The 55703-nt window shown below is 71.8% G+C and carries 54 protein-coding genes, 2 tRNA genes and 1 riboswitch (2 of these 57 running past the window's edge); of the genes, 27 read left to right on the forward strand and 29 right to left on the reverse strand.

The window, feature by feature from the left end:
* Position 1, reverse strand: partial view of a S8/S53 family peptidase gene (locus ACIF83_RS08285; RefSeq protein ID WP_393470556.1) — a 1-nt sliver only. 1427 nt of this gene lie to the left of the window's left edge; a 1-nt sliver of its 1428-nt coding sequence is all that appears in the window; only part of the start codon is in view: it crosses the left edge, with 1 base visible at position 1; the stop codon falls past the left edge of the window.
* Between the two features lie 137 nt (positions 2-138).
* Between ACIF83_RS08285 and ACIF83_RS08290 the strand changes: the two genes are divergently transcribed.
* Positions 139-2751 carry a CHAT domain-containing protein gene (locus ACIF83_RS08290; RefSeq protein WP_393470555.1) on the forward strand — a complete coding sequence of 871 codons (2613 nt, stop codon included), beginning with the start codon at positions 139-141 and terminating at the stop codon, positions 2749-2751.
* 33 nt (positions 2752-2784) lie between these two features.
* Here the strand turns inward: ACIF83_RS08290 and ACIF83_RS08295 are convergent, their stop codons facing one another.
* From ACIF83_RS08295 to ACIF83_RS08340, 10 genes are all read right to left on the reverse strand, one after another.
* Entirely contained in the window at positions 2785-4569 is a 1785-nt protein-coding gene (locus ACIF83_RS08295; RefSeq protein ID WP_399724571.1) for a LuxR C-terminal-related transcriptional regulator, read from the reverse strand.
* Positions 4570-5023: 454 nt separating this feature from the next.
* Entirely contained in the window at positions 5024-6400 is a 1377-nt protein-coding gene (locus tag ACIF83_RS08300; protein WP_398137813.1) for an NtaA/DmoA family FMN-dependent monooxygenase, read from the reverse strand.
* Positions 6401-6420: 20 nt separating this feature from the next.
* Positions 6421-7686, reverse strand: a complete 1266-nt coding sequence (locus tag ACIF83_RS08305; protein ID WP_399724575.1) for an LLM class flavin-dependent oxidoreductase — start codon at positions 7684-7686, stop codon at positions 6421-6423.
* A gap of 139 nt (positions 7687-7825) precedes the next feature.
* Entirely contained in the window at positions 7826-7936 is a 111-nt protein-coding gene (locus tag ACIF83_RS08310; RefSeq protein ID WP_393470544.1) for a putative leader peptide, read from the reverse strand.
* A 108-nt stretch (positions 7937-8044) separates the two neighbouring features.
* Complete coding sequence (locus ACIF83_RS08315) at positions 8045-9064, reverse strand: transporter substrate-binding domain-containing protein (RefSeq protein WP_399724578.1); 1020 nt, start codon at positions 9062-9064, stop codon at positions 8045-8047.
* Positions 9065-9119: 55 nt separating this feature from the next.
* Positions 9120-9911, reverse strand: coding sequence for an amino acid ABC transporter ATP-binding protein (locus ACIF83_RS08320; RefSeq protein ID WP_398137811.1), 792 nt, complete (start codon positions 9909-9911; stop codon positions 9120-9122).
* Positions 9908-10888: an amino acid ABC transporter permease gene (locus tag ACIF83_RS08325; RefSeq protein ID WP_399724582.1), complete on the reverse strand. Its 981-nt coding sequence runs from the start codon at positions 10886-10888 to the stop codon at positions 9908-9910. Before ACIF83_RS08325 ends, ACIF83_RS08320 begins: the two co-directional genes overlap by 4 nt.
* A gap of 202 nt (positions 10889-11090) precedes the next feature.
* Positions 11091-11243, reverse strand: coding sequence for a hypothetical protein (locus ACIF83_RS08330; RefSeq protein WP_398137809.1), 153 nt, complete (start codon positions 11241-11243; stop codon positions 11091-11093).
* 33 nt (positions 11244-11276) lie between these two features.
* Positions 11277-11387, reverse strand: a riboswitch (SAM riboswitch).
* Positions 11388-11465: 78 nt separating this feature from the next.
* On the reverse strand, positions 11466-12353 hold the full coding sequence (locus tag ACIF83_RS08335; protein WP_399724585.1) for a glutathione S-transferase C-terminal domain-containing protein: 888 nt from the start codon (positions 12351-12353) through the stop codon (positions 11466-11468).
* A 183-nt stretch (positions 12354-12536) separates the two neighbouring features.
* Positions 12537-12659 (reverse strand): putative leader peptide, encoded by a 123-nt coding sequence (locus tag ACIF83_RS08340; protein ID WP_389184774.1) that lies wholly within the window; start codon positions 12657-12659, stop codon positions 12537-12539.
* Between the two features lie 175 nt (positions 12660-12834).
* On the opposite strand from ACIF83_RS08340, the gene ACIF83_RS08345 reads away from it, so the two are divergent.
* The 7 genes from ACIF83_RS08345 (at position 12835) to ACIF83_RS08375 (ending at position 18750) form a co-directional block, all read left to right on the forward strand.
* Positions 12835-14013 carry an NAD(P)/FAD-dependent oxidoreductase gene (locus tag ACIF83_RS08345; protein ID WP_399724588.1) on the forward strand — a complete coding sequence of 393 codons (1179 nt, stop codon included), beginning with the start codon at positions 12835-12837 and terminating at the stop codon, positions 14011-14013.
* Positions 14010-14312, forward strand: coding sequence for a (2Fe-2S)-binding protein (locus ACIF83_RS08350; protein WP_393470528.1), 303 nt, complete (start codon positions 14010-14012; stop codon positions 14310-14312). Before ACIF83_RS08345 ends, ACIF83_RS08350 begins: the two co-directional genes overlap by 4 nt.
* Positions 14305-15702 carry an NAD(P)/FAD-dependent oxidoreductase gene (locus ACIF83_RS08355; RefSeq protein WP_399724592.1) on the forward strand — a complete coding sequence of 466 codons (1398 nt, stop codon included), beginning with the start codon at positions 14305-14307 and terminating at the stop codon, positions 15700-15702. The genes ACIF83_RS08350 and ACIF83_RS08355 overlap by 8 nt, the downstream gene beginning before the upstream one ends.
* A 130-nt stretch (positions 15703-15832) precedes the next feature.
* Positions 15833-16729, forward strand: a complete 897-nt coding sequence (locus tag ACIF83_RS08360) for a dihydrodipicolinate synthase family protein (protein WP_393470522.1) — start codon at positions 15833-15835, stop codon at positions 16727-16729.
* 51 nt (positions 16730-16780) lie between these two features.
* Positions 16781-17782, forward strand: a complete 1002-nt coding sequence (locus tag ACIF83_RS08365) for a proline racemase family protein (RefSeq protein WP_399724596.1) — start codon at positions 16781-16783, stop codon at positions 17780-17782.
* Positions 17783-17799: 17 nt separating this feature from the next.
* On the forward strand, positions 17800-18498 hold the full coding sequence (locus tag ACIF83_RS08370; protein ID WP_399724599.1) for a GntR family transcriptional regulator: 699 nt from the start codon (positions 17800-17802) through the stop codon (positions 18496-18498).
* 51 nt (positions 18499-18549) lie between these two features.
* The gene (locus ACIF83_RS08375) at positions 18550-18750 is read left to right on the forward strand and encodes a hypothetical protein (RefSeq protein WP_399724602.1); all 201 of its coding nucleotides are present in this window, start codon (positions 18550-18552) and stop codon (positions 18748-18750) included.
* A 93-nt stretch (positions 18751-18843) separates the two neighbouring features.
* On the opposite strand, the gene ACIF83_RS08380 is transcribed toward ACIF83_RS08375, so the two are convergent.
* Both ACIF83_RS08380 and ACIF83_RS08385 read right to left on the reverse strand, forming a co-directional pair.
* Positions 18844-19899, reverse strand: coding sequence for a B12-binding domain-containing protein (locus ACIF83_RS08380; protein WP_399724605.1), 1056 nt, complete (start codon positions 19897-19899; stop codon positions 18844-18846).
* The gene (locus ACIF83_RS08385; protein ID WP_399724608.1) at positions 19896-21440 is read right to left on the reverse strand and encodes a PP2C family protein-serine/threonine phosphatase; all 1545 of its coding nucleotides are present in this window, start codon (positions 21438-21440) and stop codon (positions 19896-19898) included. The genes ACIF83_RS08380 and ACIF83_RS08385 overlap by 4 nt, the downstream gene beginning before the upstream one ends.
* A 431-nt stretch (positions 21441-21871) precedes the next feature.
* Between ACIF83_RS08385 and ACIF83_RS08390 the strand changes: the two genes are divergently transcribed.
* A complete protein-coding gene (locus ACIF83_RS08390; protein ID WP_399724611.1) occupies positions 21872-22378 on the forward strand; it encodes a TspO/MBR family protein in 507 nt (168 codons plus the stop codon).
* A gap of 244 nt (positions 22379-22622) precedes the next feature.
* Here the strand turns inward: ACIF83_RS08390 and ACIF83_RS08395 are convergent.
* Both ACIF83_RS08395 and ACIF83_RS08400 read right to left on the reverse strand, forming a co-directional pair.
* A tRNA-Pro gene (locus ACIF83_RS08395) sits at positions 22623-22696 on the reverse strand.
* A gap of 45 nt (positions 22697-22741) precedes the next feature.
* Positions 22742-24169 (reverse strand): MFS transporter, encoded by a 1428-nt coding sequence (locus ACIF83_RS08400; RefSeq protein ID WP_399724614.1) that lies wholly within the window; start codon positions 24167-24169, stop codon positions 22742-22744.
* A gap of 218 nt (positions 24170-24387) precedes the next feature.
* Between ACIF83_RS08400 and ACIF83_RS08405 the strand changes: the two genes are divergently transcribed.
* Positions 24388-24966, forward strand: coding sequence for a TetR/AcrR family transcriptional regulator (locus ACIF83_RS08405; RefSeq protein ID WP_393470502.1), 579 nt, complete (start codon positions 24388-24390; stop codon positions 24964-24966).
* Between the two features lie 2 nt (positions 24967-24968).
* Here ACIF83_RS08405 and ACIF83_RS08410 read toward each other — a convergent pair whose 3' ends face one another.
* The 3 genes from ACIF83_RS08410 to ACIF83_RS08420 are packed head-to-tail and all read right to left on the reverse strand — an operon-like array spanning position 24969 to position 27778.
* Positions 24969-26243 carry a serine hydrolase domain-containing protein gene (locus tag ACIF83_RS08410; RefSeq protein ID WP_399724617.1) on the reverse strand — a complete coding sequence of 425 codons (1275 nt, stop codon included), beginning with the start codon at positions 26241-26243 and terminating at the stop codon, positions 24969-24971.
* Between the two features lie 45 nt (positions 26244-26288).
* On the reverse strand, positions 26289-27230 hold the full coding sequence (locus ACIF83_RS08415; protein ID WP_399724620.1) for a dioxygenase: 942 nt from the start codon (positions 27228-27230) through the stop codon (positions 26289-26291).
* A gap of 32 nt (positions 27231-27262) precedes the next feature.
* Positions 27263-27778 (reverse strand): hypothetical protein, encoded by a 516-nt coding sequence (locus ACIF83_RS08420; protein ID WP_393470493.1) that lies wholly within the window; start codon positions 27776-27778, stop codon positions 27263-27265.
* A 143-nt stretch (positions 27779-27921) separates the two neighbouring features.
* Here ACIF83_RS08420 and ACIF83_RS08425 point away from each other — a divergent pair, with 143 nt between their 5' ends.
* A complete protein-coding gene (locus ACIF83_RS08425; protein ID WP_399724623.1) occupies positions 27922-28266 on the forward strand; it encodes a cupin domain-containing protein in 345 nt (114 codons plus the stop codon).
* On the opposite strand, the gene ACIF83_RS08430 is transcribed toward ACIF83_RS08425, so the two are convergent.
* A complete protein-coding gene (locus ACIF83_RS08430; protein WP_398137798.1) occupies positions 28256-29260 on the reverse strand; it encodes a LacI family DNA-binding transcriptional regulator in 1005 nt (334 codons plus the stop codon). The two genes, ACIF83_RS08425 and ACIF83_RS08430, sit on opposite strands and share 11 nt — an antisense overlap.
* A 143-nt stretch (positions 29261-29403) precedes the next feature.
* Here ACIF83_RS08430 and ACIF83_RS08435 point away from each other — a divergent pair, with 143 nt between their 5' ends.
* Positions 29404-30555, forward strand: a complete 1152-nt coding sequence (locus ACIF83_RS08435) for a Gfo/Idh/MocA family protein (RefSeq protein ID WP_399724627.1) — start codon at positions 29404-29406, stop codon at positions 30553-30555.
* On the opposite strand, the gene ACIF83_RS08440 is transcribed toward ACIF83_RS08435, so the two are convergent.
* Entirely contained in the window at positions 30545-31576 is a 1032-nt protein-coding gene (locus ACIF83_RS08440; protein ID WP_398137796.1) for a LacI family DNA-binding transcriptional regulator, read from the reverse strand. The genes ACIF83_RS08435 and ACIF83_RS08440 overlap by 11 nt on opposite strands.
* 109 nt (positions 31577-31685) lie before the next feature.
* Here ACIF83_RS08440 and ACIF83_RS08445 point away from each other — a divergent pair, with 109 nt between their 5' ends.
* From ACIF83_RS08445 to ACIF83_RS08465, 5 genes are all read left to right on the forward strand, one after another.
* Positions 31686-32849, forward strand: a complete 1164-nt coding sequence (locus ACIF83_RS08445) for a phytanoyl-CoA dioxygenase family protein (RefSeq protein ID WP_398137795.1) — start codon at positions 31686-31688, stop codon at positions 32847-32849.
* A 15-nt stretch (positions 32850-32864) separates the two neighbouring features.
* On the forward strand, positions 32865-33641 hold the full coding sequence (locus ACIF83_RS08450) for an SDR family oxidoreductase (protein ID WP_393470476.1): 777 nt from the start codon (positions 32865-32867) through the stop codon (positions 33639-33641).
* A gap of 44 nt (positions 33642-33685) precedes the next feature.
* Positions 33686-34690 (forward strand): Gfo/Idh/MocA family oxidoreductase, encoded by a 1005-nt coding sequence (locus tag ACIF83_RS08455; protein ID WP_399724632.1) that lies wholly within the window; start codon positions 33686-33688, stop codon positions 34688-34690.
* Between the two features lie 160 nt (positions 34691-34850).
* Entirely contained in the window at positions 34851-35756 is a 906-nt protein-coding gene (sigJ, locus tag ACIF83_RS08460) for an RNA polymerase sigma factor SigJ (RefSeq protein ID WP_393470471.1), read from the forward strand.
* A gap of 16 nt (positions 35757-35772) precedes the next feature.
* The gene (locus ACIF83_RS08465) at positions 35773-37884 is read left to right on the forward strand and encodes an MMPL family transporter (protein WP_399724636.1); all 2112 of its coding nucleotides are present in this window, start codon (positions 35773-35775) and stop codon (positions 37882-37884) included.
* 79 nt (positions 37885-37963) lie between these two features.
* Here ACIF83_RS08465 and ACIF83_RS08470 read toward each other — a convergent pair whose 3' ends face one another.
* The 5 genes from ACIF83_RS08470 to ACIF83_RS08490 all read right to left on the reverse strand — a co-directional run bounded on the left by ACIF83_RS08470 (position 37964) and on the right by ACIF83_RS08490 (position 42175).
* Positions 37964-38155, reverse strand: coding sequence for a hypothetical protein (locus ACIF83_RS08470; protein WP_399724639.1), 192 nt, complete (start codon positions 38153-38155; stop codon positions 37964-37966).
* Between the two features lie 96 nt (positions 38156-38251).
* Complete coding sequence (locus ACIF83_RS08475; RefSeq protein ID WP_398137791.1) at positions 38252-39160, reverse strand: sugar phosphate isomerase/epimerase family protein; 909 nt, start codon at positions 39158-39160, stop codon at positions 38252-38254.
* A gap of 1 nt (position 39161) precedes the next feature.
* Complete coding sequence (locus ACIF83_RS08480; RefSeq protein WP_393470459.1) at positions 39162-40073, reverse strand: ATP-binding cassette domain-containing protein; 912 nt, start codon at positions 40071-40073, stop codon at positions 39162-39164.
* A 6-nt stretch (positions 40074-40079) separates the two neighbouring features.
* Positions 40080-41156, reverse strand: coding sequence for an ABC transporter permease (locus tag ACIF83_RS08485; protein WP_399724642.1), 1077 nt, complete (start codon positions 41154-41156; stop codon positions 40080-40082).
* On the reverse strand, positions 41156-42175 hold the full coding sequence (locus tag ACIF83_RS08490; protein WP_399724645.1) for a sugar ABC transporter substrate-binding protein: 1020 nt from the start codon (positions 42173-42175) through the stop codon (positions 41156-41158). The genes ACIF83_RS08485 and ACIF83_RS08490 overlap by 1 nt, the downstream gene beginning before the upstream one ends.
* 174 nt (positions 42176-42349) lie before the next feature.
* On the opposite strand from ACIF83_RS08490, the gene iolD reads away from it, so the two are divergent.
* The 7 genes from iolD to ACIF83_RS08525 all read left to right on the forward strand — a co-directional run bounded on the left by iolD (position 42350) and on the right by ACIF83_RS08525 (position 51545).
* Positions 42350-44242, forward strand: coding sequence for a 3D-(3,5/4)-trihydroxycyclohexane-1,2-dione acylhydrolase (decyclizing) (gene iolD / locus ACIF83_RS08495; RefSeq protein WP_399724648.1), 1893 nt, complete (start codon positions 42350-42352; stop codon positions 44240-44242).
* Between the two features lie 39 nt (positions 44243-44281).
* Positions 44282-45067: a GntR family transcriptional regulator gene (locus ACIF83_RS08500; RefSeq protein ID WP_393470449.1), complete on the forward strand. Its 786-nt coding sequence runs from the start codon at positions 44282-44284 to the stop codon at positions 45065-45067.
* A gap of 289 nt (positions 45068-45356) precedes the next feature.
* The gene (locus ACIF83_RS08505; protein ID WP_393470446.1) at positions 45357-46670 is read left to right on the forward strand and encodes an ABC transporter substrate-binding protein; all 1314 of its coding nucleotides are present in this window, start codon (positions 45357-45359) and stop codon (positions 46668-46670) included.
* Positions 46671-46678: 8 nt separating this feature from the next.
* Positions 46679-47659: a carbohydrate ABC transporter permease gene (locus ACIF83_RS08510; protein ID WP_393470443.1), complete on the forward strand. Its 981-nt coding sequence runs from the start codon at positions 46679-46681 to the stop codon at positions 47657-47659.
* Positions 47656-48540 (forward strand): carbohydrate ABC transporter permease, encoded by an 885-nt coding sequence (locus ACIF83_RS08515; RefSeq protein WP_393470440.1) that lies wholly within the window; start codon positions 47656-47658, stop codon positions 48538-48540. Before ACIF83_RS08510 ends, ACIF83_RS08515 begins: the two co-directional genes overlap by 4 nt.
* Positions 48541-48575: 35 nt before the next feature.
* On the forward strand, positions 48576-50594 hold the full coding sequence (locus ACIF83_RS08520) for a beta-galactosidase (protein WP_399724654.1): 2019 nt from the start codon (positions 48576-48578) through the stop codon (positions 50592-50594).
* Positions 50595-50912: 318 nt separating this feature from the next.
* Positions 50913-51545, forward strand: coding sequence for a hypothetical protein (locus ACIF83_RS08525; RefSeq protein WP_393470434.1), 633 nt, complete (start codon positions 50913-50915; stop codon positions 51543-51545).
* A 72-nt stretch (positions 51546-51617) separates the two neighbouring features.
* Here ACIF83_RS08525 and ACIF83_RS08530 read toward each other — a convergent pair.
* A tRNA-Pro gene (locus tag ACIF83_RS08530) sits at positions 51618-51691 on the reverse strand.
* Positions 51692-51790: 99 nt separating this feature from the next.
* Here ACIF83_RS08530 and ACIF83_RS08535 point away from each other — a divergent pair.
* Positions 51791-52312: a DUF309 domain-containing protein gene (locus ACIF83_RS08535; RefSeq protein WP_393470431.1), complete on the forward strand. Its 522-nt coding sequence runs from the start codon at positions 51791-51793 to the stop codon at positions 52310-52312.
* Positions 52313-52378: 66 nt separating this feature from the next.
* Entirely contained in the window at positions 52379-53158 is a 780-nt protein-coding gene (gene cobF, locus ACIF83_RS08540) for a precorrin-6A synthase (deacetylating) (RefSeq protein WP_393470428.1), read from the forward strand.
* A gap of 38 nt (positions 53159-53196) precedes the next feature.
* Here the strand turns inward: cobF and ACIF83_RS08545 are convergent, their stop codons facing one another.
* Positions 53197-53943 (reverse strand): cobalt-precorrin-6A reductase, encoded by a 747-nt coding sequence (locus tag ACIF83_RS08545; protein ID WP_399724661.1) that lies wholly within the window; start codon positions 53941-53943, stop codon positions 53197-53199.
* 59 nt (positions 53944-54002) lie between these two features.
* On the opposite strand from ACIF83_RS08545, the gene ACIF83_RS08550 reads away from it, so the two are divergent.
* Complete coding sequence (locus ACIF83_RS08550) at positions 54003-54782, forward strand: TIGR01458 family HAD-type hydrolase (protein ID WP_393470422.1); 780 nt, start codon at positions 54003-54005, stop codon at positions 54780-54782.
* Here ACIF83_RS08550 and ACIF83_RS08555 read toward each other — a convergent pair.
* Both ACIF83_RS08555 and ACIF83_RS08560 read right to left on the reverse strand, forming a co-directional pair.
* Positions 54771-55544 (reverse strand): sulfite exporter TauE/SafE family protein, encoded by a 774-nt coding sequence (locus tag ACIF83_RS08555; protein ID WP_393470419.1) that lies wholly within the window; start codon positions 55542-55544, stop codon positions 54771-54773. The two genes, ACIF83_RS08550 and ACIF83_RS08555, sit on opposite strands and share 12 nt — an antisense overlap.
* Positions 55545-55631: 87 nt before the next feature.
* On the reverse strand, positions 55632-55703 hold the end of the coding sequence (locus ACIF83_RS08560) for a long-chain fatty acid--CoA ligase (RefSeq protein ID WP_399724665.1). It continues 1440 nt past the right edge of the window; 72 of the gene's 1512 nt are visible here — the last part of the coding sequence; its start codon lies beyond the right edge, outside the window; the stop codon is at positions 55632-55634.

Below are 55703 nucleotides of genomic sequence, written 5' to 3' on the forward strand. Positions count from 1 at the left end.
TGGTGTGTCCTCCCCCTGAGGCGGTGCTCCGACAGTCAGAGTCGCCCGTCGACCGATTGATACAGCCCGCAAGTACGCCCGGTACAGCCCGAGGAGACCACGGAGAACCCGTGTGACGGGTTTGCCCAGGCCACTACCATGCGAGGGGTGACAGCGGGAAGCGAGTCGGTTCTTCAGCTGCTGCCGATGGTGTTCGCCGACCCGGGCGAGGCCCGGGCACGCGCGGATCAGGTACTGCACACCGATCCGTCGCTGCTGCACGCCAGCGTCGCCCATCAGGTACTCGGCATCTGGCAGCGGGACTTCGGCGATCTGAAGATCGCCCTCCGGCATCTGCGCCGGGCCCGGCACCTCGCCGCGCGCGCCGAGTCGGCCGAGCGGGAGGCGGACGTACTCGCCACGCTGGGGGTCGCACTGGTGCACGCGGGGCGCACGCGACAGGGACTGGCGTCGTTCGAGCAGGGTGTCGCGCGGGGCAGCGGACACACCAGGGCACGGGTGTTGTACCGGCGGGCCTATGTGTGGTGGGTGCTGGGGCATCACCGGGAGTCTCTGGAGGACGTACGGCGGGCGCTTCCGGTGCTGCGGCACGCCGGCGACGGGATCTGGACCGCGCGGGCGCTGACCCTGCGGGCCACGGTGCATCTGGCGCAGGGCGCGGTGGACCGGGCGGTCGCGGACTTCACGGCCGCCGAGCGGCTGTGGGAGACCACAGGCCAGGAGCACGACAAGGCGGACGCCGTGGAGAGCCGGGGCCTCGCCGCGTTCCGGTCCGGGGACATCCCGGCGGCGCTGCGGCTGCTCGACGAGGCCGAGGAGCGGTACGGCAAGCTCGGCACGCCCACGTTCATGCTGTCCATCCGGCGCTGCGAAGTGCTGATGGCGGCGGGGCTCGCCCCGGAGGCGCTCGCGGAGGCGGACACGGCGATCGCGCTGCTGGACCGGATGGGCGGGCAGTCCACCCGCAAGGCCGAGCTGCTGCTGGCGGCCGCGCGCGCCGCCCGCTCGGCCGGGGACCCGGACACCGCCATCGCCCGCGCCGCCCATGCCGTACGGCTGTTCGCGGGGCAGCGCCGGACCTGGTGGGAGACGCATGCCCGGCTGGTGCTCATCGAGGCGCGGGCTGCGGCCGGGCGCGGCTCGGGGCGACTGGTCGCGGACGCGGCGGCGGTCGCCGAACGGCTGGCCTCCTTCGGCTCGCCCGCGGCACCCGAGGCCTCGCTGCTCGCCGGCCGGATGGCGCTCGCGCTCGGCCGGACGGGCGAGGCGGAGCAGCACCTGGCGGTCGCCGCCCGCAGCCGGCACGCCGGTCCCCCGCCGGCCCGTGTGACGGGCTGGGCCGCGCAGGCGCTGCGGGCCCGGGCGGCCGGTTCCGGGCGCGGTGTGCTGGAGGCCTGCCGACGCGGCCTGGACGTCCTCGACGACCACCGGATGACGCTCGGCGCCTCCGAGCTGCGGGCCCGCGCCACCGCACAGGGCGCCGAACTGGCCGCGCTCGCCCAGGAGGCGAGCCTCGTGAACGGCGGTCCGCGGCGGCTGCTGGAGTGGAGCGAGCGCTGGCGGGCGACCGTGCTCTCCGCGCCGCCCGCCCGACCGCCCGCCGACCCGGCGCTGCTCGGCAGCCTCACCGCCTACCGGGAGATCGCGGCCCGCGCGGAGGAGGCGCGCCGGGAGGGCCGCCCGGTCCCGGCCCTGGAGCGCGAACAGCGGCGCCTGGAGCGGGAGATCCGCTCCCGGACCCACCACATGCGCGGCGACGGACCCGGCGAGGGCGACCGCTTCGACGCGGGCCGCCTGCTGGACCGGCTGGGCGAGGCGCGGCTGGTCGAACTCGCCGTCGTGGACGGTCAGGTGCACATCCTGCTGTGCGGGCAGGGCCGGGTACGACGGTTCCCGGGCGGCCGGCTCGCGGAGGCGGTGGCCGAGGCCGAGCATGTGCAGGCCGGGCTGCGCCGCCTCGCGCACCCCGGAGGAGAGGCACGGCTGCCGCTGGTGGAGGCGGCGGGCGGGCGTCTGCAGGAGCTGCTGCTGGGCGGTGCCGTACCGCACCTCGGGTCCGGGCCGGTGGTGATCGTGCCGCCCGGGGCGCTGCACCGGGTGCCGTGGGCGCTGCTGCCCGCGCTGCGCGAGCGAGTGCTCAGCGTGTCGCCGTCGGCGGGCAGCTGGCTGCGGGCCCGGGAGACCGAGCCGCCGCCCGGCGGCCGGCACGTCCTGGTGCGCGGCCCCGGCCTCGCCACGGGCGGCGCGGAGGTGCCCGAACTGGCCGACCGGTACGGCACGGCGACCGTCCTGGAGGGCGAGGCGGCGCAGGTTCCCCAGGTGCTGGAGGATCTCGACGGCGCGGCCCTCGCACATCTGGCCGCGCACGGCACGTTCCGCGCCGACAGCCCCCTGTTCTCGGCCCTCCGGATGGCCGACGGCCCGCTGATCGTGCACGACTTCGAGCGCCTCGCCCGCAGCCCGTACCGGATCATCCTCTCCAGCTGCGACACCGCCCGCCTCGCCTCGGTCGGCGCCGACGAACTCCTGGGCCTGGTCACCGCGTTGCTCCCGCTGGGCACGGCCGGAGTCGTGGCGAGCAGCGCGCCCGTCAACGACGCCGCGGTGGTCCCCCTGATGCTCGCCCTCCACAAGGGCCTCGACGCGGGCCTGAGCCTGGCCGAGGCCCTGCGCGACGCCCGCGCCGCCCAGCCCGGCGACCCGGTCCACCAGGCGACGGGGTGGGCGTTCGCGGCGTTCGGGGCGGCGTGAGGAGAGCCCCTCGGCGCTGAGCGGTGAGACTGCTCAGGCGGGTTCCGCCTCCGGCAGGTCCGTGAGCCACGGCAGGGCCCCACGGTCGCTGGCGCCGAGCCTGGCGTACGCGCTGTACAGATGGTTCCCGACGGTCCGGACGGACAGCGTCAGCTTCTCGGCGATCTGCCGGTTGCTCAGTCCGGCCGCCGCCAGGGTGACGATCTGCCGTTGCCTTACGGTGAGTTCGCCGAGCGCGAGTCCGGACAGCGCCGGGGTGCGGGCACCCTGGCAGCGGCGGGCCAGCGCGACCGCGCGGGTCCGGGAGAGACGGGCGGCGCGCGGGTCGTGGTGGGCACGTACCGCCTGGGCGTGCGCCTCGGCCGCGAACAGCAGGAAGCCGCGCCCCTCGAGCGCCTCGGCGACCCGGTCCAGCGCGGGCCCGTCCCCCCGGGCGAGCGCTTCCGCGTGTCGGGCGAACACCCCGTCGTCCGGCAGCCGCCCGGCGACCCGCTCGGGGGCGCCGAGGCGTACGGCGTCGTAGCGGGCGAACACATCGTCCCCGGCGGTTTCGGCCAGGGCGGTCTCGAGGTCACCGCGGGCCGCCGCCGCCCACGCTCCCGCTCCTGTCATATCCCCCAACTGCCCCGCGATTAAGTCGAGTTCCGTGACGCAGTCGGCGTCGTCCGGGGCCGCCCGCAGCCCCTCCCGCGCCCATGCCGCGGCCTCCCGCAGTTCACCGCGCAGCCGGGCGTACCGGGCCCGTACGACCGCGTACCCGGCGGGGACGGGCAGTCCCTCGGACAGCAGCCAGTCCCCCACCGGAGTCGGCACGGCCCGCACGTCCTGCTGCTCCAACCCGCGCTCCAGTGAAGCCTGTTCGGCTCTCAGTGCCGGGCCGCACCGGTCCGGTGTGCGGGCGAGCCGCCGGGCCCGCAGCCGGCCGGCGGTGGCGCGCAGGGCCGGTCCGTGCAGGGGGTGGGCAAGGGTGACGGAGCCGTCGTCGCCCACGTCGATCAGGCCGTTCGCCTCCAGTCGTTCGAGGACGTCCACGTCGAGCTCGTCCAGGGTGATCGGCATGGGTTCGGCGAAGGCGAGCCGGTCGAGTGTCTCGCGCTCGTCGGTGTCGGGCCGCTCCAGGGCGGGGGCGAGGCGGTCGCGGACGCTCGCGGTGACCGGGACCGGTCCGCGCCACGCCCACTCGTCGCTGCCCGGGATCCGGGCCAGCCCGCCGGACTGGCGCAGCGCGCCCAGCAGGTCGCGCAGCAGCCGTAGATCGCCCCGGCACATGCGGTGCAGCCGCCCCACGGTGAGCGGTTCCAGACCGGCAGGGGCGAGCAGTTGAGCGGTGTCCTCGCGGGACAGCGGCTCCAGCGTCAGGCGGGCCAGCAGCTCCCCCGTCCACAGCCGGGACACCGCGCCGGGCGTCGGCACGTCGTCCGTGGCGGTCACGGCCAGGCGGGTGCGTCCGTGCGCGGCGAGCTGGTGCAGGAGCGCGGCGGAAGCCTCGTCGAGCAGCTGGGCGTCGTCGACGACGAGGAGCCGTACGCCGGACAGGAGGTGCACCGCGCGGTGCAGCGAGACGGTGTCGGGCAGCAGGTGCGCGAAGGCGGCGAAGCGCAGTCCCCGGGTCTCGGGCGTCCCGGTCACCCGAGCACAGTCCGTGCCCCGGACCGCCTCCGTGATCAGCCGGGTCTTGCCGCTGCCCACCGGTCCGGTCACCACGATGCCGGGTCGTCCGGCCGCCAACGACCTGCGCACCAGCTCCAGTTCGTCCTCGCGGCCGGTGAAGGGCCAGGGCAGTTCGAGCGTCTTCGCGTCCTGCTCGTAAGTCGTCACGCAAACTGGAGCGCGACTACTCAGGTTTGATACAGGGCGACTTGAGTAGCCCCCGACTCAGGCGTCCGGCGCCCGGGGACGGCAGTCTGTCAGTCCAGGCCACAGTCCGGCACCGGGGGAGCGGGTCGAGGGACGTCGCCTTCGGGGGAGGGAGACGTCCCTCGACCACGCCGATACGCCGTTCGCCTCTCCGGCGAACGGCGTCTACGGCTGCGCGGGAACCGTGATGTCAGTGGTGGCCGACAGGTTCCTGGCACGAGTTCAGGACTGAGCGTGCATCTGCCGGACGTCGCCGCGACGCGGGCCCGCGCAGTTCGAGGCCACCGGGGCGGCCGGCCACGCTCCCCCGCTCGAACCCGAGGCCGTCGACGCCGTCACGCGGTACCTGGGCTGCATGCGGCGCACGGAGTCCCCGTCCGGGTTCGGTGTCATCGGGTTCTGCTCCTGACCGGCCTCACGAAGCCACCCGCTCGGCCGGGGAGCCGGCGTCGGGGTGGGCGAGGCCGAGGTGGTCGCGCAAAGTGGTGCCCTCGTACTCGGTGCGGAAGACACCCTGCTCCTGGAGCAGCGGTACGACCTTGTCGGCGAAGACGTCGAGGCCGCCGGGGGTGATGTGCGGGACGAGGATGAAGCCGTCGGAGGCGTCGGCCTGCACGAAGTCGTTGATCGTCCGGGCGACGGTGGCCGGGGCGCCGACGAAGGTCTGCCGGTTGCCGGTGTTGATGACCAGGTCGCGGATGGACCAGCCGTTGGCGGCGGCCAGCTCCCGCCACTCACGGGCGATGGCGATCGGATCGCGGTACATCCGCACCTGGGCGCGCCCGCGGGAGATGTGCTCCTCGCCGACCAGCGGGTCGACGTCGGGCAGCGGGCCCTCCGGGTCGTAGGCCGAGAGGTCCCGGTTCCAGACGAACTCCAGATGCTTGATGGCGGTGGCGCCGCTGACCTGCTGCCGGCGCACCTCGCGCGCGAGTTCGGCGGCCTCCTCGTCGGTGTCGCCGAGGACGAAGGTCGCGGCGGGCAGGATGAGCAGCTGGTCGGGTCGGCGGCCGTACTTGGCGAGGCGTCCCTTGACGTCCGTGTAGAAGGCCTGGCCCTCCTTCAGGGTGGAGTACCGGCTGAAGATCGCGTCCGCGCTCGAGGCGGCGAACTCGCGGCCCTCGTCGGAGTCGCCGGCCTGGAAGATCACCGGACGGCCCTGCGGGGAGCGGGGGACGTTGAAGCGGCCGTGGATGTCGAAGTGCTGCCCCTGGTGCACGAAGGCGCCGGCCTTGGCGTCGCTGAGGAAGGTGCCGGTGGCCTGGTCCGCGAGGATCTCGTCGCCGTGCCAGGAGTCGAAGAGTTCGTTGGCGGTGGCGAGGAACTCCTTGGCACGGGAGTAGCGCTCCTCCTGCGGGAGGAAGCCGCCGCGGCGGAAGTTCTCCCCGGTGAAGGCGTCCCAGGAGGTGACCACGTTCCAGGCGGAGCGCCCGCCGGAGAGGTGGTCGAGGCTGGCGAACTGGCGGGCCACCTCGTAGGGCTCGTTGAAGGTGGAGTTGATGGTGCCGGTGAGGCCGAGCCGGTCGGTGACGGCGGCCAGCGCGGCCAGCACGGTGAAGGTGTCGGGGCGGCCGACGACGTCCAGGTCGTAGATCTTCCCGCCCTGTTCGCGCAGCCTCAGCCCCTCGGCGAGGAACAGGAAGTCGAACTTGGCGCGTTCGGCGGTGCGGGCGAAGTGGGCGAAGGAGCTGAACTCGATGTGACTGCCGGCGGCCGGGTCGCTCCACACGGTGGTGTTGTTGACGCCGGGGAAGTGGGCGGCCAGGTGGATCTGCTTCAGCGGCTTGCTCATGGTGGTGGCGTTCCTCCGGCTCAGGCGACAGCGGTGGGGGTCCCCCCGGGCTCGAGCGAAGCCGAGAGCCTGGGGGAGTAGCGGTTGGCGGGGCGGGCGAGCCCGAGCAGGCCGCGCAGGGTGCCGGCCTCGTAGGCGTGCCGGAACAGGCCCCGGCGCTGCAGTTCGGGCACGAGTCCCCGGGTGATCCGGGGCAGGTCGTGGCCGAGTACGGCGGGCCGCAGCCGGAATCCGGTCAGGCCGCACTCCCCCAACTGCTCCAGCAGGTCGGCGAGTTGCACGGGAGTGCCGGCGAAGATCCGGGCGTCACTGGTGTACGGCTCCCCCGCGAGGGTGTCGAGGCGCTCGCGGCGGGCCGCGGCCGCGGCCGGGTCGTCGTCGAGGAGGACGACGAGGTCGCCGAAGATGTGCAGGGTCTGGTCGGCGCGGCCCGCCGTGGCCTGCTCGGCGCGTATCTCGGCGACGATCGCGCGGGCCTGGTCGGGGTCGTGCGGGGTGACATAGCCGATGTCGGCCTGCCGGGAGACGAGCCGGTAGGGGATCGTGTCGTGGGCCAGGGCGGTGACGACGGGTTGCCCCTGGGGCGGGCGGGGCGTGATGGAGGGGCCCTTGACGCTGAAGTGGCGGCCCTCGAAGTCGATGTAGTGCAGCTTGTCCCGGTCGACGAAGCGGCCCGTGGCCGCGTCCCGGATCTCCGCGTCGTCCTCCCAGCTGTCCCAGAGCCGGCGTACGGCCTCCACGTGGTCGGCGGCCTCGTCGAACAGCCCGGTGACCAGCTCCTGGGCGGACGGGCTGTCGTAGGCGTCGATCAGCGGGATCGTGCGGCGGCCGAAGTGGGCGGCTTCGTTCGGCCGGGCGGTGATCTGCACACGCAGTCCGGCGCGGCCGCTGCTCACGTAGTCGAGGGTGGCGATCGCCTTGGAGATGTGGAACGGCTCCGTGTGGGTGGCCACCACCGTCGGCACCACGCCTATGTGCCGGGTCAGCGGCGCGACCCGGGAGGCGATCAGCACGGCGTCCAGACGGCCGCGTACCTGGTCGGTGCGCTCGTCCGGTTCGAGGAAGCCGGAGGACTGCGGGCCCAGGCCGTCCTCGATGGTCACGAAGTCGAGCAGGCCGCGCTCGGCCTCGGCGACCAGGTCGGCCCAGTAACCGGCGGTGAACAGGTCCCGGGGCCGGGCCACCGGCTCGCGCCAGGAGGCCGGATGCCAGCCGGTGCCGTCCAGGGCGACGGCGAGGTGCAGGGAAGAGGAAGGGGAAGGGGAAGGGGAAGGAGTTGAGGACACGTGGGTGCCTTCCTGGATGTCCGTACCGGATGTGCGTACGAGAACACCGGCTCGCGGCAGCGGGGCGTCGGCGGCGGGCGAGCGCGGCAGGGTGAAATCCGGGCGTGGGTCCGACGGGACCCCTGAAGCCGGGGAGAAGTCAGCGGCGACAGAGTGCGCCGGCCACGCGCTGGAGGTCTATGTGCGGCCGGGAGTGCAGGCGGACGGAGCGGTACGGCTGCGGGTCGCGCGGCAGCGGTACACGGGTCACGGCCCACACCTCCGTCCGTCGGGTACGGCGGGCCGGTTCGGCGTCCGCCTGGCGGATCTCGTCATGACTGGGAACGCCCGGGTGGCGCGGGATGTTCCCGGCGACCGGTCAGGAGTTGTCCAGCGGCAGCCCCGGCGGGTTGACCTCCGCCTTGTCCACGGCCTCGTTCGAGAGGTTGTACGCGGCCAGCCACTTGCCGTACTGCCCGTTCTTGATCAGGTAGTTGATGGCGTCGGCGATCGGCCCGGCCAGCCCGCTGCCCCTCTTCGTGGTCGCGGCGATCAGACCCTGCAGACTGGCGCCGGCACCGGAGTAGGTGCCCGCGCTGCGGGTCGGGTCGGGCGACTTGGCGGTCTGGGTGATGTGGTACGCGATTCCGGGGTTGGCGGAGAAGTAGGCGTCGATCTTGCCGCCGGTCAGCGCCAGATAGGTGGCGTTCTTGCCGGCGTAGTGCTTGACCGTGAGGTTCTTGCCCTCCTTCTTCAGCTTCGCCTGGAACTCCAGGAGGATCTTCTCCTGGTTGGTTCCGTTGTCGACGGCGACCGTCTTCCCGGCGAGGTTCTCGTAGTCGCCGTCGAAGTTCCAGGTGTTCTTCTTCAGCACCTCGAAGCCCACGTTGTCCTTGCGGTAGGAGGCGAAGTCGTACTTCTTCTTGCGTTCCTCGGTGTCGGTGATGTTGGCGAAGCCGACGTCGGCCTTGCCGCTGTCGATGCCGACGAACATGTTCTCCCAGGTGGCGTTGGACAGTTGGGGCTTCAGCCCGAGGACGGCCGCGACCAGACGGCCGAAGTCGGGCTCGGCGCCGGTGAGCGTCTTCTGGTCGCTGCCGACATAGGCGAGCGGCGGGAAGCCGTCGGGCAGAGCCCCCACGGCGATCTTCAGGGTGCCGCTCCTACGGACGGAGGCGGGCAGTTCGGTGCTGATGGACTTCACCTCGGAGACCTTCAGCTCGGTCTGCGTCGCCGCGCCGTTGGACACCCGGCCCACGGTCACCCTGCCGGCGGCGTCGGTCGTGGTGGCGGCCTCGCTGTCGCCCCCGCAGGCGGCGAGCCCGCCGGCGAGAGCGGCGACGGCGGTCGCCGCGGTGAGGCCGCGCGTCAGGGTGCGTCGGGAGAACTGGGTGGGCATGGCTGTCCTTGTCGTTCGGTGATGAGGGGTGCAACAGGGGTGAGGTGGGGGGAGGTCAGAGGACCTTGCTCAGGAAGTCCCGGGTCCGCTCGTGCCGTGGGTGGTCGAGCACTTCGGCCGGCGGACCCTGTTCGACGATCCGTCCGCCGTCGATGAAGACGATCCGGTCGGCGACCTCGCGGGCGAAGCCGATCTCGTGGGTGACGATGACGAGGGTGGTGCCGCTGGTCGCCAGGTCCTTGATCACGGAGAGGACCTCGCCGACGAGTTCGGGGTCGAGCGCCGAGGTCGGCTCGTCGAAGAGGATGATGCCGGGCCGCAGAGCGAGGGCGCGGGCGATGGCGACGCGCTGCTGCTGGCCGCCGGACAGCTGTCGCGGATAGGCGCCGGTGCGGTCGGCGAGGCCGACCCGGGTGAGCAGTTCGCGCGCCAGTTCCTGTGCCTCGGGCCTGGTCAGCTTGCCGGTGGCGACGGGGGCGGCGGCGACGTTGTCGAGGACGGTCAGGTGCGGGAAGAGGTTGAAGTTCTGGAAGACGAAGCCGATCCGGCTGCGCTGGGCCAGGATCGCGCGCTCGCTCAGTTCCCTCAGCCGGCCCCCGCTGCCGCGCCTGACGCCGATCAGCTCGCCGCCGACGCTGACGTGCCCGATCTCGGGCTTCTCCAGGTGGTTGACGACCCTCAGCAGCGTGGACTTGCCGGAGCCGGAGGGGCCGAGGACGACGGTGACCTCGCCGGGGCGCACGGTCAGGTCGATGCCGTCGAGGACTCGGTGGGCGCCGTACCACTTGTGGACGTCGTGGATCTCCAGCGCGGCCGGGGCCGCCTCCGGAGTCTGGGTGGTGGTCATACGGCGGCCTCCCGGCGCAGCCGGGCCCTCAGGTCTCCGAGGCCGGCGCGCGCCTTCTGCAACGGGGTCGGCGGCAGGCCGCGGGTGGCGCCGCGGGCGAAGTACCGCTCGACGTAGAACTGGACGACGGACACGACGCTGGTCAGGACCAGGTACCAGACGGTGGCGACGAGCAGCAGGGGCACGATGTCGCCGGGGTAGGTGCTGCCCATGGTCTGCACCGAGCCGAACAGGTCGAGCAGGGAGACGTAGAACACCAGGGACGTGCTCTTGATCAGACCGATGAGCTGGTTGACGTAGTTCGGGGTGATGGACCTCAGGGCCTGCGGGAAGACGATGCGGGTGAACTGGTAGCCCTTCGGCAGTCCGAGCGCGGCCGCCGCCTCGTGCTGGCCCTGGTCCACGGAGAGGATGCCGCCGCGTACGACCTCGGCCGCGTACGCCGCCTCGTTGAGGCTCAGGCCTACGACGGCGACCGTCAGGTCGGTGGCCAGCCTGGACTCGTCGAAGGTGAAGAAGGCCGGCCCGAAGGGGATGCCGAGGCTCAACGTCTTGTACAGGGCGCTGAAGTTGTAGAGGAAGATCAGGACGACGATCAGCGGTACGGAGCGGAACAGCCAGGTGTAGGTCCAGCTCACCGCCCGCAGCACCGGGCTGCCGGAGAGCCGGCCGAGGGCCAGCACGATGCCGCCGAGCAGGCCGAACACGGCGCTGAGCGCGGCGACTTCGAGGGTGATGCCGAGCCCGTCGAGGATGGCGGGGCGCAGGAACCAGTAGCGGAAGCGGTCCCACTGGTAGAAGGGGTTCGTGGCCAGTCCGTGCACGATCTGCGCGACGAGCACGAGGACGACGGCGGTGACGATCCACCGGCCGGGGCGACGCAGCGGCTGAACTCGCTGTGCTGTGAGGACTTTTGATGGTGTGTCGGCCGTCCGTTGCGCGGCGAGGGACACGGTGGCGCCTGGGGGTTCACTCATGGCGGGCTCCGGCGGAGTCGGACACCCCGGGATCGCGGCGGGTCGGGCATGGGCTACGACGGCGCTACGGCACGAGGTGGCACACGGGAACGCACGGGAACCGGGGGCTGGGCGGACGACGGCACACCGCACCAAGGGTGTGCGTCAGGAACGCGGGGGCTGGGAAGCGCTGAGCCGGGAAGTGCGGGGCTGGGAAGTGAGGTCAGCCCCGGCAGCGGGCACGGCTGCCCGACGCGGTACACAGTGCGCTGTTCACGCGGAGCAGATCGACGGCGCGGTCGGCGACGAGAAGCCCGGCGTACGGCGGTACGCAGCTCTGGGGGCGGCTCGCGGCCGTCCGGAGAGCTGCGTACATGGCGTCACCTGTCACTGTTCCGGCCCCGCGGGGCCCTCGCGCTTACCGAAGTCGTCGTCCGGTCCGGTCGTCACCTGGGGCACCCCACCGCGATGCGAGGGTTGCCGGTCAGCCAGCCAGGGCTTGGCGCTGACGCTCATGACCGTTCTGTGCGGCAAGTAAAGGCATTCGGCCGTTCACATGTCAACGGCTGTCCGAGGGATGGACCCACCCGACCCGGTCTCACCTGCTGGAAGTACCCGAGGCGTCCGCGGCGTGCCCTGTCCAGTCCAGGATCTGGACGGCGGCTCCCGCGGCCTCCAGGCCCCGGCAGTGCCCGTGGTGGCGACGGGCGATGCCGTCGAGGTCCAGGTGGACACCGAAGGCGGGGTGGGCAGCCAGGCGGCGGGCGTGGCCCCACAGCGCCGGGTGGCCGGCGATGCGGTGCACGGCGGAGACGTCGAGGTGGCAGCGGTGCACGGTGTCCAGCTGCACCAGCGTCACCCACAACTCGACGTCGGCTGCGGTGAGTCGGCCGTCGACGAGGTACTCCTCGCCCTCCAGGTACCGCTCGATCCGGCCCAGCGTGTCCAGCAGCAGATCGAGCGCGGCGGCCCGCTCGGCGGGGTCGGCGTCGGCCCGTCCGGCGCGCTGCGCGGCCTCCTCGATCCCCTCGGCGCAGAGCCGTTCGACGGCTTCGATCTGACTCTCCGTGCCGCGCGGGTACAGGGAGGGGCGCTCGTCCCGGGGGAAGCGGTCCAGGTCGCGCAGGATGTCGGCGGTGTGGGTGCTGACGATGCGTCCGGACCAGTCGTCGCTCAGCACCGGCTCGAGCGCGGGTCCGGTGTAGTGGTGGGCGCTCGCCTCGTACAGCGGGCGCAGGGCGGAGTGGCCGCCGCCGGGACGGTCGGGGACGGCGGGCAGGAAGGCGACCGGACAGCTGTCGTCGAGGCCGAGGAGGCTGTGGCCGATGGCGAGGCGCAGTCCATCGGGACAGGCGGTGGACAGATGGAGCCGGTAGCGGTGGGGCACGGCGTAGTGCCCGCTGCGCGCGTCCCGGCCGATCCGGCCCCGGAAGGCGGAGGCGGCGCGGTGGGCGGTCGGGACGGCGGCGAGCGGAGTGATGGACATGCGTCTCCCCTGAAGCGGGCGCGCGGACGTACGCGCGGCGGAAGCGTCGTCGGTCAGTGGGTTCGGAGGGGTGGGTGCCGGACCCGGTTCGGTGCAACGGCAGGCCCGCTGAGCCGTGAAGGCCCGCCTCGGCCCCGAAGGCTCGCCCCGGAGACTCGACTCCGGAGGCCCAGCCCCGGAGGCTCAGCCCCGGAGGCTGATCGCGCTGCAGACGCGCAGCAGGTCGATGTGCAGGCGGGAGGTGAGGAGGGGTGCGTACAACGGCGTACGGCCCGCTCGGCCGACCACCGTCCGGAGGCGCACCATGTTTCCCTACCTGTTCACTAGGATTCCCTCCCCTGGAGTGTCGATCCACCGTCGTACGACGTCAAGGGGGCGTCCACGCCTGGGACTCCGGGCGGGTGACGCGGACGGCGGGGGGACTCCTGAGGAAGGTGCGGGGGGACTCCTCAGAAAGAGCGACATGTGACATAGTACTGACGTGGCGAAGCGACTGACCTGCGATGTCGTGGTGGTCGGAGCCGGGATGGTGGGCGCGGCCTGTGCGCTGTACGCCGCGCGGACCGGCCTCGACGTGACGGTGGTGGACCGGGGCCCGGTGGCCGGCGGCACCACCGGCGCCGGCGAGGGCAACCTGCTGGTCTCCGACAAGGAGCCGGGCCCCGAACTGGAACTCGCCCAGCTGTCGGCCCGCTTGTGGGCGGAGCTGGCCGAGGAGCTGGGGGCGTCGGTCGAGTACGAGCCCAAAGGCGGTGTGGTGGTCGCCTCGACGCCCGGCGCATTCGGCGCGCTGACGGACTTCGCAGCGGGCCAGCGCACCGCCGGTGTCACGGCCGAGCGCGTCGACGCGAACGAACTCCGAGAGCTGGAGCCCCACTTGGCCCCCGGCATGGTGGGCGGTGTCCACTACCCGCAGGACGCGCAGGTCATGCCCGCGCTGGCCGCCGCCCATCTGATCCGCGCCTCCGGCGCCCGTCTGCTCACCGGGCGGACCGTGACCGGGGTGCCGCGTACGGCGGACGGGGCGGTGCTCGGCGTCCGTACCGACCAGGGCGACATCCATGCCCCGGCCGTGGTGAACGCGGCCGGGACCTGGGGCGGCGACCTCGCCGCACTGGCGGGCGTGCACCTGCCGGTCCTCCCTCGGCGTGGCTTCGTCCTGGTCACCGAGCCGCTGCCGCGCATGGTCCGGCACAAGGTGTACGCCGCGGACTACGTGGCGGACGTGGCGAGCGACTCGGCCGCGCTCAGGACCTCGCCGGTCGTCGAGGGCACGGCCGCCGGGCCGGTCCTGATCGGCGCCACCCGTGAGCGGGTCGGATTCGACCGCTCGTTGTCCCTTCCGGCGGTACGGGCGCTGGCGGCCGGGGCGATCGGACTCTTCCCCTTCCTGGAGCGGGTGTGTGCCCTGCGGACGTACGCGGGTTTCCGGCCCTACCTGCCCGACCACCTCCCGGCGATCGGCCCCGACCCCCGACTGCCCGGCCTGTACCACGCCTGCGGCCACGAGGGCGCGGGCATCGGACTGGCCACCGGCACCGGACAGTCGATCGCCCGTGCACTGACCGGGAAGACGCCGGACCTGAATCTCGCGCCCTTCCGTCCGGAGCGGTTCGAGGCAGCCGCCACCCCTGGGACGAACGGAGACGACATCCCATGAATCCGAGGGAGTTGGCCCAGGCCCGGCCGGGTGCCGCGTTCACCGTCACCTTCGACGGCCGGCCCGTCGAGGCACTGCCCGGCCAGACGGTCGCGGCCGCGCTGTGGGCGGCCGGCGTGACCTCCTGGCGCAGTACGCGCGCAGCGGGCCGGCCGCGCGGGGTGTTCTGCGGGATCGGGGTGTGCTTCGACTGCCTGGTGTCCGTCAACGGCCGGGCGAACCAACGGGCTTGTCTGCTCCCGGTACGGCCGGGCGATGTGATCCGCACACAGGAGGGGACGGGCCGGGACGATGACTGAGCGACCGCATCTCGCCGTGGTCGGGGCGGGCCCCGCGGGGCTGGCCGGGGCGCTGGCCGCAGCAGCGCGCGACGTACGCGTGACCCTCCTCGAGGCGGCCGAACAGGCGGGCGGGCAGTTCTACCGGCAGCCCGCCGCCGCACTCGGCGCCCGCCGCCCCCAGGCCCTGCACCACCAGTGGCACACCTGGGAACGGCTGCGGGACGGACTCGACCGGCACATCGCCACCGGGCGGGTCACGCACCTGACGGATCACCATGTCTGGTGTGTGGAAGGCGAGTCCGGGGCGCTTGCGGTGCACGCGCTGCGCGGTCCCGCACAGGAGGAGGGTGTCACCGTCCGCGCCGACGCCGTGCTGCTCGCCACCGGCGGCTACGAGCGGGTGCTGCCCTTCCCGGGCTGGACGCTCCCCGGTGTCGTCACCGCGGGCGGCGCGCAGGCCATGCTCAAGGGCGGCCTCGTGCTGCCGGGCCGTACGGCCGTGGTCGCCGGGACCGGGCCGCTGCTGCTGCCCGTGGCCACGGGACTCGCTGCGGCGGGCGCCCGCGTGGCCGCGCTGGTCGAGTCCGCCGACCCGAAGGCCCTGCTGCGACGGGCTCCGGCACTGGTCGCACAGCCCGGCAAGCTCACCGAAGGGGCCTGGTACGCGGCCCAGTTGGTACGGCACCGCGTCCGCACCCTGCCCCGGCACACCGTCGTGGAGGCGCACGGCACCGACCGGCTGGAGGCGGTCACCGTCGCCGCGCTCGACCGGGACGGACGGCTCAGGCCCGGCAGCGCGCGCCGCATCCCCTGCGACACCCTCGCGGTGGGACACGGCATGCTGCCGCACACCGACCTCGCCGAGACCCTCGGCTGCACCCTGTCCGGTACGGACGTCCGCGTCGACGACGAGCAGCGCACCGACGTACCGGGCGTCTGGGCGGCCGGCGAGACCACCGGGATCGGCGGCGCCGCCCTCTCGCTGGCCGAGGGACACATCGCCGGCCGCTCCGTCGCCGCCAGGCTGCACGGCACCACGCCGGACCCGCGCCGATGGGCCGCGGCCTCCCGCGCCCGCACTCGGTTGCGGGAGTTCTTCGCGGCGCTCGACACGGCGTACGCCCCACCCGCCCACTGGGCGGACCGGATCACGGACGACACGGTGGTGTGCCGCTGTGAGGAGGTCACCGCCGGGCAGGTCCGTACGGCCGTCGGCACGCTCGGAGCCGGGGACCTGCGCACCGTGAAGCTGCTCACCCGGGCCGGGATGGGCTGGTGCCAGGGCCGGATGTGCGGGCCCGCGGTGGCCGCGCTGACCGGATGCCCGCTCACACCGGGACGCCGGCCGTTCGCCCGGCCGGTGCCGCTCGGGGTGCTGGCGGGCCTGCCCGAGCCGGAGACCGACTGACGGGAGAGCACCGACCGACCGGAGAACACCGACTGCGACTGGCCGGCGCATCCACTGACCGGCACCGAAGGCGTGCACACACTTCTCGACCTCAGTAATATGTCACACCCTATTGGATTGGGGACCACTCATGACCCTTCCGGAGAACCGTCCCTGGCGCGGTGTCCTCGTCGCCACCGCGCTCCCGCTGCGCGCCGACCTCTCGGTGGACCACGACCGGTACGCCGAGCACTGCGCCTGGCTGGTGGAGAACGGCTGCGACGGCGTCGTACCGAACGGCTCCCTGGGTGAGTACCAGGTGCTCACGCCCGAGGAGCGCGCCCGGGTGGTGGAGACGGCCGTGGCCGCGATCGGCGGTGCGCGGGTGATGCCGGGCGTCGCCGCGTACGGCTCCGCCGAGGCGCGGCGCTGGGCCGAGCAGGCGGCCGAGGCCGGCTGCGCGTCCGTGATGCTGCTGCCGCCCAACGCCTACCGCGCCGACGAACGGTCCGTGCTCGCCCACTACGCGGAGGTCGCCAGGGCGGGCGTCCCGGTGGTGGCGTACAACAACCCGATCGACACCAAGGTCGACCTCGTACCCGAACTCCTCGCCCGCCTGCACGGCGAGGGCCACATCCACGGCGTCAAGGAGTTCTCCGGCGACGTCCGCCGCGCCTACCGGATCGCCGAACTCGCCCCGGAACTCGACCTGTTGGTCGGCGCCGACGACGTCCTGCTGGAGCTGGCCGTGGCCGGCGCCAAGGGCTGGGTGGCCGGCTACCCGAACGCACTCCCCCGCGCCTCGGTCGAGCTGTACCGCGCCGCCGTGGCCGGGGACCTCACCACCGCACTCCCCCTGTACCGGCAGCTGCACCCGCTGCTGCGCTGGGACTCCCGGGTGGAGTTCGTGCAGGCCATCAAGCTGTCCATGGACGTGGTCGGCCGCTACGGCGGCCCGGTGCGCCCGCCCCGCGTCCCGCTGCTGCCCGAGCAGGAGACAGCGGTCCGCGCGGCGACGGAAAAAGCGGCGGCCTCGGGACTCGCGTGACGGACGACGGGGAGGAAGTAACCGCAACCGACCACGGGAAGGAAACCGCAGATGCGCAGCAAGCTGGTCCTGCACGCCGTCGACTCGCACACCGAGGGCATGCCGACCCGGGTGATCACCGGCGGGATCGGCACCGTACCCGGTGCGACGATGAACGAGCGGCGGCTGTACTTCCGTGAACACCGCGACCCCGTCAAGCAGTTGCTGATGAACGAGCCGCGCGGGCACTCCGCGATGAGCGGCGCGGTCCTGCAGCCGCCGAGCCGCCCCGACTGCGACTGGGGTGTGATCTACATCGAGGTCTCGGGCTATCTGCCGATGTGCGGCCACGGCACGATCGGCGTGGCGACCGTGCTGGTCGAGACGGGCATGGTGGAGGTCGTGGAACCGGTGACGACCATCCGCCTGGACACCCCGGCGGGGGTCGTGGTCGCCGAGGTGGCGGTGGAGAACGGCGCGGCCACCGCCGTCACCTTGCGCAACGTGCCGTCCTTCAGCGTCGGGCTGGACCGCAAGGCCGTGCTCGCCGACGGGCGGACGGTGACGTACGACCTCGCCTACGGCGGCAACTTCTACGCCATCCTGCCGCTGGAGGAGTTCGGCCTGCCCTTCGACCGGGCCCGCAAGGACGACATCCTCGCCGCCGGGCTGGCACTGATGCAGGCGATCAACGGCGAGGAGGAGCCGGTCCACCCGGAGGACCCGTCCATCCGCGGCTGCCATCACGTCCACCTGTACGCGCCCGGCGCCACCGCCCGTCACTCCCGGCATGCGATGGCCATCCACCCCGGCTGGTTCGACCGCTCGCCGTGCGGCACGGGGACGAGCGCGCGCATGGCACAACTGCACGCGCGGGGCGAACTCCCTTTGCACACCGAGTTCGTGAACGAGTCCTTCATCGGCACCCGGTTCACCGGCCGACTGCTGGGCACGACCGAGGTCGCCGGCATCCCCGCCGTCCTGCCGAGCTTCACCGGCCGCGCCTGGATCACCGGCACGGCCCAGTACCTGCTCGACCCGACCGACCCGTTCCCGGAGGGGTTCGTCCTCTAGCCACGGACTAGACTTCGATGATGCGTGACATGGCACAGAAACCGCAGGACGCGGACGCACCCGTACTCCCCCGGCTGGGCGGCCGGCGGAGCAGCTTCCGCGAGCGGGTCGCCGACGCGCTGCGGGCCGCGCTGATCGCGGGCGAACTGCGGCCGGGCGAGGTCTACTCGGCGCCGTCGCTCGCGGCCCGCTTCGGCGTCTCGGCGACGCCGGTGCGGGAGGCGATGCTGGACCTGGCCAAGGAGGGCCTGGTCGACACGGTGCCCAACAAGGGCTTCCGGGTCACCGCGGTCTCCGACCGGCAGCTGGACGAGTACACGCAGATCCGCGCCCTGATCGAGATCCCCACCGTGGCGGACCTGGCCCGCACGGCCGACCGGGTCTCCCTGGAGGCGCTGCGCCCGGCGGCCCGGGAGATCGTCGCAGCCGCGGCGGCGGGCGACCTGATCGCCTACGTCGAGGCCGACACCCGCTTCCACCTAGGCCTCCTCGCCCTGGCCGGCAACGCCCACCTGGTCGAGGTCGTCGCCGACCTGCGAAAGCGCTCCCGCCTCTACGGCCTCACCGCCCTGGTCGAGGCGGGCCGCCTGCTCGCCTCGGCCGAGGAGCACCTGGAACTCCTGGACGCCCTGCTGGAGCGCGACGAGAAGGCCGTACTGGAGGTCATGACCCGGCACCTGGGGCATGTGCGCAGCCTGTGGGCGGCGCGGGACTAGGCAGTTTCGTTTGGATCGGCCGGTCGTTGGACCGGGTGCAACCGGCTGCGCATGTGGGCCGTCGACGGCACCTGGGAGCGAATGTTCGCCGCGCTGATGGCCCAGACCGATGCCGATGAGGACCTGGCCTGGGCTGTGTCGGTGGACTCCACGATCGTGCGGGCCCACCAGCACGCGGCCGGGGCTCGCAAAAGGGGGCCCCGGGCGGCGAACCGGCCGACCACGCGATCGGCCGCTCCCGCGGCGGACTGACCACCAAGATCCACCTTCAGTGGCCCGTCGTCCGGGCCAGGGGGCGAACACGGGCCACCGCCGGCGTGCGTCTCCCGGAATCTGCCGCAGGGATCAGGCGTCCGCCCAGGTGTGTCCGGCCCGCTCCAGACGTCCTCGCCCCGCAGCCACGTGGGTCAGGGTGCGGGGAAGATCACTCAACGGCTCGCAGAGGGCCTGGAGAGCCAGGTCCAGGCCGGCCGGCGGTATCCCGCGGGGAGCCAGCACATCGGCGAGGAACACCAGGAAGTCCGTGAAAACGCGCGGGTCGTCGACGAAGACACCGGCAGCGAGGAAGTCCACCAGGAACCCCAGGTCCTCGACAGCGGCCTCGTGCCGGTCGTCGGCACACCGGCGCAACGGCGGGAAGCACCGGCGCAGGTGGTCGACCATGTGCCGCAGAAGGTCACCGCGACGGCTGACGAGTTGGGCGTACTCCCCGTCAGCCAGGTGGTCCAGTGCGGGCTCCCCGGTCAGCGGCGGCGGCCACTGCTCCACCAGCAGGTCCGCGGCGTCCGCCGCGGTGCGCGCGTACAGGTCGGCACCCAGCGCACGGGCCCAGATGCCGTCCGGTCCGAAGCCGGCGCCACCGACCAGGACCGGTACACGCGCCAGTCGGCACGCCTCCATCGTGCGGTACACCCGGGGCAGGCGCACCGCCAGCATGCACGACAGGGCGATCAGATCAGAGCCGTTCTGATGCAGATACGAGATCAGGTGTGCGGTGGGTACCCCGGCACCGAGGAACCGGACCGCGAAGCCGCGCAGCCGTAGTACCTCCGCGACGATGTGGGCGGGCAGGGTGTGCCATTCGCCGTCCGGGCAGGCCACCACCACGCTCCCGAGAGGATGGTCGGGGACCGCGCTCGCGGCGGCGAGCGCGGAGACGGCCCGGTTGCTGACATGGGTGGCCGCGTGTTCCTGGGCCACACTCCACTCGTTGCTCACCCAGTGCTCGCCGACCGCTGCCTGGGCGGGCGCGATCAGGCCGAGCAACACGTCCTCGGCGCTGACGCCGCCGGCGAGAAGGTCCAGGACGAGCGCCACGGCGGCGGTCTCGTCCGCTCGGGCCAGGTGGCCGTCGAAGGCCGCGCGGACACTCTCGATGGCGTCGGAGCGCTCGGCGGTCACCGCGGATGCTCCACGTCCGCCGGCGGCGCAAGGGCGGGAGCCTGCACGGCGAGTACGGCGAGGTCGTCGTGGTCGCCTCCGGCCAGCCACTGCCCGGTGCGCAGGTCGATACGCTCGGCGACCGCGCCGGCCGGCATGCCGCGGCAGGCGGCCAGGTCGCGCATCAGCCGCCGTTCGCCGTACATCTCCTGCTCCTTCGGCCCACCGCGCGCCTCGGTCACACCGTCGCTGTACAACAGCAGCAGTTCGCCGGCCGCCAGCCGGATCTCCCTCTGGTGGAAGTCCGGGTCGGGCAGGGCGCCGACCAGCGTCCCACCGATGTGCACCTCCTCCACCCCGCCGTCCGTGCGCAGCACCAGTGGTGGCAGATGGCCGCCGCCTGCCGCCACGACGTCCAGCGCGCCGTCTCGCGCCGGGCTGGCAGATCCCACCACCAGTGTCGTGAAGGGAGCGTGGCCTTCCTCCAGAAGCGCCTCATTGAGCAGCTGAAGCATCCTTACGGGCCGGGATTCCACCAGAGCCAGCGATCGGAGGCTCTGCCGCACCCGTCCGGCGAACACCGCCGCCTCCACTCCCTTGCCGCAGACGTCGCCGAAGAAGAACCTGACACCGTCCTCGGCGTCCGCCCGCACCTGGTAGAAGTCGCCGCCGATCCGCAAAGTTTCGCGGGCGGGCCGGTACGCAGCCCCGAGGTGGACCCCCGCCGCGTGGGGAAGCGGGTCGGGTTCCAGCCCGTCCTGCAGCACGGCGGCGATGTGCACCTGCTCGGCATAGAAGGTCGCGGCCGCCAGCGCGATGCTCGCACGCGAGGCGAACTGCCGCGCCAGCTCGACGTCCGCCGCTGCGAAGCCCGTCCGCTGCGGCCCGCGCGCCAGCACCAGCACACCGGCCGGCATCCCGGCGCCGCGAAGCGTGACCACCAGGGCCTGAACAGGCGGATTCGGATCCTGCGACACCGCTCCGCCCAGCCGCGCCACTTCCTGCCAGTCGCACAGTACGGGCTGTTCCACCAGCCCTCTCAGGGCGTGGGCCACTGGCGGCACCTGGTCCAGCGCCGCTGCCGGCAACTGGCCGGCGCACTCGTCCGGCCCGTAAAGGTGCCAGGCTACGCAACGTCCCCGGGCCGGCAGGAACAGGATGGCCGTGTCCGCCAGGGCTGGGACCGCCACCCGCACCACCGCACGCACCGTGCGGCCGTGGTGGAGGGAGGCCCCGAGTTGCTTCCCCGCCTCCGCCAGGAAGGCGGAGCGGGCCCGCTCGGCCATCAGCTCGTTCTGGCGCTCATGGACCGCGCTGTCGTCGCGCACCAACCACACACAGTGACCGGCGATGGTCCCAAGGCCCTGTGGCACCACCCGGTGCCCTGACAACCGGCGCCCGTCGGAGACGGTCTCGAAGCGGTCCGCGCCCTCGGCCATGGCACGTGACAGCGGCCCGTGGAGCGGCTCGCCGATGCGCAACCGGGGGAAGAACCGTTCCGCCTGGGCGTTGCACCAGCTGGGCAAGCCGGCCGCGTCGCAGACCACGACAGCCTGATCCACCAGATCCAACAACCCCGCGGGCACCGCGGTCGGCCGCTCCGGTGTCGCCGGCGTCGCACGCGGCCTCTCCTGTCGCCGCGACACACCCGGCGGACCTGGGACCGAAGGACCCGGAACCTGCTTCTGCCAAGGTTTCTCGCGGCCGCCGCTGGTCACCGCCACCCGCTCACGCTGTCGTCGGCCGCGGCAGCGGCGCACGGGCGACCTGCCGCAGTGCAAGGCAGGTTGTCCATCAGCTGGATCACCGCCTTCTCCATCGCCCGAAGACTCCCCCGAAGCAACGGTAGCGCGATCTCGACAGGGCCGTCCTGGGCCTCGCGGACCGTGGCCGGGCGGATGCGCGGGCAGGACACCGGGCTTCGCCTCACCCGGACGGACTGCGCAGGACCGGGTCGTGTCTCACCCCGCACCCGACGGGCCATATATCCGTTATGCAAGTTCTGGCACCATCCCGGCGCCGCGAGGCGGAGCGCCGCTGGCCTGCTTACGCGCTGGCCGCGGCTGCGGTGACGGCTACGGCGGTGACCGGCGCGCGAGCCGTGGATCCCGACAGCACCTGGTACGAAGCCTTGGCCAAACCTCCTTGGCAGCCGCCCCCGTGGGCGTTCGGCGCGGTGTGGACGTCCTTGTACGGGAGCATCGCCTTCGCCGCCGGGCACGCCGCGAACCGGACCGGTGGCGGCGAGCGCCGTCGGCTGGTCGGGGCACTGGCTGCCAACCTGGCCCTGAACGCATCCTGGAACTGGCTGTTCTTTGCCGCCAGGAGCCCCCGGGCCGGTCTCGTCGGCACCACCCTCCTCACCCTGAGCACTCTGGACGTCCTGCGGGTGACCGCCCGCGTCGACCGGACCGCCGCGACGGCCCTGGCCCCCTATGCAGCCTGGTGTGCCTTCGCCACCGCCCTCAACGCCGACATCGTCAGCCGGAACGCCGGCTGACGATAAGCCGTCCGGCCGGGTCGGCACCGGTCGTTCCTGGCCGCGGCGGGTGAGGCAGCGTCAGGATCGGATGGCACTTGCGGACGGCCGCAGGTCAGGCCGCGCTGCCCGCCGTGGCCCGAGGTCTGTACGGTCAACCAGGTCCGCGAGGTCCTGCAATACCACCATGTGAGAAGTTGTGAGAGGCTCACGTCGACGCTGTCGCACTGTCAGAGGAAGACAGCCCCTGACCTGCGACTTCACGTCGGGACGACAGGATTTGAACCTGCGACCCCTTGACCCCCAGTCAAGTGCGCTACCAAGCTGCGCCACGTCCCGTTGCGAGTTCACGCGGTGTGTTCCGCGTGATCACGCAGGTCAACCCTACCGCACGCGCACGGGTGCCGGTGTCGCCCCCGCCGCAACGGGGTCCGCCGTTCGGGCGGCGCGGCGGACCGGGACCAGGAGGGCGGCGCCGGTCGCGGCCAGGCAGAGGAGGGCGAGCAGGGCCCAGCCTTGGGTGTAGCCGGAGGCCTGGGGCAGGCCGGAGGGCTGGAGGTGGGCGGTGACCAGGACGCTGGTGAGGGCCGCGCCGATGGAGCCGCCGATGGTGCGGATGTTGGCGTTCATGCCGGTGGCCGCACCCGTCTGCTCGGGCGGGACACTGCCCACGATCAGGTTGGCCATCGAGGCGTAGGCGAGTCCGATGCCGAGGCCGAACAGGCCCGCGACGACGGCGATCTGCCACTGCGCGTCATGCCAGAGGGTCAGGAAGCCGCAGGCCAGTGCGCCGAGCGCGGCGCCCGCGGTGAGCAACGCCTTGGCTCCGACGCGGGGTTCGAGCCGCCCGGACAGGACGCCCGACAGGAACATCGCGACGAGCATCGGCAGCATGAGCAGGCCGGACTCGGTGACGCTCGCGCCGAAGCCGTAGCCGGCCACGGTCGGCGTCTGGACGAAGCCCGGCAGGAAGGACCAGATCGCGTACATGCCCGCGCCGAACAGCAGGGCGGCCGCGTTGGTCGTCCACACCGCGGGCAGCCGCATCACGCGCAGGTCGATGAGGGGGGAGCGGGAGCGGGACTCGGTGGTCAGCCACAGCGCGAACAGCAGGACGGCGGCGGCGAACAGGCCGAGCACCTTCGGCGAGCCCCAACCCCACTGCCCGGCCTGACTCAGCGGGAGCAGGAGAGCCACCAGCCAGGCGGAGAGCAGCGCGGCGCCCAGCCAACTGACCTTGCCCTGGCCCTTGTCGGGCGATTCGGGGATGTAGCGCAGGGCGATCAGGACGGTCGCGGCGACGACGGCCACCGGGATCCAGAAGAGCCAGCGGTAGTCGAGGGCGGAGACGATGGGCCCGGCGGCCACCATGCCGACACCGCCTCCCGCGGCGATCACGGCGGACAGGTTGCTGATGCTGCCGCTCACCTGGGACGCGGCGAACTCGTCGCGGATGATGCCGAAGGAGAGCGGGAAGAGGGCGCCGCCCGCACCCTGGACGACCCGGGCGACGATCAGCACGCCGATGTTCGGGGCGAGCGCGGCGACGAGACAGCCGGCGAGCACGGCCACCAGGACCGCGACGAGGGTGCGTTTCTTGCCGACGAGGTCGCCGACGCGGCCGAGGATCGGGGTGAACACCGAGGCGGACAGCAGGTACGCCGTCATCACCCAGGTCGCGGTGGACTGCGAGGTGTGCAGCGCGTGCTGGACGGTCGGCAGGGCCGGTGCGACCAGCGACTGCAGCATGGCGAACACGCCGGCACCGGTCGCCAGGACCGCGAAGGTGAGGCGGGTGGACTTGCGGGGCATGAAGAAGCCTCTCCGGAATCGGGACGCGGAGGGTGGATGTCTTGGGGGGACGGGCGGTGCGCGACGCGCAGGGCCCGTGGTCACGGAGGTGCGGGAGGCCGGCGCCGGGACGCGTCCGTCCACGGCGAAGCCACCCCGACACTGTTAAAGTGGAGGTACCCCTCCACTGTAACGGAGGCACACCTCCGGTTCAACCGATTCCCTTCCGGGAGGCAACAGTGACGGCCACGCCGTTCCCCGTCAGCGAGATCGTCGCGACCCGCCGGCCGCACCGTAAGGACGCCGCCCGCAACTACGACGCGCTGCTCGCGGCCGCCCGCGCGGCGTTCGCCGAGCACGGCGCGGAGGCATCCCTGGAGGACATCGCCCGCCGGGCCGGCGTCGGCATCGGCACCCTGTACCGGAACTTCCCCACCCGCCGCGACCTCTTCGAGACCGTCTACGCGGACGAGGTGAACGCCCTGTGCCGGGCGGCCGTCGAGCTGGCGGACCGGGAGCCGTGGGAGGCCCTGACGACCTGGCTGGACCGGTTCGCGGGCTACATGGTCACCAAGCGTGCGGTCCGCGAGGCCCTGGACGACGAGTCGGGCATCTTCATGGCCTGCCGCGAGTCGATGTACGCGGCCGGCGGCCCGCTGCTGGAGCGCGCCCAGAAGGCGGGCGCGGCCCGCGCGGACATGGACTTCGGCGACCTGCTGCGGATGGTCGCCGGCATCACGGCGACGGCGTTCGAGAACGAGGCCCAGCGCGACCGGGTGCTCGCGATCGCCCTGGACGGGGTGCGCACCGGCCGCTGAGGTCAGCCGGTCAGCTGGTGGTCGGGGGCGAGGGCCGCCGCGATGCGCTCGGTGATCGTCTGGGCCGTGTTGCCGTCGGGCGCCTTCTTCCCGACGGTCGTGGACACGGCGATGGCCAGCCGCTGCGCCGGCAGGTAGGCCTGTACGGCCGCGAACCCGGCGAACGACGGATTCTGCAGGACCCAGCCGTTCTTGACGACGACGCCCACCCCGAAGTGGAAGTCCTCGGTCTGCTTGAAGCACACGGTGGCGGGGCAGCTCGCGGTCGGCGCGCCCAGACCGACGGTGCCGGGGTTCAGCTGCACCTGGTAGGAGCTGCGGGAGAGCAGCCGGCCCGAGCCGATGCCCTGGGCGGAGCGGGCCAGGTCGCAGATGTCCGTGGTCTGCACGGCGCCGGGCGCGGTGGTCCAGGACGGGTCCCAGTAGGTGGCGTCCTCGTAGGGGCCGCGTTCGTCGTCGTAGGCGTGCAGTACGGGCGCCGGGATCTCGGGCGTGAAACCGTTGCTGGTCTCATTGAGCCCCAGGGGATCCATGACGCGTTGCCGCAGCAGCTCGTCCAGCGGGGTTCCGGTGATCTTCTCCAGAGTGCGGCCGAGCAGCACGAAGTTGGCGTGCGAGTAGCTCCAGCCGGTGCCGGGCTCGTACCAGAGGGGATGGGCGAGAGGGAAGGCGACCAGCTCCTGCGGCGTCCAGTGCTGGAACGGGTCCGCGTAGAGCTGCTTCACGAAGGCCGGGTCGGTCACGTAGTCGTGCAGGCCCGAGGTCGAGTCGCCGAGCATCCGCAGGGTGATCCGATCGCCGTGCGGCAGGTCCGGCAGCCAGCGGGAGACGGGGTCGTCCAGGCTGACCCGGTGCTCGTCGACGAGCTGGAGCAGCGCCGTGCCCATGAAGGCGATGGCGACCGAGCCCGACCGGAAGTGCATCGCCGGGGTGGCCGGCACGCCGTTCATCGAGTTGCCGTCCGCCAAGGTGGCCACCTCGCGCCCGTCCTCCGTGACGCGGACCAGCGCGGCCTTCAGGTCGAGTTCACTGCGCGCCTTGCGCACGATGTCGAGGATCTGGCCGGCCTGGCCAGCGGGCTTGCCCTCGGTGGCGACGCAGCCGTTGTCCTGGGGCGGGACGGCCGCGGCCGTCGTCGTCCGAAGCGTCGCCGCGAGCAGCACGGCGGCGCACAGGGGTGCGGTACGGGACCGGCGCGAGGGTGTCCGCCGCACGCCCCGGGAGACCTCCGGGTCCCGTGCCGCGTCGGAAGCCCTACGGCCCACCGCGCCCAGCATGTTTCCAGGGTGCGCCCCTCGCGTCCGGCCCGCAGCACAAGGGTTTCAGGCGCGTTCCAGTACGAGGTCGAAGCGGGCGTGCCGGAAGGGGTTCGGTACGCCGAACTCGTGGGCCAGGGACGGATCGTCGGTCGGGGTGAAGTCCTTGACCAGGCTGTCCTTCACGGCGAACACCGCGTCCGAATCGAGGTGGGCGCCGCCCGCCACGAAGATGTGGGTGGTGACCGGGGCGTGGCCGTCGGCCGTCGCGATGAAGTGGATGTGGGCGGGCCGGTAGGGGTGACGGCCGGAGGCCTTGAGCAGGGTGCCCACGGGTCCGTCGGTGGGGATCGGATACGGGCTGGGCACACAGGTGCGGAACCAGAAGGCGCCCTCGGTGTCGGCGGTGAACAGTCCTCTTCCGTTGCCGGGGGGTTGGGCGTCCGGACGCTGCACGTCGTAGAAGCCGTGCGCGTCGGCCTGCCAGACGTCCACGACGGCGCCGGGCAGCGGGGTGCCGTCGGCGGCGCAGACCCGGCCGCTGACCACGCAGGGGTCGCCGTCGCCCACCAGGTCGATGCTGTCGCCGAGTTCGCGGGCCGGGGACGCTGTGAGGTGAAAGGGGCCGAGGACCGTCGACTCGGTGGTGCCGGGCGCGCTGTGGCCGTGCAGCGTCTCGACCAGCATGGACAGGCCGAGGACGTCCGACAGGAGGACGAACTCCTGCCGGGTGTCCGTGCAGGCCTGTCCCGTGGCCGTGAGGAAGCCGACGGCCTGTTCCCACTCGGCCTGTGTCAGCCGGGTCTCGCGGGCGAAGGCGTGCAGGTGCCGGACGAGGGCGGTGAGCAGGTCGCGCAGCCGGGGGTCGGCGGTGGCGGACAGGCTGTCGACGGCCTGACGGGTCACGGCGTCGACGGCCGCTTCGGCCGCGGCTGACGCGCTCACGGCTTCTTCGGTCGCGGCTTCTTCGGTCGCGGCTGCCGCGGCTGCGGCGTCTTCGGTGGTCATACCGACTCCATGCCCAGCAGCGCACCGGTCGCCTACTTGATGACCGCGTTGGCCACCACCACGACCACCCCGAGCACCGCGTCCAGCAGGCCGATGCCGACGGCGGCCGGCCAACTGCGCCTCGCCCAGCGGGCGGTGACCAGGCCGAGGGCGAAGAGGATGGCGATGTTCAGGGCGAACACCGGGTACTCGACGCCGTTCGGGGGCCACCAGCCCCAGCCCGCGCCCGCGAGCAGGAACACCGTCGGCACGACGGCCATGACCAGCGGCCACTCGTCGACGAGGGAGCGCAGGACGTCCCAGCGGCGGTGCGGGGCGCGCTCGGCGATGTAGTGGGCGTAGCCGTGGGCCAGCGCGGAGGCGCATGCGGTGATCAGCAGCCAGAGGGCGTCGTAGCGGCGGCTGGCGGCGGAGCTGTGGCCGTACTGGGTGAGCGCGGCGACCATCGAGCTGGCCAGGACGGCGCCGTAGACCCCGCCGAACAGGACGGCCTCGCGCGTGCCGTGCTGCCGGTGCGGCTCTGCAGCGGCCGCCGTGGAGTCAGCCATGCAATCCACGATCACCCGCGCCCCGGGCCGCCGCCAGTTCGCACGGCCGGTCCGCGCGGCCCGACGAAGTGTCCTCCCACCAGGCCCGATGCCGCACACACTGTCGACGGTCGGACGGCGCCGGCGCTGGTTAGGGTCACCCCATGACGCACAGCTTCGCGCTCCACATCCCCGACGCCGACCTCGAACCCGAGCCCCTCGACCCGGAGCAGATCGTCTCCGGCGACCCGGAGGTGACCGGGAAGGTGGTCTGGGAGTCGGCGGACGGCCGGCAGATCCGCGGGGTCTGGCAGATCACCCCGGGCGTGGTCACCGACACCGAGGCGGACGAGCTGTTCGTGGTGATCAGCGGGTCGGCGACGATCGAGGTCGAGGACGGGCCGACGCTGCGGGTGGGTCCCGGGGACATGGCGGTGCTGCGCGCGGGCGACCGTACGACGTGGACCGTGCACGAGACGCTGCGCAAGGCGTACGCGATCAACCTGTGAGGCGGGGCGGCGCCGCCGTCGTGCCCCGGATCTCCAGGGTCGGTGCGGCCAGATGCAGTCGCCCCTCGCCCTCCGGCCGCTCGAAGCGGTCCAGGAGGCAGCGGGCGGCGCGTCGGCCGACCTCGTGCGGGGCGGTGTCGACGGTGGTGAGCCAGACGTGCCGCAGCCGGGAGATGCTGGTGTTGTCGTACCCCGCCACCGACAGGTCGCGCGGGACGGTGAGGCCCAGCTCCCCGGCCGCCGAGAGCGCGCCGACCGAGGCCATGTCGTTGACGGCGAAGACCGCCGTGGGCCGGTCGGGGCGGCTGAGCAGCCGTACGGTGCCCCGGTAGCCGCCCTCCTCGGTCAGGTCGCCGGGTTCGACCAGCGGTTCGGCGCCGTGCGCCCGCATGGCCGCCTCGAAGCCGCGCCTCCGCAGCTCGCCGACGGCGCCGTGGCCCGCGAGATGGGCGATCCGGCGGTGGCCGAGGCCGAGCAGGTGCTCGGTGGCCAGCCGGGCCCCGAGTTCGTCGTCCCCGGCGACGACGTCCACGCCCGGCGGCTGCGGCTCGCGGGCGCCCGCCACGACCACCGGCATCCGCCGGGCCAGCGCGCCGAGTCCGCCCGCGTCCGGGACCGTACCGACCACCACCAGGCCGTCGGCGCCCAGGTCCAGGAAGGGTTCGGCGAGGTCGTGGCCCATGCGCCGGTTCAGCCGGGCGTCGGCGAGCAGCATGTGCAGGCCGGCCGCGTGCAGCAGGGAGTTCAGGCCGTCGAGAAGGTCGACGAACCAGGGGTTGCGCAGGTCGTCGAGGAGGACGCCGACGGTGCGGGTGCGCTGCTCGCTGAGGCTGCGCGCGGCGGCGTTGGGCCGGTAGCCCAGCTCGCGGACGGCCTTGAGGACGGCGTCCCGTTTTTCGGCGCGTACCTGGCCGGAGCCGCGCAGCACCAGCGAGACCAGCGACTTCGACACTCCGGCTCGTTCGGCCACATCGCGGATCGTCGGCGGTCTCATGGGATGGACCGTTCCATGTGGCAGGCCGGGCTGTCAAAGGGGCGACATGGAACCGTTCTCCCTCACCGAAGGGTTGACGCGCGCGCCATGTCCGTACAAAGGTGGCCCGGACAGGATGTGGACCGGTCCAAAGAGGGGCTGTCATGGTGGATGCTCTCGGTGTCGCCGTCGTCGGGTTCGGCTGGATGGGGCGGGTGCACACCCAGGCTTACTCCCGCGTCCGACACCACTATCCGCGGCTCGCCCTCCGGCCCGAGCTGGTGGCGGTGGCCGAGGAGGTGCCGGGCCGGGCCGACGAGGCCGCCGAGCGGTTCGGGTTCGCCTCCGCCACCCGCGACTGGCGCGAGGTGGCCGCCGACCCGCGGGTCCGGGCCGTCAGCGTCACCGCGCCCAACTTCCTGCACCGGGAGATCGGCGTGGCGATGGCCGAGGCGGGCAAGCACCTGTGGATCGAGAAGCCGGTGGGCCTGACCGGCGAGGACGCCCGCGCGGTGGCCGACGCGGTCGCCAAGGCCGGGGTCCAGGGCACGGTCGGCTTCAACTACCGCAATGCACCCGCCGTGGAGGCCGCCCGCGACCTGATCGCCTCCGGCGAGATCGGCACGGTCACACATGTGCGCATCCGCCTGTTCAGCGATTACGCGGCCCATCCGGACGGCGCGCTGACCTGGCGGTACGAGCGGAAGCGCGGCGGCAGCGGGGTGCTCGGCGACCTGGCCTCCCACGGCGCCGACCTGGCCCGCTTCCTGCTCGGCGACATCGCCTCCCTGACCGCCGACACGGCGATCTTCGTCCCGGAGCGAGCCCGCCCCACGGGCGCCACCGCCGGTCACGCACTGGCCTCCGGCGGCGCGCCGGGCCCGGTCGAGAACGAGGACTACGTCGGCTGCCTGCTGCGCTTCGCCTCCGGCGCCCGCGGCGTCCTGGAGGCCTGCCGGGTCTCGGTCGGCGAGCAGAACAACTACGGCTTCGAGGTGCACGGCACCCGGGGCGCGGTGTTCTGGGACTTCCGCCGGATGAACGAGCTGGCGGTCAGCCGCGGTACGACGTACCAGGACCAGCCGGTGAGCACGGTGTACGTCGGCCCGGGCGACGGGGAGTTCGCCGCGTTCCAGCCGGGCGCGGCCAACGCGATGGGCTACGACGACCTGAAGGTGATCGAGGCGTACCGCTTCCTGCGCTCGATCGCCGAGAACCGGCCGTACGGCACCACCCTGGCCGACGCGGTGCACAGCGCGGCCGTGCTCGACGCGATGGCGGTGTCGGCCGAGAGCGGGACGTGGGTCAACCTGTAGACACCGTAGGCATGTTGTAGGGCGTGACCACCTGGATCGCGGACGGCAGAGTGGGTCCTGCCGGGGGCAGGGCGCCATGGGCGCGCATGACGAGATGGCAGGCCTCGCGCATGTCCTGGCGCAGGTCGTGGTGGAGCACGGCGGACAGGCGGTGCTCGCGCAGCAGCCGGGTGTTGTCGTGGTCGAGGTCGTGCGCGACGAACACGGCACACTCGCGGCCCAGGTCCTCGAAGGCCCGCAGCGTGGCGATGTTGCCGCCGCCGATCGAGTAGACGGCCCGGATGTCCGGGTCGCGCTCCAGGGCGGCCCGGACCAGGTCGTACTGCGTGGCGTCCAGGCCCTGCCCCTCGGTCAGCTCCACGAGCACACGGCCGGGGTGCCGGGCACGCACGGCGCTGCGGAAGCCCATCTCGCGCTCCTCCTCGTTGCGGAAGAAGCCGCTGCTCAGGCTGGTGAGGATGTTGCCGGGGCGATCGCCGAGCCACTGGCCCATGAGGTAGGCGGCGGTGGCACCGGCCGCGCGGTTGTCGATGCCCACGTAGGCGAGCCGGGCACTCGCGGGCAGGTCGGTCACCAGGGTGACGACCGGTATGCCGGCCGCGGTGAGCCGGCCGACGGCCGCCGTGACCTCGGGGACGTCCGGCGCCTTGAGGATCACGCCCTGGGAGCCGCGCCGGGCGATCCGGTCCAGGATCCTGACCAGCTCCCCCACCGGCGCGGTCTCCCGGAAGTGGAAGCGGGAACGCAGCACGGCCGGGTGCAGGGACGGCAGTTCGGCCTCCAGGGCGGCCCGGACGGCCGTGGTGAACCGATCGGGCGCCTGGATCACGATGTCGACCATGAAGGTACGGCCGACGAGCCGGACCTGGGTGCGCTGCCGGTCCAGGTCGGCGATGGCCCGGTGCACCTCCTGCGCGGTGCTGGCCCGCACCCCTCCCCGGCCGTTGAGCACGCGGTCCACGGTCGCCTCGCTGAGGCCGGCCTGACGGGCGATCTCACGGATCGGGAAGGGGTGGCCCACAGCTCGGCTCCTTGAAGGGTTTTTGATGGATCGCTGCCGGTTGTTCGAGGGTTTTGTACTGACAAGAATGACAGCACGACGTCGCCCCGGGAACGAAGGAAGGACGACGATGTCCCTCACCGCCGCACAGAGCCGTGCCTGGCTGTCCGAGCAGGACTGCGACCTCGACTCCTTCCGCGCCCTGCTCGCGCGGACCACCGATCTCGCGGAGTACCCGTACGCCTCGTCGGTGGAGAGCGGCGTCCTCGTCTACGACAGCGAGCGGCTCCGCGCCGGTGACCGCCGGGACGTGCAGGCCGAGCTGGTCCGGGCGCTCACCGACGGGCCCGGCATCGTGGTCTTCGAGGGCGCCTTCCCCGACCCCGCGGTGGTCGACCGGGCGACGACGGTGTTCGACGCGCTGATCACCGAGCAGCGCGCCTCCGGCGCGGGCGCCGGGGACCACTTCGCCCGTCCGGGCGCCAACGACCGGGTGTGGAACGCCCTCGAGAAGGCGGCGCTGTACGACCCGGAGACGTTCGCGGACTACTACGCCAACGACATCGTGGCCCTGGTCGCGGAGGCCTGGCTCGGTCCCGGCTACCAGGTCACCTCGCAGATCAACGTGGTCAATCCGGGCGGCGCCGCCCAGACCGCGCACCGGGACTACCATCTCGGCTTCCTGACCGGCGAGGCCGCCGCCGCCTTCCCCGCGCACGTCCACCGCCTCTCCCCCGTGCTCACGCTGCAGGGCGCGGTCGCGCACTGCGACATGCCGGTCGAGTCGGGGCCGACGCTGTACCTGCCGTACTCGCAGCGGTACGAGCCCGGGTACCTGGCCTGGCGACTCCCGGAGTTCCAGGCCCACTTCGACGCGCACCACGTCCAGCTCCCCCTCGCCAAGGGCGACGCGGCCTTCTTCAACCCGGCGCTCTTCCACGCCGCCGGCACGAACCGTTCGGCGGACATCCGGCGCATGGCCAACCTGCTCCAGGTGTCCTCGGCGTTCGGGCGGGCGATGGAGACGGTGGACCGGGAGGCCGTGGCCAACGCGGTCTTCCCGGTGCTGCTGAAGCGCAAGGCGGAAGGCGCCGGCCAGGAGTGGCTCGACCACGTGATCGCCGCGAGCGCCGAGGGCTATCCGTTCCCCACCAACCTCGACAACGATCCGCCGGTCGGCGGTCTTGCCCCGCCCTCGCAGGCGGACGTGGTACGGCGGGCGGTGCGCGAGGAATGGAGTCCCCGGGCCCTGCGCGACGAGCTGCGGGCCGGCGCCGAGCGGCGCGAGAGCTGAAAGAACAAGGAACTCATGGGACTTCTCGACGACAAGATCGTCCTCGTCAACGGCGGCAGCCAGGGTGTCGGCGCCGCGATCGCGCGCGCCGCCGTGCGCGAGGGCGCCACGGTGGCCGTGACCGGGCGCCGCCCCGAACCGGGCGAGGTCCTGGTGGCCGAACTGTCCGCGGCCGGCGGCAGGGCGATGTACGTCCAGGCCGACCTGTCGGACGCCGACCAGGCCAAGGCCTCGGTGGCCGAGGTGGTCGACACCTACGGCCGGATCGACTGTCTGGTCAACTCGGCGGGCCTGACCTCACGCGGCACCCTGCTCGACACGACACCCGAGCTGTTCGACGCGCACATCGCGGTCAACCTCAAGGGGCCGTTCTTCGCGATGCAGGCGGCGGTGGCCGACATGGTGGCGCGGAAGGCGCCCGGAACGATCGTCAACATCATCACCTCGTCGGCGCACGGCGGGCAGCCGTTCCTCGCGCCGTACGTCGCCGCCAAGGCCGGTCTGGTGGGCCTGACCCGCAACGCCGCGCACGCCCATCGCTGGGACCGGATCCGGATCAACGGCCTGAACATCGGCTGGACCGCGACGGAGGGTGAGGACGCCACCCAGCGCGCCTTCCACGACGCGGGCGACGACTGGCGGGAGCAGGCCGCCGCCCGGCTGCCGATGGGCAAGCTCGGCCGGCCGGACGAGATCGCCGGCTTCGTGGTCCTGCTGCTGTCGGACCGGTCCGGGGTGGTCACCGGTTCGGTGATCGACTGGGACCAGAACGTGCTCGGCGGCCTCGACTGACTCTCCCTCCTTCAGCACCCTCGCACCTTAGGAGCTGCACCCTCATGCGCATTGGAATCCTCGGCCTCGGCCGCATCGGCGCGTTCCACGCCGAGACCCTCTCCGGGCTCGACGCCGTCGAGTCCCTCGTCGTCACCGACCCGTTCGCGGACGCGGCCAAGGCCGCGGCCGAGCGGTTCGGGGCCGAGGTCGCCGACTCGCCCGAGGCGCTGCTCGCCGCCGGCGTGGACGGCATCGTCGTGGCGGCCGCGACCGACGCCCACCCGGCGCTGATCCGGGCCGGCGTCGAGGCGGGCGTCCCCGTCTTCTGCGAGAAGCCGGTCGCCCGCACCATGGCGGAGGGCGTCGAGGTCCTCAAGGCCGTGCAGGGCAGCGACGTGCCGATCCAGATCGGCTACAACCGCCGCTTCGACGCCGGTTTCGTCGCCGCACGGGCCGCGGTGCAGGCAGGCGAGCTGGGCAAGCTGCACACGGTCCGCTCGACGACCCTGGACCCGGCGCCGCCGCCGGCCGCGTACATCGCCGCCTCCGGGGGCATCTTCCGTGACTGCTCGGTCCACGACTTCGACATCATCCGCTGGGTGACCGGCCGCGAGGTCACCGAGGTGTACGCGGTGGGCGGCAACCGCGGCGCCGACTACATCAAGGAGGCGGGCGACGCCGACACCACCGGCGCGATCCTCACCCTGGACGACGGCACGATCGCGGTGGTCTCCAACTCCCGGCACAACGCTCGCGGTTACGACGTCCGCATGGAGCTCCACGGCTTCGCGGACTCGATCGCGGTCGGCCTGGACGACAAGCTCCCGCTCCGCTCGGTCGAACCCGGTGTGACGTTCCCGGCGGGCACGCCGCACGACTTCTTCATGGACCGCTTCACCGAGGCCTACCGCGCCGAACTCACCGCGTTCACCGAGGTCGTGGCCGGCACCCGCCCCTCCCCCTGCACCATCGAGGACGCCCTGGAGGCGGGCTGGATCGCCGATGCCTGCACCCTGTCCCTGCATGAGCACCGTCCGGTGACGATCGCGGAGGTGCGGGGGGCCTGACGACAGCCCTCCGTCGGCCCCAGATGCCGGCCCGTCCGTGCCCGAGGCCCACTCGGGCACGGACCTGTGAGATCTGGATCACATCCCGTGAGTGAATGTCACACTCCGGGTGCCCGGGCCGCTCTCAGTTCGCAAAGCATCCGCGACGAGAGGCCCTGCGATGTCCGACACCGCGACACAGGTGTTCCACGACCACCGTGAGCTGCTGTTCTCCATCGTCTACAACATGCTCGGCAGCGTCGCCGACACCGAGGACGTACTGCAGGAGAGCTGGCTGTCGTGGACGGCCAGGAAGCAGGCACCGAACGCGGAGCCGATCGACAACCCGCGCGCCTACCTGGTGCGGATCGCCGTGAACCGGGCCCTCGCCCACCAGGCCACCGTCAGCCGCCGCCGCGAGACGTACGTCGGGCCGTGGCTGCCCGAACCGCTCATCGGCCCCCTCGTCGACACTCAAGCCCCGGACGATGCCGCTGATGCGGCGGAGCGCGGCGAGTCGGTGTCGATGGCGCTGCTGGTGGTCCTGGAGACCCTCACTCCGCTGGAGCGCGGGGTGTTCGTCCTGCACGAGGTGTTCGGCTACGCCCACACCGAGATCGCGGACATCCTCGGCCGCAGTCCCTCGGCGATCCGTCAACTCGCCCATCGCGCCCGGGAGCACGTCCACGCGCGACGCCCCCGCTACGAGCCCGACCCGCGGGTCCGGCAGCGGGTGACCGAACGGTTCCTGGCCGCCGCGCTCGGCGGTGACCTGGACGCCCTCCTGCGGATCCTGGCACCGGAGGTGACCCTGTGGGGCGACGCCGGAGGCAAGGGCCGGGCACCGGCGGGCCTGCGTCCGCTGCACGGCCGGGACAGGATCGCCCGTCTGCTCGCCGCTGCCGCCCCCCACTCCGGCAAGGGCCTCGACATCGCCTACCGCACCGTCAACGGCGCCCCGTCGGCACTGCTGTTCGCCGGCGACACCCTCTACGCCGTCCTCGTCCTCGACCTCACTCCGGACGGCGACCAGGTGTGCGGGATCTATGTCGTCGCCAATCCCGACAAGCTCGCTCACGTCGACTGAACGCCGAGGAATCCACATGGTGCGCAAGCTGGCGTCCCTGCCCAGTGGCAGGGTGGCGAAATGGGTCGTCCTGGCCCTCTGGACGCTCCTGCTGGTCCCGGCCCTCCTGCTGGCAGGCAAGCTCGGTGACGTCGAGCAGAACGACAACTCGGCCTGGCTGCCCGGCAACGCGGAGTCGACCGGTGTCGTCGGCCGAGCCGAGAAGTTCCGGCTCGCCGACACCCTGCCGGCGATCGTGGTCTACGACCGCCCCGGGGGTGTCACCCCTGCCGACATGGCCAAGGCCCGAGCCGACGCCGAGGCCTTCAAGGGCATCAGGAACGTCGTGGGGCAGCCGCAGGGCCCGGTGCGGGCCCAGGACGGCAAGGCCGTCCAGACCGTGGTCCAGGTACGCAAGAACAGGACCGGCTGGGAGGGAATCGGCAAGGTCGTCGACGCGATGAGCGCGGTCGGCGAGGCGAACGCGGGCGGTCTCGGGTTCCATGTCACCGGTCCGGCCGGGTACGCATCGGACTCGATCAAGGCGTTCGGCGAGGGCGGCGGTCTGACGACGATCACCGCGACGGTGGTGGTCGTGATCCTGCTGCTCACCTATCGCAGCCCGGTGCTGCCCCTGCTGCCGCTGCTGACCGTGGGCAGCGCCCTGGTCACGTCGGAGGCGGTGATCTACCTGCTGGCGAAGAACGCCGGACTCACCGTCAACGAGCAGACCAGCTTCATCCTGACGGTGCTGGTGTTCGGCGCCGCCACCGACTACGCGCTCCTGCTCGTCTCGCGGTACCGGGAGGAATTGCGGCGGCACGAGGACCGGCACGAGGCGATGGCGGAGGCCCTGCATCGCTCCGGTCCCGCGATCGTCGCCAGTGCCGCGACCGTCGCGGTCAGCCTGACACTGCTGATGCTGGCCACCCTCAACTCCACCAAGGGGCTCGGGCCCGCCTGTGCCGTCGGCGTCCTCGTCGGACTGCTCGCCATGGTCACCCTGCTGCCGGCCCTGCTGGTGATCTGCGGCCGCTGGATCTTCTGGCCGGTGCGGCCGTCGCACGGATCGGGCGGGACGACCGGGGACGGCATCTGGACACGGGTCGGCACCGCCGTCTCGGGCCGGCCACGGATCGTGTGGATCGGCACCGCGCTGGTCCTCGGCACCATGGCGGCCGGGCTGTTCGGCCTCAGGGCCGACGGGCTCTCCAACACGGACCAGTTCACCGGCAGACCGCAGACGGCCGTCGGCGAGGAGATCCAGTCCAGGCACTTCCCTGCAGGGGCGGGCGACCCGGTCTACGTCGTGACGGAGGCCGCCTCGGCGCAGCGGGTGCGGGCCGCGCTGTCCGGCGTACCGGGAGTCGCCGACGTGTCGACACCGAGGGTCGTGGACGGTGAGGCCATGCTGCTCGGGGAACTCGAGGACGACCCCAGCGGCACGGCCGCGCTGCGCACCGTCGAGCGGGCCAGAACCGCGGTCCACCGGATCGAGGGTGCGGACGCCCAGGTCGGCGGCAACACGGCGGTCATCCTCGACACGCGGGAAGCGGCCGCCCGCGACTCCGCGGTGATCATCCCCATCGTGCTGGTGATGGTGTTCCTGATCCTCGCGCTGCTGCTGCGGGCGATCGTCGCGCCCCTGCTGCTCATGGCGACGGTGGTGCTGTCGTTCGCGGCGGCCCTCGGCGTGAGCAGTCTGATGTTCGACCACGTGTTCCACTTCGCCGGGGCGGACGCCTCCTTCCCGCTGCTGACGTTCGTGTTCCTGGTCGCGCTGGGCATCGACTACAACATCTTCCTGGTCACCCGGGTGCGCGAGGAGGCGCTGCTGCGCGGCACCCGGCGCGGCGCGCTGACGGGTCTGTCCGCCACCGGGGGTGTGATCACCTCAGCGGGTCTGGTGCTGGCCGGTACCTTCGCGGCGATGGCCTCGCTGCCGCTGGTGTTCGCGGCCGAGCTCGGGTTCGCGGTGGCGTTCGGCGTGCTGCTGGACACCGTGGTCGTCCGCTCGGTGCTGGTCACCGCGCTGACCCTGGACGTGGGCCGCTGGATGTGGTGGCCCAGTGGACTGTTCAGGCGTCACGACGCCCCCCGGCCGCCGTCGGGCACGTCCGACCCCGAACCCGCGCTCGCGGGCGCCTGACCACGCTGGCCCACGGGCCTTCCGGCTCCGGCCGGAAGGCCCGCTCCACATGACGCGCCGCGCTGGAACGGCGCCTCCGTCAGCCGCAGTACCGGATCAGCCACTCGTCCGCGTTGTACGTGTCCCGCGCCGGGTCGGGCAGGGTCGCCGGCCTCGTCTCCACCGTGTCCTGCGGGCGTATCCGCTCGGGCAGCCGGCTGAAGCGGCCGGGGTTCTCGGTCGCCTCGGCGGCCTGCTGGGATGAAACGCGGAGTTCCGTGCGGTCAGCCATGTCGTCCGTCCTCCCGTACTCGCGGGCGTTCCCCCGTTGTCGGTCAGAACGCCCGCATGCCACCGTTCGTTCCCGGCAGACCCGAGGCCGAACCGCTCAGGCCCCGCACGACCTCAGGAACCTGCGCGTCCGCACCGCGATCGGCAGCGGTTTGTCCGGCTCGCACGGGTACATGTCCTGCTCGACGATCGCGAACAGTTCCACGCCGAGCCGCTGCGCCGCCTCCAGCACCGGCCCCAACGCGGGGACCCCGGAGGGCGGTTCGCACATCACGCCCCGCTGCACCGCGGGCCCGAACGGCACCTCGTTCGCCACAACCTCGGCGAGGATCCGCGGGTCGACCTGCTTGAGGTGCAGGTAGCCGATGCGCTCGCCGTAGGTCTCGATCAGCTTGACGCTGTCGCCGCCGCAGTAGGCGTAGTGCCCCGTGTCCAGGCAGAGGTTGACCAGCTCGGTGTCGGTCGAGTCGAGGAACCGCTCGACGTGCTCCTCCGTGTCGATGTGCGTGTCCGCGTGCGGGTGCACGACGAGTTCGAGGCCGTACGTCTCCTGCACCTCGTGGCCGAGCCGTTCCATGCCCTTGGTCAGGTGCGCCCACTGCTCTGCCGTCAGCTCCGGCGGCTCCAGGATCTCGGCGGTCTTGTCGTCCCGCCAGAAGGAGGGGATGACGACCAGGTGCCGCGCGCCCATGGCCCGGGTGAGGTCGGCCACCTGGCTGACATGGGTCCAGGTCTCCTCCCAGACGGACGGGCCGCGGTGCATGCCGGTGAAGACCGTACCGGCCGACACCTTCAGATTCCGCCGCCCCAACTCGTCCGTGAGCCGGGCCGGGTCGGTGGGGAGGTAGCCGTACGGGCCCAGTTCGATCCAGTCGTAGCCGGCCTCGGACACCTCGTCGAGGAAGCGTTCCCAGGGGACCTGCTGCGGGTCGTCCGGGAACCACACGCCCCAGGAGTCGGGGGCGGAGCCGACCCGGATGCGGTCGAGCGGAGTCGGGTTCGCCATGTCAGGTGGTCCCTTCCGAGGGCGTCGCCACGGGTGCGATGAGGTCCTTCTCCTCGGGGAGTTCCTCGACGTCGACGCCGCGGACCTGGGCCAGCTCGTGCTTGAGCGCGGCGAGTTCGGCACCGCCGGCCATGTGGTTGGTCAGCTCCTCCAGGCTGACCTCGCTGCGGTCGGCGCTGAGTTCGAGGGTGCCCAGGCGCAGCACGCTGAAGTGGTCGCCGACCATGTAGGCGTGGTGCGGGTTGTGGGTGATGAAGATGACGCCGAGGCCGCGGTCGCGGGCGGCGGCGATGTACTTCAGCACCACGCCGGACTGCTTGACGCCGAGGGCGGCGGTGGGCTCGTCCAGGATGAGCACGCGGGCGCCGAAGTAGACGGCGCGGGCGATGGCCACACACTGGCGCTGGCCGCCGGAGAGGGTGCCGATGGGCTGCTCGAGGTCGTCGAGGACGATGCCCATGTTGCGCAGTTCGCGGTCGGCGGTCTTCTTCATCTTGTCGATGTCGAGGCGGCGTACGGGCCAGGGGCCCTTCGTCATCTCGGAGCCGAGGAAGAAGTTCCGCCACACCGGCATGAGGGGGACGGTGGCGAGGTCCTGGTAGACGGTGGCGATGCCCTTGTCGAGGGCCTCGCGCGGGCTGCTGAAGCGCACCGGCTCACCGTCGACGTGGAAGTCGCCCTCGGTGTGCCGGTGCAGCCCCGAGATGATCTTGATGAGAGTGGACTTGCCGGCGCCGTTGTCGCCGAGGACGCAGGTCACCCGGCCGGCGTGGACCTTGAGATCGACACCGTGCAGGGCACGGATGTTGCCGTAGGACTTGCCCGCGCCGCGCAGTTCGACGATGGGGCCGTCCTCGGCGGTGGCGGTGTCCTGGAGGACGGCGCCGTGGGTTCCGGTTCCGTTGCTTGTCATCGGGTCTTACCTCCGGGTCGCCGTGCGCTGGACCCACAGATTGATCAGGACGGCGCCGAGCAGCATCACGCCGAGGAAGGCCTTGAACCAGTCGGGGTTCCAGCCCGCGAAGACGATGCCCTGGTTGACCATGCCGAACATGAACGCGCCGAAGACCGGTCCGATCGCGGAGCCGGAGCCGCCGGTGAGCAGACAGCCGCCGATGACGGCCGCGGCGATGTAGATGAGCTCCTGGCCGACGCCCTCACCCGACTGCACGGTGTTGAACGAGAAGAGGTTGTGCATGCCGATGAACCAGGCGCCGAAGCCGACCAGCATGAACAGGGTGATCTTGGTGAAGTTCACCGGGACACCGACGGCACGGGCGCTCTCCTTGTTGCCGCCGACGGCGAAGATCCAGTTGCCGTACTTGGTGCGCAGCAGAACCCAGGTGGCCAGGGCCGCGAAGGCGAGCCAGTAGAAGACCGTGATCTTCACCTCGACCCCGCCGATGTCGACGGAGGACGCGAAGATCTTCTTCGCCTGGTCGAAGCCGTCCATGTTGCTGATGTCGTCGGTGGCGACGTTGCCGGTGACCAGCTTGGTCACGGCCAGGTTGGCGCCCTGCAGGATCAGGAAGGTGCCGAGGGTGACCAGGAAGCTGGGCAGGCCGGTCTTGACCACCATCCAGCCGTTGAAGGCGCCGACGGCGAGCGAGGCGAACAGCGCGACGAGCACGCCCACCCAGACGTTCATCGTCAGCTGGTAGCTGATCATGCTCGCCACGAGCGCGGAGCTGATCACGGCGACACCGGACGACAGGTCGAACTCGCCGCCGATCATCAGCAGGGCGACCGGGAGGGCCATGATGCCGATGGTCGAGGACTGGTACAGGACCGTGGCCATCGAGCTGCCCTGGCGGAGCGAGGGCGCGGCGATCAGGAAGAAGATCAGGACGGCCACGGCGCCCAGGAAGACGCCCACTTCGGGGCGGGCCAGCAGCCGGATCACCAGCGGGCGCCGGACGGTACGGCCGTCGGTCTGCTCGGGGCCGGAAGCCGGCGGTCTCCCGACCGCCGGCTCAGCCTGCTGAGTCATGCTCATCACCGGGTGCCCTTCGCGGCGAACTGGGCGATCCGGTCGACGTTGGACTTGTCGACGAAGGCCGGCCCGGTCAGCACCGGCTGCTCGCCACCGCCGCTGTAGTTGCCGTTGTTCTTGTAGAGCCACAGGGAGTCGATCGCGAGGTAGCCCTGCAGGTACGGCTGCTGGTCCACCGCGAACTGGATGGTGCCCTTCTGGATGGCGCTGGTCAGCTGGTTGTTCAGGTCGAAGGTGGCGACCTTGGCCTTGCTGCCGGCGTCGCCCACCGACTGCACCGCGGTCAGCGCGAAGGGGGCGCCGAGCGTGACCACGTAGTCGATGGCGCTGTCCTGCTTCAGCTTGGCCGTGATCGTGGACTTCACGGACGGCATGTCGGTGCCGTTCACGTACAGCGTCTCGGTCTTGCCGGAGAACGTCTTCTTCACGCCGTCGCAGCGCTGGGTGAGGCCGACGTTGCCCTGCTCCTGGATCACACAGACGGCCTTCTTGGCGCCGACCTCGTTCAGCTTCTTGCCGAACGCCTCGCCCGCCACCGTCTCGTCCTGCCCGAAGAACTGCAGCAGACCGAGCTTCTTCCAGTCGCTGAGCCCGGAGTTCAGGCCGACCACGGGGATCTTCGCCGCGCCGGCCTTGCCGACCACGGCCTTCATGGCGTCCGGCTTGGCCAGGGTGATCGCTATGCCGTCGACCTTCTGGTCGATCGCGTTCTGCACGAAGTTGGCCTGATTGCCGGCGTTCGGGTCGGCGGAGTAGATGAGCTTGATGTTGTCCTTCGCGGCGGCGGCCTCGGCGCCCTTGCGGACGATGTCCCAGAAGGTGTCGCCCGGCGACTGGTGGGTGACCAGCGCGACGGTCATCCGGGGGGTGTTGGCCTTGCCCGCTGAGGCACCCGACCCTCCCTCTTCGGCCTTCTTCCCACCGGAGCTGCTGGAGCAGCCGGCGAGGGTCAGGGCTGCCGCAGCGGCCACTGCCACGACGGGGGCCAGTCTGCGGGGGCGGGAGTGAGAAGAGCGGTCCATCTGTCCTGCACCTCACTGTGCTACGGGGGAAGGGACGCTGTTGCGTTGGGACGGGATACAAGCCCCTGCAGAGCCCGCTGTCAATACTTTGTTAAGACATCATTTCACAAGCAGGTCCGAATGTAAGAACAAACCATTGACAGCGCCGCCCGTTCCCGCCTACACCTGTGAGGCATGAGCCACTCGACGAGCGCATCGACGAGCCGTCTGACGGTCGCCCAGGCACTGGTGCGGTTCCTGTCCGCCCAGTACACCGCACGCGACGGCGAACGGCACCGGCTGATCGCCGGCACCTGGGGCATCTTCGGACACGGCAACGTGGCAGGGATCGGTCAGGCGCTGGTCGAGTACGGCGATGTCATGCCGTACCACCAGGGCCGCAACGAGCAGGCGATGGTGCACGCGGCCGTGGGACACGCCCGCCAGCTCGACCGCCTCTCGGCGCAGGCCGTGACGACGTCCATCGGCCCGGGCGCGACCAACCTGGTCACCGGCGCCGCCCTGGCCACCGTCAACCGGCTGCCCGTACTGCTCCTGCCCGGCGACTACTTCGCCACCCGCCCGGCCGATCCGCTGCTGCAACAGCTCGAGCACCCCGGCCAGTTCGACGTCTCCGTCAACGACACGCTGCGCCCGGTCTCCCGCTACTTCGACCGGATCACCCGCCCCGAGCAGCTGATCCCGTCGGCGCTCCAGGCGATGCGTGTCCTGGCCGACCCGGCCGAGACCGGTGCCGTCACCCTCGCCCTGCCGCAGGACGTGCAGGCGGAGGCGTACGACTGGCCCGAGGAGTTCTTCGCCGAGCGCGTGTGGACCGTACGCCGGCCCGCGCCGGACCCGGAGGAACTGGCGGACGCCGTCCGGACGGTACGGGCCGCCCGCAGGCCGCTCCTCGTCGTGGGCGGCGGAGTCCACCACAGCCGCGCCGAGGACGCGCTGCGGGTCCTGGTGGACGCCACCGGTATCCCGGTCGCCGCCACCCAGGCGGGCAAGGGCTCCCTGCGTCACGACCACCCGGCCGACCTCGGCGGCATCGGCCACACCGGCACCGCGGTCGCCGACGACCTCGCCCGCGGCGCCGACCTGGTCATCGGCGTCGGCACCCGCTACACCGACTTCACCACCGCCTCGGGCACCCTGTTCCAGCACCCCGAGGTCCGCTTCCTCAACCTCAACATCGCCGCCTTCGACGCCCACAAGCTCGCCGCGCGGACCGTGGTCGCCGACGCCCGGGCCGCCCTGGAGGCGCTCACCGAGCGGCTGTCCGGCTTCCGCGTCGACCCGGCGTACGAGGCCGAGTACCGGGCGGGCAAGGAGCGCTGGGAGCAGGTCGTGCAGAGCGCCTTCGGCGCCGTCGACGAGGACGCCGTACCCACCCAGACGCAGGTGCTCGGCGCGCTGGACGCGGTCGTCGGGGACGACGACGTGATCATCAACGCGGCGGGCTCCCTCCCCGGCGACCTGCACAAGCTGTGGCGGGCCCGCTCGCGGCGCCAGTACCACCTGGAGTACGGCTACTCGTGCATGGGATACGAGATCCCGGCCGCGATCGGAGTGCAGCAGGCGGCCCCGGACACGGCGGTCTGGGCGCTGGTCGGTGACGGCACCTACCTGATGATGCCGACCGAGATCGTCACCGCCGTACAGGAGGGTCTTCCCGTGAAGCTGGTGCTGATCCAGAACCACGGGTACGCCTCCATCGGCGGCCTGTCCGAGTCGGTCGGCGGCGAGCGATTCGGCACCGCCTACCGGTACCGCGCGGCCGACGGCACCTTCAGCGGCGCTCCGCTGCCCGTCGACCTCGCCGCCAACGCGGCCAGCCTCGGCATGGACGTCCTGCGGGCCAAGACCGTACGGGAGCTGCGCGCGGCGCTGGCCACCGCACGCGCGGCCGACACGCCCACCTGTGTCTACGTGGAGACGGACACCTCGGGCCCGGCGCCCACCGCCCCCGCGGCCGAGGCCTGGTGGGACGTTCCGGTCGCCGAGACCGCGACCCGCGAGGCGGCCGTACGCGCCCGCGAGGACTACGACCGCCAGGTCGCCGGCCGCCGCCGGCACCTGTGAACCGCCCCGCCCTGTCCGCGCTCTGGAAGGAGGTGCCCCGTGGCGAGGACCGGTGACTCCGCTCGTCCCGTGGCCGGCTCCGTGCTCGACTCACTGGACTTCGACCTGGACCGCACGAGTCCGGTGCCGCTCTACTACCAGCTCGCCCAGCAGCTGGAGGCGGCCATCGAGCACGGGATCCTCGCCCCCGGGAACCTCCTGGGCAACGAGGTCGACCTCTCCGTGCGCCTCGGCCTGTCCCGGCCCACCGTCCGCCAGGCCATCCAGTCCCTGGTCGACAAGGGTCTGCTGGTGCGCCGCCGCGGCGTCGGCACCCAGGTGGTGCACAGCCAGGTGAAACGGCCCCTGGAACTGAGCAGCCTCTACGACGACCTGGAGTCGGCCGGGCAGGGCCCGACCACCCGGGTGCTGCGCAACGAACGCGTCCCGGCCGGCGCCGACGTGGCCGCAGCCCTCGGCATCGCGGAGGGCGCCGAGGTCGTCGTGCTGGAACGCCTGCGCTGCACCCACGGCCAGCCGGTGGCGTTCCTGTGCAACTACCTGCCCGCGGCGCTGCTCGAACTCGACACCGAGCGGCTGGAGTCGACGGGCCTGTACCGGATGATGCGCTCGGTGGGCATCACCCTGCACAGCGCCCGCCAGACCGTCGGCGCGCGCAGCGCCACCGCCGAGGAGGCGGCCCTGCTGGACGAGAAGGAGGGCGCGGCCCTGCTCACCATGCAGCGCACCGCCTACGACGACACCGGGCGGCCGGTGGAGTACGGCACGCATGTCTACCGGGCGTCGCGCTACGCCTTCGACTTCCAGCTTCTGGTCAGACCCTGACAGTCCTGGTCAGACCAGGAAACGGAATCACTCGTGTTCACACAGCCCCCGCGGCCGCAGCTGCCGCGGGGGCTGCTCTGCCTGCTCTTCAACAAAGTTGCAGGTAACGGTGACGATTACGTTTCGGGCAAGAGACACCCCAGTGCGACCAGAGCTATTGACGCATGAGCGGACATGGGGCTGTTATTACGCCACGATGTTCGGTCGAGTTGGTTTCTGATCGGTTTCGAGGACCTTTCGGTGATCGACTCATCCCCTTGACCGAACCCTGTATGCCTCAGGAGCCGCCATGCGCCTCTCTCCTTCCGGTCTTTCGGTCCCGGGTCCCAGCCGTCGCTCGTTGCTGCGCGGAGCGGGCGGTGCCGCCCTCCTCGCAGGTGCCGGCATACCCCTGCTGTCCGCCTGCGGCGGCAGTGGCTCGTCCTCCGACCCGAAGACCGTCACCCTCGGCTCCAACGCCTCCGACGCCGTGCCGAAGAAGGCCTTCACGGATGTCTACGCGGCCTTCAAGAAGCAGTCCGGCATCACGGTCGACGTGAACACGAAGGACCACAACACCTTCCAGGAGCAGATCAACTCCTACCTGCAGGGCACTCCGGACGACGTGTTCAACTGGTTCGCCGGTTACCGCATGCAGTTCTTCGCGGCGAAGAAGCTGGCCACGCCGATCGACGACGTGTGGGCCAAGATCGGGGACAACTTCCCCGACGCGATGAAGAAGCTGAGCAAGGGCGAGGACGGCAAGTACTACTTCGTGCCGCTGACCACGTACCCGTGGGCGGTCTTCTACCGCAAGAGCGTCTTCCAGCAGCACGGCTACAAGGTCCCCACGAAGTGGGACGAGCTGGTCGCCCTGTGCAAGCAGATGAAGAAGGACGGCCTGGTCCCGATCGCCTTCGGCGACAAGGACGCCTGGCCGGCGATGGGCACCTTCGACCAGATCAACTTCCGCCTCAACGGCTACGACTTCCACGTCCAGCTGATGGCGGGCAAGGCATCCTGGACCGACGCCAAGGTCAAGGCCGCCTTCGACCACTGGGCCGAGCTCCTCCCCTACCACCAGGACGGCTTCATGGGCCGCACCTGGCAGGACGCCGCCCAGACGCTGGTGTCCAAGAAGGCCGGCATGTACCTCCTGGGCTCCTTCGTGGCCCAGCAGTTCACCAACAAGGCCGACCTGGACGACCTCGACTTCTTCCCCTTCCCGGAGATCAACCCCACGTACGGCCAGGACACCGTCGAGGCGCCCACCGACGGCTTCATGGTCAGCAAGGCCCCCAAGAACCACGCCGGTGTGGTGAAGCTGCTGGAGTACCTGGGCTCCCCGGACGCCGAGCAGACCTACCTCAAGGGCGACCCGAGCGTGGTGGCCGCCTCCAGCAAGGCCGACACCTCCTCCTACTCGGCGCTGCAGAAGAAGGCGTTCGACATGATCAGCGGCGCCAAGAGCCTCACCCAGTTCATGGACCGCGACTCCCGGCCGGACTTCACCTCGACGGTGATGCAGCCCGGACTGCAGAAGTTCCTCCAGAACCCCAAGGGCGTGGACAGCTTGCTGTCGTCGATCGAGCGCCAGAAGAAGCAGATCTTCGCGTCCTCGTGAGCAGCGGCATGACGACCGACACGACGACGAAGACCCCGGAGGCGGCCGCCGTGCCGCCTCCGGGCGCTGCTTCCGCATCCAAGCGGGCCACGCAGGGCCACCGGCGCCTGCTGACCCGCCGTGACCGGCTCACGCTCGCCCTGATGGCGGGCGTGCCCACGGTCCTGCACGTGGCCCTGGTCTGGGTCACCGCCCTCGCCTCCATCGCGCTCGCCTTCACCACCTGGGACGGCATCGGGTTCGACTCGATCAAGTGGGTGGGCCTCGACAACTTCACCCAGCTCTTCAACGACAACCCGCAGTTCTGGCCGGCCGTCCAGCACAACGTCGTCTGGTTCGTGGTGCTGATCCTGATCCCGACGCCGCTCGGCCTGTTCCTCGCCGTACAGCTGGACAAGAAGATCCGGTTCAGCCGCGTCTACCAGACCGCGTTCTTCCTGCCGGTCGTCATCTCCATGGCGTGCATCGGCTTCGTCTGGCAGCTCGTCTACAACCCGGACACGGGCCTGATCAACAGCATCATCGGCGCCAACAAGCCCGGCCACTACATCGACTGGATCGGCGACCCCAAGCTCAACCTGTGGGCCGTCCTCATCGCCGCGTCCTGGCGGCACACCGGCTACATGATGATCCTCTACCTGGCCGGTCTGAAGAGCGTCGACCCGTCACTCAGGGAGGCCTCGGCGCTGGACGGCGCGGGCGAGTGGCAGACGTTCAAGAACGTCATCTTCCCGACGCTGCGCCCGACCAACACGGTCGTCCTGGTCGTCACCATCATCGAGGCGCTGCGCGCCTTCGACCTGGTCTTCGTCTTCAACAAGGGCGCGCAGGGCACCGAGTTGCTGTCGATCCTGGTGACCAACAACATCATCGGCGAGTCCAGCCGGATCGGTTACGGCTCGGCCATCGCCGTCGTCCTGCTGGTGATCTCCCTCGCGGTGATCATCCCGTATCTGATCGCCACCTTCCGGAAGGAGCGGCGCGCATGAGCACGACTGTCACGCTGAAGCGGCGCACCCCCGTCCGGCCGGCCCGCGTCCTGCTGCACGTCTTCCTCGCCGGCACGGCCTTGGCGTGGCTCGCGCCCCTGCTGTGGGCGGTCTTCTCGGCGCTGCGGCCGTACAGCGAGACCAGCGCCAAGGGCTATGTGTCCTGGCCGGACACGCTGAACTTCGACAACTTCAAGAACGCGTTCGTCCAGTCGGACATGATGCACTACTTCGGCAACACGCTGATCATCGCCGTACCGGCCGTGCTGCTGACGCTGTTCCTGTCCTCGATGGTCGCGTTCTACGTCAGCCGGTTCGACTTCCGGCTCAACCTGGCGCTGCTGCTGGTCTTCACGGCGGGCAACCTGCTCCCTCAGCAGGTCATCATCACCCCGCTGTACCGGCTGTACCTGCTCACGAACCTGCCCGGCATCACGGCGAGCGGCAAGCTGTACGACTCCGCGCTCGGGCTCGTGCTGATCCATGTGGCGTTCCAGTCCGGCTTCTGCGCCTTCGTGCTGAGCAACTACATGCGCTCGCTCCCGCACGAGCTGACGGAGGCCGCGCTGGTCGACGGTGCCTCGGTGTGGCGGCTGTACTGGCAGATCACGCTGCCGCTGTGCAAGCCGGCGATGGCGGCCCTGGCGACCCTGCTGTCGATCTGGATCTACAACGACTTCTTCTGGGCCCTGGTGCTGATCTCGACCGGTGAGAACATGCCGATCACCTCGGCGCTGAACAACCTCTCCGGCCAGTACTTCACCGACCCCAACCTGGTGGCCGCCGGCGCCCTGCTCACCGCGATCCCGACGCTGATCGTGTACTTCGCGCTCCAGCGCCAGTTCGTCAGCGGCCTGACCCTGGGCTCCAACAAGGGCTGAGGCGCGCACACGTGAAAGAGAACGAAGAAAACCCAGTGAAACGCACCCTGTCCGTCCCCGGCCTCGCCTACGGCGGCGACTACAACCCCGAACAGTGGCCCGAGGAGGTGTGGGCCGAGGACATGCGCCTGATGCGCGAGGCCGGGGTGACCATGGTCAGCGTCGGCATCTTCTCCTGGGCCCTGCTGGAGCCGTCCGAGGGCGAGTTCGACTTCTCGCGCATGGACAGGATCCTGGATCTGCTGCACGAGAACGGCATCGCCGCCGACCTGGCCACCCCCACGGCGGCGCCTCCGGCGTGGTTCTTCCGCGCCCACCCCGAGGCGCTGCCGGTCGACCGGGACGGCCGTACCCTCTCCTACGGCAGCCGCCAGACGTTCTGCCCGTCCAGCCCCGCCTACCGTGCGGCGGCGCTGCGCATCGCGGGCGCGCTGGCCGAGCGGTACGCCGGTCATCCGGCCGTCGCCATGTGGCACGTGCACAACGAGTACGGCTGCCACAACGCGGCCTGCTACTGCGACACCAGCGCGGCGGCCTTCCGCCGCTGGCTGCGGGCCCGCTACGGCGACGACCTGAGCGCCCTCAACGACGCCTGGGGCACGACCTTCTGGTCCCAGTGGTACTACGACTGGGAGGAGATCCTGCCGCCGCGCGCCACCGGCGCCGTACCCAACCCGACGCACCAGCTGGACTGGCGCCGCTTCTGTTCGGACGAGCTGCTGTCGCTGTACACGGCCGAGCGGGACGTGCTGCGGGCGGCGGCCCCTGCGATCCCGGCCACCACCAACTTCATGGTGATGGCCACCTTCGACGCCCTCGACTACTGGCGCTGGGCGCCGGAGCTGGACATCGTCGCCAACGACCACTACCTGATGTCCGCCGACCCGGAGTCGGAGATCGACCTGGCGCTGAGCGGCGATCTGATGCGCTCGCTCGCGGGCGGCCCATGGCTGCTGATGGAGCACTCCACCGGCGCGGTGAACTGGCAGCCCGTCAACCGGGCGAAGCATCCTGGTGAGTTGCGCCGCAACGCGCTCGCCCATGTGGCGCGCGGGGCGGACGGCATCGCGTACTTCCAGTGGCGGGCGGCGAAGGCGGGCGCCGAACAGTGGCACTCGGCGATGCTGCCGCACGCGGGCACCGACAGCCAGATCTGGCGGGACGTGGTCCGGCTGGGCGCCGACCTGAAGGCGCTGGCCGAGGTCCGCGGCAGCACCGGCCCCGCCGAGGTCGCCGTCGTCTGGGACTGGAACGCCCGCTGGGCCCTGGAACTGCCCTCCCAGCCGAGTGGCGAACTGCGTTACCTGGACCTGGTCCGGGCCTGGTACGAGCCGCTGTGGCGGGCCGGCGTGGCCGTGGACTTCGTCCGTCCCGACGCGGACCTGTCCGCCTACCGCCTGGTCCTGGCGCCGAACCTGTACCTGGTCGACGACACGGGCGCGGCGAACCTCACGGCGTACGCCGAGCGGGGCGGCACCCTCGCCGTCGGCTTCCACAGCGGGGCGGTGGACGAGAACTGCCATGTGCGGCTGGGCGGTTACCCGGGGGCGTTCCGGGACGTGCTGGGCGTGCGCTCCGACGAGCCGTTCCCGCTGCTGCCCGGGCAGCAGGTCGCCCTGAGCGGTGCGGTGCCGGACGGGGCGACGGGCACGCTGTGGTCGGAGCGGCTGCGGCTGGAGGGCGCCGAGGAGGTCGCCGCCTACACCGACGGCCCGCTGGACGGCGTCCCGGCGGTCACCCGGCACACCTACGGCACCGGGGCCGCCTGGTACCTGGCCACGCTCCCCGACCCGGCCACGCTGACCGCCCTCCTGGACCGCATCCGCACCGAGGCGGGCGTGGAGCCGGTGCGTACCGCCCCGGACGGTGTGGAGGTGGTCCGCAGGCGCGGCCCGGAGGCGGACTACGTCTTCGTGATCGACCACTGCGGCCGGGGCGCGGACCTGCCCGTCGCACCGGGTGCCACGGAACTCCTCACCGGCAAGGAGACAGCCGGCACGGTCACGGTGGCGCCAGGGGACGTGGCGGTGGTGCGGGAGCCGCGCGGTCGGTGAGCCGCGTCCTGCGCCGGGGCGCACACGCCGTCGGGCGTGTGCGCCCGCCGGACCGACCAGGGTGTCCCCGCCGGACCGACCAGGGTGTCGTGGAACCGCTGGGTGAGCCTGCCGACGTCCTCGGGGTCGCGGGCGACATCGTCGTCTCACGATGCCGGTGAACTCGGTGACGGAACCCCCAGCACCTCCGCCTCGGGCGCGTCAGAGCACCGCCGCCGACCGGTTGGTGGAAAATCCCGAGGACGGTTCCAACGGCGAGGAGCAACGAGAGGTCGCGGGCTGATGGGGCGGGAGCCAATCGGTGTGTGGTCGTGGCGTATGCCGGACAGCCGGGAGAACTTCGGGGACGCCCTCGGTCCGCTGATCCTGGAGCGCCTCGGCCTCCGCGTGCGGAGAGTCTCCGTCCATGACGCGGAACTCGTGGCGTGCGGGTCGATCCTGCACAAGCTGACGAATCCGGCCACGGTGGTCTGGGGTTCCGGTCTGATGCATCCGCTTCCCCTGTGGGCTCCGCCGCGGACGGTACTGGCGGCCCGTGGCGCCCACACCGCCGCGTACCTGGGTGTCGATGTGCCGCTCGGCGACCCGGGCCTGCTGGTCGGCGCCCTGTGGGAGCGGTCTCCGGTGGTGAAGCACCGGCTCGGTGCGGTGCCGCACTGGCTGGACCGCCGGTCGTTTCCGGACGCCGACACGGTGATCGACGTGACGCGGCCGGTGGACGAGGTCATCGCGCAGATCACCTCCTGCGCGGTCATCGCCTCGTCCTCGCTGCACGGAATCGCGGTCGCGGAGTCGTTCGGGATCCCCTCGATGCGCCTTCCGCATGCGCGGACCGGGGGTGAGGACATCGCCTACGTGGACTACAAGTTCACGGACTATCTGACCGCCCTCGATCGCCCGCTCCCCGAGATTCAGCAGGCGCTGGTCGACGCGCTGAGGGCGGTCTACTGAGCGGGGCGCAGAAATACCGAAGGGGTCATCCCAGATCTCTCTGGAATGACCCCTGACCTGCGTCTGAGCAAGTCGGGACGACAGGATTTGAACCTGCGACCCCTTGACCCCCAGTCAAGTGCGCTACCAAGCTGCGCCACGTCCCGGTGCGCTCACTCGCGGTGACCCGCGTGATCGCGCGAACAGAACTTTACCCCACCGGCGGGGGTGCACCGAAGAGGGACCGGGCGGGGACAATCGGTCGTATGGGAAACGCGGGCGCAGCGGCGGGGAGGTCGGCGGACAGCCGGGACCGGGACGTGGCGGGGCGGGCGCGGAGCGCCCGGCCGCGGGACGGACTGGGGCGGCCGTTGCCGTACGGGGCGGAGGGGGTGGCCCGCCAGCCGGAGGGGGTCGTCAGGACCCCGCGGGAGACGGTCGCGCAGGCGCAGGCGCTGCTGGACGCGGGGAAGCCGTTCCACGCCCACGAAGTGTTCGAGGACGCCTGGAAGTCGGGGCCCGAGTCCGAGCGGACGCTGTGGCGGGGACTGGCACAGCTGGCGGTGGGGCTCACCCATGCGGCCCGCGGCAACAGCGTCGGTGGGGCGCGGCTGCTGCGGCGCGGCGCGGGGGCCATCGAGGAGTGGGCGGCCGAGCGGGGCGACGCGCGGCCGTACGGGATGGATCTGGTCCGGCTGGCCGGGTGGGCCCGCGACCTGGCCGGGCGGGTGGAGCGCGGGGCGGGGCCGGTGGACGCGGGGGCCGAGGCGCCCCGGCTCGGTTCCTGAGCGAGGCCGTCGGGGCCCTGCGGAGGCGGTGGGTTCACTGTCGGTGGCATGCGGCAGACTCGGGGTGTGCGAAAGATTCATGTCATCGGTATCGGTGCGGGCGATCCCGACCAGCTGACCCTGCAGGCGGTCAAGGCACTGCGGAGCACGGACGTGTTCTTCCTGCTCGACAAGGGCGAGGTGAAGAGCGATCTGACCCAGCTCCGCCGGGACATGGTGGACGCACACCGGCCCGAGGGCGGGTACCGGGTGGTGGAGGCCCGTGACCCGGAGCGGGACCGCAAGGCGGGCGGCTCCTCGTACTCGCCGGCCGTGGAGGACTGGCGCAGTGCACGCGCCGGGATCTACGAGCGGCTGATCGCCGAGGAGCTGGGCGAGGACGGCACCGGGGCGTTCCTGGTGTGGGGGGATCCGTCGCTGTACGACAGCACGCTGGGGATCCTGGAGGAGGTGTTGGCCGGGGGCGCGGTGGAGTTCGAGTACGACGTGGTGCCCGGCATCAGCAGCGTCTCCTCGCTGGTGGCCCGGCATCGTACGGGGCTGAACCGGGTGGCCCGGCCGGTGCAGATCACCACCGGGCGGCGGCTGGCGGAGGGCTTCCCTCAGGGGGTGGACGACGTCGTCGTGATGCTGGACGCGCACCAGGCCTTCCGGAAGTACGCCGAGGAGGACATCGACATCTACTGGGGCGCCTACATAGGCACCCCGGACGAGATCCTGGTCTCCGGTCCCCTCGCCGAGGCGGCCCCGCGCATCGAGCGGCTGCGCGCCGAGGCCCGGGAGCGCAAGGGGTGGATCATGGACACGTATCTGCTGCGCAGGCATCCCGGTCCCGGGGAATCCTGACGGACGAGTCGAGAAGGCGGGACCGACGGGTTCGGTGATCAGGAGCCGTCGAACCCCAGCCGGTCGAGTACGGCCGCCACGTCCGGCACCGCTGTCACGCCGTCGGGGAGCGGGGGGCGTCGTACGACGACCACGGGCAGCCCGAGTTCCCGTGCGGCCGTCAGTTTGGCGGCCGTGGCGTCGCCGCCGCTGTCCTTCGTCACCAGCACGTCGACGGCGTGGGCGCGCAGCAGCTCGGTCTCCGCGGCGAGGGTGAAGGGGCCGCGGGCCAGGATCACTTCGGTGTGCGGCGGCAGGGGCGCTTCGGGCGGGTCGACCGACCGCACGACGAAGTGCAGGTCCGTCAGGTGGGCGAAGGTCGCGAGGCCCAGTCGGCCGGTGCTGAGGAACACCCGGCGGCCCAGGCCGGGCAGGGCCTCGGCGGCCGCGGCCAGGGACGCCACGTCGTACCAGCGGTCGCCGGGGACCGGACGCCAGCCGGGGCGGCGCAGGACGACCGCGGGAACTCCGGTGGCCGTCGCCGCGCGGGCCGCGTTCGCCGTGATCGACTCGGCGAAGGGGTGCGTGGCGTCGACGACGGCGTCCACGTCGTGCGTGCGCAGCCAGTCCGCAAGGCCTTCCGCACCGCCGAACCCGCCGATCCGTACCTCGCCGGCCGGTGCGCCCGGGCGGGCGACCCGGCCCGCCAGCGACGTGGTGACCCTGACTCCGGGGCGGGCGGCGAGGTCGGCGGCGAGGCGCCGGGCCTCGGCTGTGCCGCCGAGGATCAGGATGTGCGGGGACATGGGGTGAGCGTACGAGGTCGTCCGCGCCGATCCGCCGCCCGGGTCGCTAGGGTCCGGTCATGGAATCCGTACGTGCCGTCCTGATCGACATCGACGGTGTCCTCACCGTCTCCTGGAAGCCGCTGCCGGGTGCGGTCGAGGCGTTGCGGAGGATCCGGGCCGCCGGTCTCGGCGTGGCGCTGGTGACCAACACGACGTCCCGGACACGGGCGTCGATCGCCGATACCCTGGCGGGGGCCGGTTTCGCGGTGGACGCCGAGGACGTCCTCACCGCGCCCGCGCTCACCGCCGCCCACCTCGCCGAGCACTTTCCGGGTGCCCGATGCGCTCTGCTCAACAGCGGGGACATCGAGGAGGATCTCGGCGGCATCACCCTGGTCGACGAACGTCCCGACGTGGTCGTCCTGGGCGGTGCCGGGCCGGAGTTCGACTACGCCGCGCTCAACCGGGCCTTCGGGTTTCTGCAGCAGGGGGCGCGGCTGCTCGCCGTGCACCGCAACCTGTACTGGCGGACCGAGGCCGGGCTGCAGCTCGATTCGGGCGCCTTCCTGCTCGGGCTGGAGAAGGCCGCGCGGGTCCAGGCGGAGGTGATGGGCAAGCCGTCCCCGGCGTTCTTCGAGGCGGCGCTGGCCCGGCTGGGTGTGACTGCGGGCCGGGCGCTGATGGTAGGCGACGACGTCGAGTCGGACGTTCTCGCGGCGCAGCGCGTCGGCATCACGGGAGTGCTGGTCCGTACGGGGAAGTACCAGCCGGAGACGCTCGCGAGCGCGAGCGGCACCCCGGACCACGTCGTGGACTCCTTCGCGGGCCTGCCGGCGCTGCTCGGGCTAGGCCAGTAGCAGCTGCAGGCCGCCCACGATCGTCGCGGCGATCACCAACTGCTCGAACAACCGCTGGTTGATCCGGTTCACAGCCCATTTGCCGAACAATGCGCCGGGCACGACGAACACCACGAGCGCCGCGTCAAGGAGCAGCGAGCGACCGTCGATCAGGCCGAGTCCGGCGCTGAAGGGCACCTTGGACACGTTGACGATGAGGAAGAAGAAGGCCGACGTGCCGAGGAAGCCGAGCTTCCGGAAACCCGCCGACAGCAGATACATCGACATCACCGGCCCGCCCGCGTTGGCGACCATCGTCGTGAACCCGCCGAGGACGCCGTACGAGCGGGCCTTCAGCCGGCCCGCCCTGGTGGTCACCGCGTCCGGTTCGTCCCCCGTCTCGGCCCGGCGCCGCCGCCACAGCGTGACCCCGGCCATCAGCAGCAGGATCGCGCCGATCGAGGTCCTTACGACCTCGTCGTCGGCCCACACCAGGAACAGCGTGCCGACCACCACGCCGGCCGCCACCGCCGGGAACAGCCGCCACAGGGTGGGCCAGTGGGCGTGCCGTCGGTAGGTGAGGACGGCGAGCACATCGCCCGCGATGAGGACCGGCAGCAGCACGCCGGTGGAGGCTCGGGCGGGCAGGACCGCCGCGAAGACGGCGAGGCTGACCGTGTTGGCCCCGCTGACGGCTGTTTTGGAGAAGCCCACGAGCAGGGCCGCGAAGGCGAGGGCGGCGAACTCCCAGCCGGATATGTGCCAGAGCGTCATCGTGTTCATGCGGGAACCGATGCTATGCGCACGCATCCGGCGGCGTAAGGACCGTCTCGCAGGGCGGTCCTCACACCCGGTGTGCCGGGCCCCCGGCTAGCGGGCCCCGTAGCGGGCCCGCAGCTCCCGCTTGAGCACCTTCATGCTCGGCCCGAGCGGCAGCTCGTC

This window comes from Streptomyces sp. NPDC085866, assembly GCF_044541035.1.
GTDB lineage: Bacteria > Actinomycetota > Actinomycetes > Streptomycetales > Streptomycetaceae > Streptomyces.

What these genes read in the sequence shown, in the direction of transcription:
- ACIF83_RS08290 (WP_393470555.1), top strand. Translation starts at nt 139, where the DNA reads ATGCGAGGGGTGACAGCGGGAAGCGAGTCGGTTCTTCAGCTGCTGCCG.
- ACIF83_RS08300 (WP_398137813.1), bottom strand. Translation starts at nt 6,400, where the DNA reads ATGAGCAAGCCGCTGAAGCAGATCCACCTGGCCGCCCACTTCCCCGGC.
- ACIF83_RS08315 (WP_399724578.1), bottom strand. Translation starts at nt 9,064, where the DNA reads ATGCCCACCCAGTTCTCCCGACGCACCCTGACGCGCGGCCTCACCGCG.
- ACIF83_RS08320 (WP_398137811.1), bottom strand. Translation starts at nt 9,911, where the DNA reads ATGACCACCACCCAGACTCCGGAGGCGGCCCCGGCCGCGCTGGAGATC.
- ACIF83_RS08325 (WP_399724582.1), bottom strand. Translation starts at nt 10,888, where the DNA reads ATGAGTGAACCCCCAGGCGCCACCGTGTCCCTCGCCGCGCAACGGACG.
- ACIF83_RS08330 (WP_398137809.1), bottom strand. Translation starts at nt 11,243, where the DNA reads ATGTACGCAGCTCTCCGGACGGCCGCGAGCCGCCCCCAGAGCTGCGTA.
- ACIF83_RS08335 (WP_399724585.1), bottom strand. Translation starts at nt 12,353, where the DNA reads ATGTCCATCACTCCGCTCGCCGCCGTCCCGACCGCCCACCGCGCCGCC.
- ACIF83_RS08340 (WP_389184774.1), bottom strand. Translation starts at nt 12,659, where the DNA reads ATGGTGCGCCTCCGGACGGTGGTCGGCCGAGCGGGCCGTACGCCGTTG.
- ACIF83_RS08350 (WP_393470528.1), top strand. Translation starts at nt 14,010, where the DNA reads ATGAATCCGAGGGAGTTGGCCCAGGCCCGGCCGGGTGCCGCGTTCACC.
- ACIF83_RS08355 (WP_399724592.1), top strand. Translation starts at nt 14,305, where the DNA reads ATGACTGAGCGACCGCATCTCGCCGTGGTCGGGGCGGGCCCCGCGGGG.
- ACIF83_RS08360 (WP_393470522.1), top strand. Translation starts at nt 15,833, where the DNA reads ATGACCCTTCCGGAGAACCGTCCCTGGCGCGGTGTCCTCGTCGCCACC.
- ACIF83_RS08365 (WP_399724596.1), top strand. Translation starts at nt 16,781, where the DNA reads ATGCGCAGCAAGCTGGTCCTGCACGCCGTCGACTCGCACACCGAGGGC.
- ACIF83_RS08370 (WP_399724599.1), top strand. Translation starts at nt 17,800, where the DNA reads ATGATGCGTGACATGGCACAGAAACCGCAGGACGCGGACGCACCCGTA.
- ACIF83_RS08375 (WP_399724602.1), top strand. Translation starts at nt 18,550, where the DNA reads ATGTGGGCCGTCGACGGCACCTGGGAGCGAATGTTCGCCGCGCTGATG.
- ACIF83_RS08390 (WP_399724611.1), top strand. Translation starts at nt 21,872, where the DNA reads ATGCAAGTTCTGGCACCATCCCGGCGCCGCGAGGCGGAGCGCCGCTGG.
- ACIF83_RS08400 (WP_399724614.1), bottom strand. Translation starts at nt 24,169, where the DNA reads ATGCCCCGCAAGTCCACCCGCCTCACCTTCGCGGTCCTGGCGACCGGT.
- ACIF83_RS08410 (WP_399724617.1), bottom strand. Translation starts at nt 26,243, where the DNA reads ATGCTGGGCGCGGTGGGCCGTAGGGCTTCCGACGCGGCACGGGACCCG.
- ACIF83_RS08415 (WP_399724620.1), bottom strand. Translation starts at nt 27,230, where the DNA reads ATGACCACCGAAGACGCCGCAGCCGCGGCAGCCGCGACCGAAGAAGCC.
- ACIF83_RS08420 (WP_393470493.1), bottom strand. Translation starts at nt 27,778, where the DNA reads ATGGCTGACTCCACGGCGGCCGCTGCAGAGCCGCACCGGCAGCACGGC.
- ACIF83_RS08425 (WP_399724623.1), top strand. Translation starts at nt 27,922, where the DNA reads ATGACGCACAGCTTCGCGCTCCACATCCCCGACGCCGACCTCGAACCC.
- ACIF83_RS08430 (WP_398137798.1), bottom strand. Translation starts at nt 29,260, where the DNA reads ATGAGACCGCCGACGATCCGCGATGTGGCCGAACGAGCCGGAGTGTCG.
- ACIF83_RS08435 (WP_399724627.1), top strand. Translation starts at nt 29,404, where the DNA reads ATGGTGGATGCTCTCGGTGTCGCCGTCGTCGGGTTCGGCTGGATGGGG.
- ACIF83_RS08445 (WP_398137795.1), top strand. Translation starts at nt 31,686, where the DNA reads ATGTCCCTCACCGCCGCACAGAGCCGTGCCTGGCTGTCCGAGCAGGAC.
- ACIF83_RS08450 (WP_393470476.1), top strand. Translation starts at nt 32,865, where the DNA reads ATGGGACTTCTCGACGACAAGATCGTCCTCGTCAACGGCGGCAGCCAG.
- ACIF83_RS08455 (WP_399724632.1), top strand. Translation starts at nt 33,686, where the DNA reads ATGCGCATTGGAATCCTCGGCCTCGGCCGCATCGGCGCGTTCCACGCC.
- sigJ (WP_393470471.1), top strand. Translation starts at nt 34,851, where the DNA reads ATGTCCGACACCGCGACACAGGTGTTCCACGACCACCGTGAGCTGCTG.
- ACIF83_RS08465 (WP_399724636.1), top strand. Translation starts at nt 35,773, where the DNA reads ATGGTGCGCAAGCTGGCGTCCCTGCCCAGTGGCAGGGTGGCGAAATGG.
- ACIF83_RS08470 (WP_399724639.1), bottom strand. Translation starts at nt 38,155, where the DNA reads ATGGCTGACCGCACGGAACTCCGCGTTTCATCCCAGCAGGCCGCCGAG.
- ACIF83_RS08475 (WP_398137791.1), bottom strand. Translation starts at nt 39,160, where the DNA reads ATGGCGAACCCGACTCCGCTCGACCGCATCCGGGTCGGCTCCGCCCCC.
- ACIF83_RS08480 (WP_393470459.1), bottom strand. Translation starts at nt 40,073, where the DNA reads ATGACAAGCAACGGAACCGGAACCCACGGCGCCGTCCTCCAGGACACC.
- ACIF83_RS08485 (WP_399724642.1), bottom strand. Translation starts at nt 41,156, where the DNA reads ATGAGCATGACTCAGCAGGCTGAGCCGGCGGTCGGGAGACCGCCGGCT.
- ACIF83_RS08490 (WP_399724645.1), bottom strand. Translation starts at nt 42,175, where the DNA reads ATGGACCGCTCTTCTCACTCCCGCCCCCGCAGACTGGCCCCCGTCGTG.
- iolD (WP_399724648.1), top strand. Translation starts at nt 42,350, where the DNA reads ATGAGCCACTCGACGAGCGCATCGACGAGCCGTCTGACGGTCGCCCAG.
- ACIF83_RS08505 (WP_393470446.1), top strand. Translation starts at nt 45,357, where the DNA reads ATGCGCCTCTCTCCTTCCGGTCTTTCGGTCCCGGGTCCCAGCCGTCGC.
- ACIF83_RS08510 (WP_393470443.1), top strand. Translation starts at nt 46,679, where the DNA reads ATGACGACCGACACGACGACGAAGACCCCGGAGGCGGCCGCCGTGCCG.
- ACIF83_RS08515 (WP_393470440.1), top strand. Translation starts at nt 47,656, where the DNA reads ATGAGCACGACTGTCACGCTGAAGCGGCGCACCCCCGTCCGGCCGGCC.
- ACIF83_RS08525 (WP_393470434.1), top strand. Translation starts at nt 50,913, where the DNA reads ATGCCGGACAGCCGGGAGAACTTCGGGGACGCCCTCGGTCCGCTGATC.
- ACIF83_RS08535 (WP_393470431.1), top strand. Translation starts at nt 51,791, where the DNA reads ATGGGAAACGCGGGCGCAGCGGCGGGGAGGTCGGCGGACAGCCGGGAC.
- ACIF83_RS08545 (WP_399724661.1), bottom strand. Translation starts at nt 53,943, where the DNA reads ATGTCCCCGCACATCCTGATCCTCGGCGGCACAGCCGAGGCCCGGCGC.
- ACIF83_RS08550 (WP_393470422.1), top strand. Translation starts at nt 54,003, where the DNA reads ATGGAATCCGTACGTGCCGTCCTGATCGACATCGACGGTGTCCTCACC.
- ACIF83_RS08555 (WP_393470419.1), bottom strand. Translation starts at nt 55,544, where the DNA reads ATGAACACGATGACGCTCTGGCACATATCCGGCTGGGAGTTCGCCGCC.